We start from the raw sequence: 52,051 nt of genomic DNA on the forward strand, positions 1-52,051 counted from the left end.
TACATCCCGTACCGTACGAATGGAGCCTGAGCTGCCAAGGCAGCTCTGCCAGCCCAGCTTGCGGTACTGGTTGACGATGGGGGCGAGTTGGTGCTGCGTCTCCAGCACGGCATTGGTGAAGTGCTTGTCGCTCAGCTTGCCGCTGGCAAAGAAGCTCTGGGTAAAGCTGACGCAGCCCATCTTGCGACTGGTAAGGGCCTTGTGTTCAAACCCTTCACCGATGATGAGTTCGGTGCTGCCGCCGCCGATATCGATCACCAGTACCTGGCCCTCGATATGCTGGGTATGGGCAACCCCCTGATAGATGAGGCGTGCTTCTTCCTGCCCGCTGATGATCTCGATGGGGTGGTTGAGCACCTTGGCTGCTTCACTCACAAATTCGCGGGCGTTGCTGGCACGGCGCAGGGTATAGGTACCTGCGATGCGGATCTGGTCCGGCTTGATGTTGGTGAGGCGCTCGGCAAACAGTGACAGGCAGGCGAGGCCGCGTTCCATCGCCTCCGGGCTCATCCGCTTCTGCTCATCCATCCCTTCCGCCAGACGCACCCGCTCCTTGATGCGATCGACGATGCGAAAACGCCCTTCGCTCAGATGGGCGATCACCATATGAAAACTGTTGGAGCCGAGATCCACGGCGGCATAGAGACTATTGTCCATTGTTTGACTCGATACGTTTGAGATAGTCGTAAATCGCCACCTGAGAGCGGATCTTGCGGCGGTTGCCCCGCTTCACATATTCGTTCTGCTGGTCGGCATCAATGACCCGCGCCTTGCAGGTATCACTCAGTTGTAGTTCGAGAATGTCCATGATGCGCTGCTTGAGGCGCTCATCATAAATGGGGGTGCCCACCTCGATCCGGCCGTCGATATTGCGGCTCATCCAGTCGGCGCTGGAGATATAGAGCTGGGGGTTGCCCTTGTTGTGGAACACCATCACCCGCGGGTGCTCGAGGAAGCGGTCGATGATGCTGATCACCTTGATGTTGTCACTGAGGCCCGGTACGCCCGGACGCAGGGCGCACATGCCACGGATGATCATCTGGATCGGTACTCCCGCCTGCCCGGCGGCATAGAGGCGGTTGATGAGATCCTTGTCCACCAGATTGTTGATCTTGAGGATGATACCGCTCGGCTGGCCCGCCTTGGCGTTGGAGAGCTCGTTGTCGATGAGACGATAAAGCTGACGGCGGCTGTTGATGGGGGAGACCAGCAGGTGGTTGAATTTGTATCGCTTATAGGGGTACTCGATGTATTCAAACACCCCTTCCACTTCGGCGGTGATATCCGGATTGCGGGTCAGCAGCGAGAAGTCGGTGTAGATCTTGGCGGTCTTCTCGTTGAAGTTTCCGGTGCCGATATGGGCATAGCGCACCGCCTCGCCATTTTCGTGACGGGTGATGAGGCAGAGCTTGGAGTGGATCTTGAGGCTCGGTACCCCGAACACCACCTTGACTCCGGCATCGGTAAGGATGTTGGCCCAGTCGATGTTGGCCGCCTCGTCGAAACGGGCGCGCAGCTCGACCACCACGGTCACCTTCTTGCCGTTGTTGGCGGCATCGATAAGGGAGTGGATGATCCGCGACTTCTTGGCCACCCGATAAATGTTGATGCGAATGGCGCTGACCGCCGGATCGAACGCCGCCTGGCGCACTAGCTCGGTGAAGTGGTGGAACTTGTGATACGGGTAGTAGAGCAGAATATCCTGCTTGGTGATGGCATCGAAGGCGTTGACGAAGCCGTCAAAATCGCGGCAATCGAGGGCCGGCAGTTTGGGGTTTTCCAGGTAGTCACGACCCACGTTGGGGAAGCCGATGAAATCCTTGAAGTTGTGATAGCGCCCACCCGGCATGATGGCGTCGTAGGAGCTGATCTGCAGCTTGAGTTTCAGGAAGCTTATCATGGCGGCGGGCATCTCCCGCTCGTAGACGAAGCGCACCGGCATGGCGGTGAGGCGCTGCTTCAAGCCGTCACTCATCTTGTCCACCAGGCTCAAGTCCAGCTGGTCGGAGAGATCATATTCGGCATCCCGGGTCAGCTTCACCGCATAAGCGGCAATCTCGTCGTAGTCGAAGAAGCCTTTGAAGATCTCGTCGAGGCAGAAGCGGATGACGTTATCCAGAATGATGATCTGCTTCTTGCGGCGGGTCCCTTCCGGCGGCAGCTGGAAGAAGCGGGGCAGGTCGTCGGTCGGCACTTCCACCAGAGCGTACTGGATCACCTGACCGTTCTTCTTCATCTCGATGGCCAGATAGGTGTACTCATCCTTGAGGAATTTGACCGGATTAACCTCTTTGTTGAGCAGGATCGGGATGATGTGGCGTAGCACCTTCTCCTTGAAGAAGACCCGCAGCCACTTCTGAATGGCATCGGAGAGCTGGTTCTCGTTGACCAGAAAGATGTTGTGGCGGGCCAGGGCGATCAGCAGCTCCTTATAGGTGTTGTCGAACGCTTCACCGAGCGCCATCACCTTCTGCTGGATGGCGCGCAGCAGCACTTTCGCTTCATCGTCGCCACCATGTACTTCATTGATGAGGATGCGGCGCTTGACATCCGATACCCGTACCTTGAAGAACTCATCCTGGTTGGAGGAGAAGATCCCCAGAAAACGAACCCGCTCGATGAGGGGCACCGTCTTGTCCATTGCCTCTTGCAACACCCGTTCATTGAATGAGAGCCAGCTCAGCTCTTTCTCTTCATACTGCTTGTCGGTGCTCATCTTGTGCCTCTGTTTCAGGTCGCGTCTGCGCGGCAGTTATGGCGTTAATATATGACAAATAAATGACAGTATTGTTACTGCTCGCTGAACGCTTCGTCGATGTCGACCACCAGATCGTCGGAGAGGGATTCCAGCGCGGTGATCAGCTTATCCATCGCGAGCCCGTCGGGCAGGGCAACCAGCGCATGGGCATAAAAGAGCGGGGCGCCGGAGTGGGGAGCCGGTTCACAGCCGGTGGTGAGATCGGCCACGTTGATCTCGAGCTGGCGCAGGATGCTGGCTACTTCATGGACGATGCCGGGGCGGTCGTTGCCGGTTACTGTCATCATGACTTGATGGGCTGGCTCGGCGGTAGGTGTTCCTTCGGCAAAGCTGATGGTCAGACCCGGTAGCAGGGCCAGTGCTTCGCACAGGCTGCGATAGTGCTCATCGGGGACAGAGACATGGAGGATACCGGCAAACTGTCCCGCCAGTTCGCTCATGGCGCTGCCCAGCCAGTTGCCCTGCTCGCTGCTGATGACTGCAGCCAGACTCTCGACGATCCCGGGTTTGTCTGCACCGATCACGGTGACCACCAATTGCTTTTGCATCCTGCTCTCCTTGAAATGGGATTTCTTGCTCTATCCCTATTGTGCCTGCTGGGGCTGGTCATATGAACCCCCGCCTGCTGACAAATAGATAAAAAGACGGGACTTTTCACTTTCTATACACGGGTCTGCTGCCTTGCTCCGTGGCGGCTGTGGTAAAGTAATTCCCCTTTCGTGTCGTGAACTGGATCGTGCTCTCATGAATACCCTTGTCCTATCGGGATTGTTGTTGCTGGCTCTGCTTGTGCTGGCGATCTTCTGGAGCAGAGGCAGACAGCAAAAGCGCCTGCCCTATGATGTGCAGGAGACCCTGTTCAGTCCCGCCGAGCGATCCTTCCTCGGGGTGCTGGATCTGGCGGTGGGTGACAAGGCCCGGGTCTTTGCCAAGGTGCGGGTGGCCGATGTGCTGACGCCGCAGGCCGGGATCGGCAAAAGCAAATGGCAGCAGTACTTCAACAAGATCAGCGCCAAGCATTTCGACTATCTGCTTTGCCACCCTTCTGATCTCTCCTTTATCTGTGCCATCGAACTCGATGACAGCTCCCACCGCCATCAGAAGCGCAAGGCGCGGGATCTCTTTCTGAAAACCGCCTGTGACAGTGCCGGTCTGCCGTTGCTGCAGATCCCGGCAAGTGCCAGCTATCTGGTGGAAGAGCTGCGCGAACAGATCTTGCCGCTGCTGCTCAAAACCAGCGAACCCTTGATTGACGATCTGCCGCACGGGGCGCGCCGCGAGCCGACGTTCAACCCTCTGCTGCTGGACGGCGTGGATGTCGGTGCCGGGATGCGTGGCCGCACTGCCCATGCCGAGGCTGTCTCGCCCTCGTCGCTCCACGAACCTGCCATCCGGGCCAAGGGGATGGTGGAGACACCACAGAGTGAGGGTGAGCTGGTCGATGGACTGTTCGCCGATGTAGAGGAGGACGAGGAGCTCGAGGTGCAGCATTGCCCCCGTTGCGATGCGCCGCTGGTGGAGCGGGAGGCGAAAAAAGGCCCCCACGCCGGTCGACTCTTCCTGGCCTGTAGTCGTTTTCCCGCGTGTCGTTATGCGGCGCCGCATCACCACCACAGCCACTGAGTTCATCTGACCGTATTGCATGCTGCCCTCTGACGAGGGCAGTTTTCTTTCCGCCATTGGCGGCGTTTGCTAGCGGCGCCAATGCAGAAAATTCCTCGGCAAAATTTATCTAATCTCCCGTTTCTATCGATACACTTAGCCTGAATACGACAATTTTTGACAATGTGTCGGTTTTTTGGCACTTTGTGTGCCTGCAAAAAGACAGTCAGTAGCTGTTTTATTACTAAATAAAACAATAAGTTAGTTCAGGATATCGCGAGGGATGGATATGGTGGAGATGGGCGTGTTGATTGTTGATGCCGATGCGCAGCGGCGCCAGCAGTTGGGAACCGTGCTCACGTTTATGGGGATCCTGTGGCAGGATGTCGCAGAAGGGGACCTGGATGTCGCCATCGAATCTTCTGGCCCACTGCAAGGGGTGCTGGTGGGTGAACTGGCAGGTCGCACCTTGCCCGAGTTACTTGCCGCTTTCCCTCGTACCCCCTTTATCTCGCTGGTTGAGGCGGAACTGCCCAACAGCAACTTTATCGGTGTTGCCCAGGCCCCCTTTACCTATGAGTCGCTGACTCGTCACCTGCACTTCTGTCAGGCTTTTGTCTCTCTCCATCCCCGTCAACAGACCCACGACAAGGGGCAGACGTTGCTGCGTTTGCTGGTGGGCAAAGGGAAGGGGATCCAAGAGGTTCGCCGCCTCATCAGCCAGGTGGCCGAGACCGATGCCAACGTGCTGATCCTTGGTGAATCGGGAACCGGCAAAGAAGTGGTGGCCCGTGCCATTCACGAACTCTCGGCCCGCAGTAGTGGCCCCTTTGTGCCTATCAACTGTGGTGCCATTCCTGCCGAGTTGCTTGAGAGCGAACTGTTCGGTCACGAGAAGGGAGCCTTTACCGGCGCCATCGCAGCTCGTCGCGGTCGTTTCGAGCTGGCGCAGGGGGGCACTCTGTTCCTCGACGAGATTGGCGACATGCCGATGCCGATGCAGGTCAAACTGCTGCGGGTATTGCAGGAGCGGCTGTTCGACAGGGTCGGTGGCGGCAAGCCCATTCAGGCCGATGTGCGCATCATTGCGGCGACCCATCGGGATCTGGAGGCATTGATCCGCAGTCAGGGTTTTCGTGAAGATCTCTACTACCGCCTCAACGTCTTCCCCATTGAGACCCCGCCACTGCGGGATCGCATCGATGACATTCCGCTGCTGCTGCAGGAGTTGCTCAACCGTCACGCGGAGCAGCACCACAGTGTGATCCGTCTGACCCAGCGGGCGCTGGAGTCGCTGATGCAGTACCCCTGGCCGGGCAATGTGCGCGAGCTTTCCAACCTGCTGGAGCGGCTGCTTATCCTCTACCCGCAACAGATCGTCGATGTGGCGGATCTGCCGAGTCGTTATCGTCTGTTGCCGAGCGAGCCGCGGGATGAGCGGCTGACCGAGATGGATGAGCGGGATGCGCTGGCGGCGGTGTTCCAGGAGCCGCCGGAGCTGGATCACCCCCTCGCCTCTGCCCGCACCATGCAACTGCCGGAGGAGGGGGTCAATCTCAAGGAGATGCTGGCCGACCTTGAAGTGGAGCTGATCCGCCAGGCGCTGGAGTCGCAGGACGGGGTGGTGGCCCGCGCCGCCGATCTGCTCGGCATGCGCCGTACCACCCTGGTAGAGAAGATGAAAAAGTACGGGATGAGCAAGGACGTTTAAGGGTCAAAGCCTTGACGTTAACATGCAATCTATTGTTTTAATTAACATATTTTAGTGGCATGGAAATTGAATGACCTGACCCAATAGCCAGTTTGAGGTCAGGTTTATGACGATCCAGCAGCAGGACATGCCACTCCAGTCCCACGAAGTGAGCCAGCTCTATGCCATCTTCAAGGCGCTCCCCACCGGGGTGTTGCTGCTTGACGGGGCTGGGGTGGTCACCCGCGCGAATCCGGCAGCCATCTCCCTGCTGGGGGAGCCGTTGGAAGGAGAGCTCTGGCGCCGCATCATTGCCCGCTGTTTTGAACCACGTGAGGATGATGGCCACGAGATCTCCCTGCGCGATGGACGACGGGTCCAGCTTTCTACCCAGCCGCTGCCGGATCAGAGCGGCCAGCTGGTCTTTATCAATGACCTCACTGAAACCCGCAAGCTTCAGGATCGCATCAACCACATGAAGCGGCTGTCGGCGCTGGGCAATATGGCGGCTTCGCTCGCCCACCAGATCCGCACTCCGCTCTCCGCCGCCATGCTCTATGCCGCCAACCTGGCCAACCGTACCCTCAAGCCGGAGTCCCGCAGCCAGTTTCAGCAAAAGCTGATGGCCCGCCTCCAGGATCTGGAGAAGCAGATCAACGACATCCTGCTGTTTGCCCGCAATGGCGACAATCAGGTGGTCACCCCCATCTCGGTACAGGGCTTGCTGGCTGAAGTGCAGGCTGGTGCCGAGGCTTTCTGTCAGCAACAGGGCTGCGAACTGCACATAGAGGCGCCGGAGCCCGATCTCTGCCTGCTGGCCAACAGCAGCGCACTGGCGGGCGCCATCAACAACCTGATCGCCAATGCCCAGCAGGCGGGGGCCACGTCACTCTTGGTCAGCGCGGTGCGCAGTGGTGTCCGGGTGGAGATGCGTGTCATCGACAATGGCAAGGGGATCCCTTCTCACCTGCTTGGTCAGGTATTCGAACCCTTCTTTACCACCCGCTCCCAAGGCACTGGCCTCGGGCTGGCGGTGGTGCAATCCGTCGTGCGTGCCCATCAGGGGGAGGTCGGTGTGGCCTCGGTTCCCGGTGAAGGCACCTGTTTTACTCTGTCGTTCCCCCTGCATCAGCAGCAGGTGCAACTTGGAGGTGCAGCATGAGCCTTGTTAAGGAGCTGTGCCTGCCGAGAGGGAGCCATATCAATGCGGCCAGGTTGGCTGTCGTGGGAGGTGTAGCATGACTCAGGCCCGGATCCTGGTTGTAGAAGATGACAATGGCCTGCGCGAAGCGCTGGTGGATACCCTTTTGCTCGGCGGTTATGAGTGCCGTGAAGCGGACAGCGGCGAGAGGGCTCTGCTGGCCCTCTCCCGTCAGCCGTTTGACATGGTGATCTCCGATATCCAGATGGGGGGAATGGACGGCCTCACCCTGTTGGCTACCATCCGCCAGCAATATCCGCAGATACCTGTGCTGCTGATGACAGCCTACGCCAACATCGATGGCGCAGTGCGCGCCATGCGCGAAGGGGCCATCGACTATCTGGCCAAGCCATTTTCGCCGGAGGTGCTGCTCAATCAGGTCAGCCGCTATGTGCCCGCCCAAAAGGTGGAGAAGCGCGCCGTGGTTTACGGGGATCCCAAAACTGCCGAGCTGTTCCAGCTGGCGACCCGAGTGGCCAGAAGCGAAGCGACCGTGATGGTGACCGGCCCGAGCGGGACGGGTAAAGAGGTGCTGGCCCGTTACATTCACGATAACTCCAGCCGCGCCGAGCAGCCTTTCGTCGCCATCAACTGCGCCGCCATTCCGGAAAACATGCTGGAGGCGACCCTGTTTGGCTACGAGAAGGGGGCTTTCACCGGTGCGGTACAGGGGTGCCCGGGCAAGTTCGAGCAGGCGCAGGGGGGCACCCTGCTGCTTGACGAGATCACCGAGATGGATCAGGGGCTGCAAGCCAAATTGCTGCGGGTGTTGCAGGAGAAAGAGGTGGAGCGGCTCGGCAGTCGCAAGATGATCCCGCTGGATGTGCGGGTCATCGCTACCAGCAACCGGGATTTGAAAAAAGCGGTGCAGGATGGTCTGTTCCGCGAAGATCTCTACTATCGCCTCAACGTCTTTCCGCTGCGCTGGTCTGCCCTCTGTGAGCGGCCCGGCGACATTCTGCCGCTGGCGGAGCACCTGCTGGCACTTCATGCCAGTCAGCAGGGGCTGCCGACACCACAGTTGACAGATGCCTCGCGGGAGCGGTTGCTGGCCCACCCCTGGCCCGGCAATGTGCGGGAGCTGGATAACGTGGTACAGCGCGCCCTCATCCTCAGCCCCGACGGGATCATTGATTGTGACCACCTCATTCTGGAGGAGCTGGACGAGCAGGAGATGGAGTTTGTCAGCGTGGAGCGCAGCTATGGCGGCGATCGCCTCGGCAGCGAGCTCAAGCAGCAGGAGCACCAGATCATCCTCGACACCCTGCAAGATTGTAACGGCAGCCGCAAGGCGGTGGCCGACCGACTCGGCATCAGCCCGCGCACTCTGCGCTACAAGCTGGCCCAGATGCGGGAGGCGGGGATCGACCTGCCAGCCTGAGGCATGTAGGGAAGCCGTACTGTGTGGGGGCTGTCATGGTCTTGACGGCCCGGCTCGATTATCATGGGGCCCTTGGCGCTTTGAGCCTGGGCCCTGTTTTTATTGGTAAAGCAGGGGACCGAGCCTTAATAAGGGACCCCTATGATCTCTCATCGAAAACTCGAAACCGTACTGAACCATCTGCTCGAACCGCACTCTATCAAGGATTACTGCCCCAACGGCTTACAAGTGGAGGGGCGCGAGCGCATTCGCAAGGTGGTGACTGGCGTGACCGCCAGTCAGGCCCTCATCGATGCAGCCGTGGCTGCCGATGCCGATGCCATTCTGGTTCACCACGGCTACTTCTGGAGCGGTGAACCGGCCCAGATCACCGGCATGAAGCAGCGTCGGCTCAAGACCCTGCTGACCCACGATATCAACCTGTTTGCCTACCATTTGCCGCTGGATGTCCATCCCGAGGTGGGTAACAACGCCCAGCTAGCCAAGCTGCTCGACATCAAGGTACGCCGCGGCCTGGAGCCGTGGAACAGCAAGAGCGTCGCCATGGTGGGCAAGCTGGAAGAGCCGATGAGCGGCAGCGATTTTGCCAAACTGATTGCCGAGCGCCTTGGCCGCGAACCACTCTATTGTGGCGACAGCGGCCCCGAGCTTATCCGTTCCGTGGCCTGGTGCACCGGTGGCGGTCAGAGCTACATCAATCTGGCGGCGGAGCAGGGCATCGATGCCTTTATCTCCGGTGAAGCCTCCGAGCAGACCATTCACACCGCTCGCGAGATGGGGATGCACTTCTACGCCGCTGGCCATCACGCTACCGAGCGTTACGGCGTCAAGGCGCTGGGGGAGTGGCTGGCGACCGTGCACGGGCTGGATGTGACCTTTATCGATATCGACAATCCGGTCTAAACCTGTCCACGATCTGGCTACGAAACCGTGATCAAGGCTCATGTGCTGCTCGGAATCCTCACGTATGTCTATACGCTCCGGTTCCTATGCTGCTCTTCACCTTGTTGACGGTTTCTCACTGCAGGTCGTGAACAGGTTTAAGCCTGTGCCTGTGGTGGGAAAATTCAGGAAATAAAAAGGAGGCCATCGGCCTCCTTTTTCACATTTCGACAAGACGTCTGCTTACTCGCAGGCGTAACCAGCGGGGCCCAGCAGGGCGCCATCCAGTTGCACAGCGCCGTCCACTATCTGCAGCCTGCCTTCGCAGAACCAGCGCACCACCAGCGGGTAGATGCTGTGCTCCTGCGCCTGTACCCGTGCCGCTACCTCGTCCGCCGTGTCCCCTTCAAAGATGGGCACGCGGGCCTGCAGGATCACCGGGCCACCGTCCAGCTCTTCGGTGACGAAGTGGACGCTGGCGCCATGCTCACTATCACCGGCATCGATAGCGCGCTGGTGGGTGTGCAGGCCCTGATACTTGGGCAGCAGGGAGGGGTGGATATTGATCATCCTCCCAGCGAAATGGCGCACCAGATCGCCGCTCAATATCCGCATAAACCCCGCCAGCACCACCAAGTCCGGCTGATAATCTGCCATCAGCGCCAGCAGGGCGGCGTCATACTCTTCCCGGCTGGCAAACTGCTGCTGGGCCAGAATGGAGGTCGCCACGCCTGCCTCTTTAGCGCGAACCAGACCATAGGCATCGGCCTTGTTGCTGATGACACCGACCACTTCACCGGCAATCTTGCCGCTGGCGCAGTGGTCGAGGATCGCCTGCAGGTTGCTGCCGCTGCCGGAGATTAGGACGAGGATCCGCATCATTTTATGACGACCTGCTCCTCACCGTCTGCTGCCTTGGCGATATGACCGATGTGCCATGCGTTCTCGCCTTCCGCTTTGAGCAGGGTCAGCGCCTTCTCCAGCTGGTTGGCGGGCAGGGCGATGATCATGCCGACACCGCAGTTGAAGGTGCGATACATCTCGTGACGGGTGACGTTGCCAGCCTGCTGCAGCCAGCTGAACACCGCCGGCCACTGCCAGCTCTGCTCGTCGATCACAGCTTGAGTATTGGCAGGCAATACGCGGGGGATATTCTCCCAGAAGCCGCCACCTGTGATGTGGGACAGGGCGTGGATCTCGCACTCCTTGATGAGCTTGAGCACAGGTTTCACATAGATGCGGGTCGGCTCCAGCAGGGCGTTGGCCAGGGTGGTGTCACCCAGCGGCTGATGCACGTCGGCTTTGGAGACTTCCAGAATTTTACGGATCAGGGAGAAGCCGTTGGAGTGAGGGCCGCTGGCGGCCAGCGCGATCAGGGCATCCCCTTCACCGACCTTACTGCCGTCGATGATTTCGCTCTTCTCCACCACACCGACGCAGAAACCGGCGATGTCGTAGTCTTCCCCTTCATACATACCCGGCATCTCGGCGGTCTCGCCGCCCACCAGGGCACAGCCTGACTGCTCGCAACCGGCACCGATCCCGGTGACCACCGCGGCCGCGGTGTCCACGTCCAGCTTGCCGGTTGCATAGTAGTCGAGGAAGAACAGCGGCTCGGCGCCCTGTACGATCAGGTCATTGACGCACATGGCCACCAGATCGATGCCAACGGTGTCGTGCTTCTTCAGGTCGATGGCCAGCCGTAGCTTGGTGCCCACACCATCGGTACCGGAGACCAGTACCGGCTCCTTGTAGCCCGCAGGGATTTGACACAAGGCCCCAAAGCCGCCAAGACCACCAAGGACTTCAGGACGACGAGTGCGCTTTGACACGCCCTTGATACGTTCAACCAGTGCATTGCCGGCATCGATATCTACGCCAGCATCCTTGTAGCTCAGTGAGGTTTTGTCAGTCACGAGTATTCCCCGTCATGTAAAGAAGTGGAGGGTAAAATTCGGGGCGTATTCTAACAGTGGCGGTGAAAAACCAGAAAGGAAATCGTTTGCGCGTTTTTGCGCGGAAATGCTCTACAAGCGGCGGCTTTTGTTGTATGATTCCGCGATTTTTTTGCGGCAGGTTAGAGGAGATAATAATGAAAGTCGTTGAAGTCAAACACCCCCTGGTCAAACACAAGATCGGTCTGATGCGTGAAGGCGATATCAGCACCAAGCGTTTCCGTGAACTGGCCAAAGAAGTGGGCAGTTTGTTGACCTATGAAGCGACCTCTGACTTCGAAACCGAGAAGGTTATCATCGATGGCTGGAATGGGCCAGTAGAAGTTGACCAGATCAAAGGCAAGAAGGTAACCGTCGTACCCATCCTGCGTGCCGGCCTTGGCATGATGGATGGCGTGCTGGAGCACATGCCGAGTGCCCGCGTCAGCGTGGTCGGTATCTACCGCGATGAAGAGACCCTGCAACCGGTTCCCTATTTCGAGAAGATCGTCAGCAACATCGAAGAGCGTCTGGCGCTGGTCATCGATCCGATGCTGGCCACCGGTGGTTCCATGATCGCTACCATCGATCTGCTGAAGAAGAAAGGCTGCCAATCCATCAAGGTGCTGGTACTGGTTGCCGCGCCGGAAGGGATCAAGGCGCTGGAAGCCGCTCACCCCGACGTAGAGCTCTACTGCGCTTCTGTCGACCAGGGGCTGAACGAGAAAGGCTACATCGTGCCGGGTCTGGGCGATGCAGGCGACAAGATCTTCGGTACCAAATAAGTTTATGCCTTGACCTGCTTCCCATATGGAAGGGGTGATCGGAGCCGGCGCATCGCCGGCTCTGCTGTTTGTGGCCGCTTGTGCCAGCCTTGCCGCAGGACGTGCCTTGCCGCTACCATAAGCACACTCTCCCATTTCGAGACTCTGTTCATGTTCAAACGTGTTGTGACCGCCCTCTGCTGCGGCTTGTCATTCATGGCCTCGGCCGCTCAGGTGACCGACCTCTATCAGGGCAAGGCCCCGACCAGTGGTGACATGGTGGCCGCTCAGGGGCAGGCACTGGGTCAGGTGCTGATCAAGGTGACCGGCAAGCGCGACATCCTCACCCAGCCGGTGGTGGTCAAGGCGCTGGCGGCCCCGGGCGACTATGTCAAAAGCTATGGTTATCAGGATCAGGACTCCGTCAAGTATCTGAAAGCCGAGTTCAAGAGTGACAAGGTTAACAGCCTGGTCTCCGAGAGCCAGTTTGCCCTGCTTGGCCCGGCGCGTCCCCAAATGGCCATCTGGCTGGTGGTGGATCAGGGTGAGCGTCGCTTGCTGGCGGATCAATCCAGCGATGGTTGGGCGCAAGCCTTGCGCGAGCAGGCCCAGACGCTGGGGCTACCCATCAGCATTCCGCTGATGGATCTCGATGACAACATGGCTGTCAGTGCCACCGACGTCTGGGGACGCTTTGCCGACCCGATTTTGCAGGCAAGCCAGCGCTATGGCGCCGAGATGGTGGTGTTGGGCAAGCTGACTCCTGAAGGTGACAAGTGGAGCATCGATTGGGGACTCTACGGCCCCAAAGCGGCCGGTGAAGTGGCCGAGCTGACCCGTGGCAATAACACCGGCACTCAGGCCGAAGTGGCGCAAGGGTTTGCCGATACCTTGGCGGCCTGGCTAGTGAAAAACTACGGTGCCCGCATTTCTGGTCCGGCAACCAGCCAGACCCTGGTGGTAGATGGCCTCTCCGAAGTGGACAGCATGATCGCCGTGCAGAAGATGCTGCAGGGGATGGCCAACGTCAGCAAGGTCGAGATCGGCAAGCTGGAGGGCAATCAGGTCACCTTCAATTTCACCCTGCAGGGGGATCAGAGCGAGTTGGTGCGCGCCCTGCAGCTGGAGAGCCGCTTGCACAAGGTTGACGATAATGGCAGCAATCTGCGTTACCAATGGTCGCAGCCCTGATTTCACAAGGCTTTTGTCTACCGCCCGGCTTGTCCGGGCGGTTCTCTATCTGCCATTGCGATGGTACACTTAGCCACAAATATCACAGTCAAAGCCCAACGAGTGAAGCAACCGGCCCAACTGTCCCTAGCCGTACAACTACCGGATGATGAAACCTTCGTCAGTTTTTATCCCGGCACCAATGCTCATCTGATCACCGCCCTCAAGAATGCGGCCATCGGTCAGGGGTCGCCTTTCCTCTATTTCTGGGGAGCCAAGGGCTCCGGGCGCTCCCACCTGCTCCATGCCACCTGTGCCGAGGTCAATGCCCGCGATGCAGCGGCGGCCTATCTCTCCCTCGATCAGTTTGAACAGCTCGACCCCAGCATGCTTGATGCCCTCGAAAGTCTGCCGCTGGTCTGCCTCGACAGCATTGAGGCCATCGCCGGCAATGCTGTTTGGGAGCGGGCGCTGTTTGATTTTTACAATCGCTGGCAGGAGAAAGGGGAAGGGACGCTGATCGTCACCGGTTGCAGCGCGCCGCGCAAGCTGGGGCTGCAGCTGCCGGATCTCGCCTCGCGACTTGACTGGGGGGTGAGTTTCCATCTCGAAGAGCTGGATGATGAAGGCAAGCTCAGTGCCCTGCAGCTGCGAGCCGAGCTGCGGGGCTTCAAACTGCCCATCGATGTGGGCCGCTTCCTGCTCAACCGTCTCTCGCGCGATATGCGCACTCTGCTTACCACTCTCAATCAGCTCGACAACGCCTCATTTCGCGCCAAGCGCAAGCTGACCATTCCCTTTGTCAAAGAGATCCTCGAGCTCTGATCCTCTCGGCGGTGTGCGGTTGTGCACCTGACTTTCGTTTGAGTGGCAGATAAAAAGAAACCCCAGCTTCAGGCTGGGGTTTTGCTATCTCAAGGACTATCTCAAGGGACTAGGCCTATCAGTGGAACTGATCTTCTTCGGTCGAACCGGTCAGCGCAGTGACCGAGGATTGGCCGCCTTGGATCACGGTAGTCACCTTGTCGAAGTAACCGGTACCGACCTCCTGCTGGTGGGCCACGAAGGTGTAGCCACGGCTGGCGGCGGCAAATTCCGGCTCCTGCACCATCTCGACGTAGTGCTTCATCCCTTCGCCACGGGCGTACTGGTAAGCCAGTTCGTACATGTGGAACCACATGTTGTGGATACCCGCGAGGGTGATGAACTGGTACTTGTAGCCCATGTCGGACAGCTCCTGCTGGAAGCGGGCGATGGTGGCATCGTCCAGATTTTTCTTCCAGTTGAAGCTCGGTGAGCAGTTGTAGGCCAGGATGCGATCCGGGAACTTGGCCTTGATCGCTTCGGCAAATTTACGCGCTTCGTCCAGATCCGGCTTGGCTGTTTCACACCACACCATGTCGGCGTAGGGGGCGTAAGCCAGACCGCGAGCGATGGCCTGATCGATACCGGCACGAACCTTGTAGAACCCTTCGGCTGTGCGCTCGCCAGTCAGGAAGTCTGCATCGTACGGGTCGGCGTCGGTGGTCAGCAGGTCAGCAGCGTTGGCGTCGGTACGGGCTATCACCAGGGTGGTGGTGCCGCACACATCGGCTGCCAGACGGGCGGCAACCAGCTTCTGCACCGCTTCCTGAGTCGGTACCAGTACCTTGCCACCCATGTGGCCGCACTTCTTGACTGATGCCAGCTGATCTTCGAAATGCACGCCAGCGGCACCTGCTTCAATCATCCCTTTCATCAGTTCGAAGGCGTTCAGCACGCCGCCGAAGCCAGCTTCCGCATCGGCCACGATGGGCAGGAAGTAGTCGATAAAGCCCTCATCCTGCGGTCCGACCTTGTTGGCCCACTGGATCTGGTCGGCACGGGCGAAGGAGTTGTTAATGCGCTCCACCACGGACGGTACGGAGTTGGCCGGGTAGAGGGACTGATCCGGATACATGGTGGAGGACAAGTTGTTGTCCGCCGCCACCTGCCAGCCGGAGAGGTAGATCGCCTCGATCCCCGCCTTGGCCTGCTGCACCGCCTGACCACCGGTCAGGGCACCGAGGCAGTTGACGTAGCCTTTCTTGGCGTCGCCGTGGATCAGACCCCACAGCTTGTCGGCACCGCGCTGGGCCAGGGTGTGCACCGGCTGCAAGCTGCCGCGCAGGTTTACCACATCTTCGGCGCTGTAGCCGCGCTTGATCCCTTTCCAGCGGGGGTTTTCCGCCCAGTCTTTCTCGATAGCCTGGATCTGTTGCTCACGGGTCAGTGCCATATCAGTTCCCTCTTTCATTGATTTCACGTTTCCATTGACTTGTTATTGGCGAGCCCCGCCCGGGGCCCGGAGTTCAGAGCCGCTCGTAACCGGGCAGCGTCAGAAAATCGATCAGGGTATCGGCGCAGGTGATCTCTTCCATCAGCTCGCTGGCCTCGGCAAAGCGACCCGATTGCCAGCGGGCGGCACCCACCTCGGCTTTGACCACCTCCTGCTCCTCGGCCAGCATCTGGCGGAACAGCTCCTTGGTCACCACCTTGCCGTTGGCGAGGCTCTTGCCGTGGCGGATCCACTGCCAGATGGAGGTACGGGAGATCTCGGCGGTGGCGGCATCTTCCATCAGACCGTAGATGGGCACGCAGCCGTTGCCGTTGATCCAGGCCTCCAGATATTGCAGGGCAACCCGGATATTGGTGCGCATGCCGGCCTCGGTGCGCTCGCCCTCACAGGGGGCCAGCAGGTCGGTGGCGGTGATGGGGGCATCCTGCTCGCGCAGCACGCCGATCTGGTTCTTGGCGCCAGCCGCAATGGTGGCATTGAACACCGCCATGGCGGTATCAGCTAGGCCAGGGTGGGCGACCCAGGTACCATCGTGGCCGTTGTTGGCTTCGCGCTCCTTGTCGGCCTTGACCTTGGCGAAGACCTGCTCGTTGGCGGCAGCGTCCTTGGCCGGAATAAAGGCGGCCATACCCCCCATCGCCAGCGCACCCCGCTTGTGACAGGTCTTGATCAGCAGCCGCGAGTAGGCGGAGAGGAACGGCTTGTCCATGGTCACCACCTGACGATCAGGCAGTACCCGATCCGGATGGTTCTTCAAGGTTTTGATATAGCTGAAGATGTAGTCCCAGCGGCCGCAGTTCAGCGCAACGATGTGATCCTTCATCTGATAGAGCAGCTCATCCATCTCGAATACGGCTGGCAGGGTTTCAATCAGCACGGTGGCCTTGATGGTGCCACGGGGCAGACCGAACTTGTCCTCGGTCCAGGCGAACACTTCGCTCCACCAGCGCCCTTCCAGATGGCTCTGCAACTTGGGCACGTAGAAGTAGGGGCCCGAGCCTTTGGCCAGCAGCGCCTGATAGTTGTGCAGGAAGTAGAGAGCAAAATCGAACAGGCCACCGGGGATCGGCTCGCCATCGAAGGTGACATGTTTTTCCGGCAGGTGCAGACCGCGTACCCGGCAGATGAGCACCGCCGGATTGTGGGTCAGGGTGTAGGCCTTTCCTTCCGGACTGGTGTAAGAGATGGTGCCGTTGACCGCATCTCGCAGGTTGATTTGGCCCTCGATCACCTTATTCCAGGCGGGAGCCAGTGAATCCTCGAAATCCGCCATGAACACCTTGACGTTGGCGTTGAGGGCGTTGATCACCATCTTGCGCTCGACCGGGCCGGTGATCTCCACACGGCGGTCTTGCAGGTCGGTGGGAATACCGCGAATGGTCCAGTCACCTTCACGGATGTGGGCGGTTTCCGGCAGGAAGTCCGGCAGCTCGCCGCCATCGATACGGGCCTGGCGTGCCACACGTTGTTTCAGCAATTCCCCTCTTTGGGGAGCAAAACGTTCCACCAGTTCGGAGACCAGAGCCACCGCGTCCGGCGTCAGAATTTGCGCGTATTCGGGTAGCATCTCGCCCTGGATGCGAAGGCGGGCGCTGCAGTGGGTCTGAGCCGGTGCCGACATAAGGTTCACTCCTTTGAGAATTACATTTTGAACTTACTAACTACGACTAAAGTCGAATCCCTGTTCCTGAAACGTTCCCGCAACAACGGGGTAACACGATTGATAAGGTGCGAAATATTGTTGAATACGTCAACAGTTTTTTTTAAACGACTGTTTTTTCGATATGGTTAAGTTGATGTTTTTTATTGTTTTATTGGATTGGTATAAAAGCTCTACGCAGATGGTTATGCTCCTGCTTTTTCCCATCGGACAACGGCTAATTTGGGCCGTTACCCTGCCCCTCATTTTGTAACTTATTACGTAATAAAATTACAAATGCAAAAACAAATCCCGACCTAACTCCAGGCTGTGCCAAAACAGCCGTATAAAGCGCGTTTGAATGTGGTAATGAATGTTTTGCTAATGCTAGACCTGATTGGTGAACGTGCGTTTTAAACTTGGTGTGGTGATGCAGGCTCTGTTGGCACCAGCGGTTGCAGCGATAGAAAGTGAAGCGCAATAACGTAGGTTTGTATCAGTTGTCGGGGGGAATGCCGGAGAGGGAAGGGGGAGACACATTAGTCAATAATACTGCCATCCTTGATAGAATTAGCAGTTTGTCGTTTTTTGCAGATTTCTCGCCAAGGGCCTGAAACTGAGTGCGTTGAACAGGCGATGTGCTGGTGATTGAGCGGCCATCTGGCCGGGCTCAATAGTCATCATCCGGTTCGGCCAGATCGATCACATCCAGCTGGATGACCTGTTCGTCTTCGCTTTCGGTGTGGCAAGGGGTGTCATGAGGAACGAAATAAAGTGTAATGGCGGGTGCGAAATCGGTGTTCTGGTTCATGCCTGGTCCTGTGTTGCACGCAAGCCGGACAGTGATCCCTTCACTCGTGTTTCCACCTCCCTGTGTTGTCTACCGGCGGAAAGTTGCGCATCTTAATGAGTTCGGCAAAAAGATTCAAGTGGTTCTGGGTGTTTTTTGTTCTTGGTGGGCTGGCATCGTCAGAAGGATAAATCGGAAGCAAAAAAATAGCCCAGTCGTTTGACTGGGCTATTCTCGGGGAAAATGGTCGGTGTGAGAGGATTCGAACCTCCGACCCTCTACACCCCATGCAGATGCGCTACCTGGCTGCGCTACACACCGACGGAGTCAGACTCGGCTGACGGGGAGGAAGTCTAATAGCATGGCCAAACGGGTGCAACTCCTTTTTTATCATAGAGATGCCGATTGCTTCTTTATTGCTCAGTCGGGATGCGGCTTGGGTCTGACGTGCAGATTTGGCATAATCGCTGCCCTGTCACCGCTAGCTATCATGCCTGCTATCTATGGAATCATCTGACAGGTATGGATAGCTGGAATGTAAAAAGCACAATTGAACAATATAAAGAGGGGATGGGCGTGAAACCATCAGAGGTCCCAGAAACACTGGGTCAGGCTCCGAGTCAGACCGCGCAGGATGAACAGTGGATGCGCCATGCTATGGCATTGGCCGCCCGGGCCGAAGGGATTGGCGAGATCCCGGTCGGTGCCGTTCTGGTGCTGGATGGTCAGGTGGTGGGCGAGGGGTGGAACCGCTCCATCAGCGAACACGATGCCTGTGCCCATGCCGAGGTGATGGCAATTCGGGCAGCGGGCCAGCAGCTTGCGAACTACCGCCTGCTCGACACCACACTTTATGTGACGCTGGAACCCTGCTGCATGTGTGCCGGTGCGCTGATCCATAGCCGGGTCAAGCGGGTGGTTTACGGCGCACGTGATCTCAAGACCGGTGCTGCGGGGTCGGTGTTCGAGATCTTGCAGGACCCGCGCCACAACCACAGTGTCGAGCTGGCCGGCGGTGTGCTGGCCGATGCCTGCTCGGCCCAGTTGTCGGCCTTCTTCAAGCGTCGCCGCGCCGAGAAAAAGGCGGTCAAACTGGCGCTGCAACAATCAAACGACGCCCTTTCCTGAATGATTTGGGGGCAGCACAGGCTGCCCTTGCTGATTATTCTCACAAATATCTCTTTATAAACAATATATTGTGTTCACTTTCCCTCGAAAGGACCCCCGCCCATTTTTCCACTAGCAACCTCGGTTAAAGCGCTCTCGATGTAACAAAACTGTCATGCAACCGCCATATAATGCCGCCAAGCCTAGCTTACATTGAGGTCTTGCATGTCATCGGAATCGTTAAACCTGGTCATGGCGGGCAGTAGAAAACGCCGGATCAAGGATAAATTGGCCAAATATGGCGTCACCACAGGCGGAGCCCTGGTACTGGTGGCGCTGCTGCTTATCTTCTTTTATCTGCTCTATGTGGTGAAACCCATCTTCAATGGCGCCTCCATGGAGCCAACTGCCTCATTTACCCTGCCTGCCGCAGGGAAGACCGCCTGGCTCGGCGTGGAAGAGCAGAACGAGATCGGCTATCGCTTCAGCGATAAAGGACTGGTCAACTTCTTCGCGGTGCTGGGAGATGACAAGATCAAGGTCGGGCAATCCCTTGGTCATGCTGAGGTCACCGGTGATGTCACTGCAGTGGCGCCACCGTCCCCTGGTCAGAAGCTGATCGCCTACGGTTTCGCCGATGGCAAGGCGCAGGTCGTCCAGCCTGCGTTCAAGGTCTCCTATCCCAACGATGTGCGGGTGATCGAACCCAGTCTGCAATATCCCTTTGGCGAGGAGCCGGTAGTGGTCGATCCGCAGGGCAAAGCGCTGCGTGCCATGGTATTTGAGGCCACCAAGGACAAGATGGCGACCGCCGCCGTGACCGAAGATGGTCGTGGCGTACTGATGGTGATGAGCGGTGAGGAGAACTTCCTCTCCGGCGAGATTGAGTGGAGCAGTGAGAACTACACCATTCCGTCCCTGCCGCGCCATGTGGATCAGATGCTTTTGACTCCCAATCTGCGGATCCTCTTTGTGCGGGAAGGCAATCGTCTCTCTGTCTATGACATTCATGACCTGAGCAATATATCCGTGCGCAATGTGCTGGAGATCAATGCGCCAGATGCCAACGTGACCCGGGTCGAGCTGCTCTCCGGTGCCTCCTCCCTGCTGGTGGGCAACGACAACGGCATCATCTCCCAGTGGTTTGAAGTGGCAAAAGATGGCAAACGCCAGTTCACTCAGATCCGTGACTTCAAGGGCGATGGCGCGGTGGATCTTCTGACCCCCGAGCACTATCGCAAAGCCTTCATCAGTGCCGACAAGGACGGCATCATCAGCTTCTTCCACGCCACTGGCGAGACCAAGCTGCTGACCGAGACGGTGGAAGGGGGTGAACTCTCTGCCCTGGCCATCTCCCCCCGTCACAACCTGTTGCTGATGCAGCAAGGGGAGACCTTCAAGCTTTTCTCGGTGGAGAACGATCACCCCGAGGTGACCTGGTCGGCCCTGTGGCAGAAGGTATGGTATGAAGGGTATCCGGAGCCCCAGTATGTGTGGCAATCCACCTCCGCCAGCAACGACTTTGAAGCCAAGCTGAGCCTGGTGCCACTGGTATTCGGTACGCTGAAAGCCTCTTTCTACGCCATGGTGTTTGCGGTGCCGCTCGGTGTCGCCGGTGCTATCTATACCGCCTACTTCATGTCGGCGGGGCTGCGCAAATACGTCAAACCGACGGTGGAGATCATGGCGGCGTTGCCGACCGTTATCCTGGGCTTCCTGGCGGGTCTGTGGCTGGCGCCCATCATAGAGGGGGCGCTGCCCGGGGTGATCCTGCTGTTGATCCTGCTGCCGATGGGGATGCTGTTGACCGCACTGGTCTGGAACTACCTGCCGGAGCGTGGCAAGTCCTGGCTGCCGGAGGGATGGCACGCCATCCTGCTTATTCCAGTGCTGCTGCTGATTGGCTGGGGGGCCTTCGCCCTGAGCCCGCTCATCGAGAATGCCTTTATGCACGGTGATTCGCGCATCTGGCTGACCCACGAAATGGGTATCAAGTTTGACCAGCGCAATTCGCTGGTGGTCGGTATCGCCATGGGCTTTGCGGTCATCCCCACCATCTTCTCCATCGCCGAAGATGCGGTCTTCTCGGTGCCCAAGCACCTGACCCAGGGCTCGCTGGCGTTGGGGGCTACCCCGTGGCAGACCCTGAGCCGAGTGGTGATCCTCACTGCCAGCCCGGGCATCTTCTCGGCGGTGATGATGGGCCTTGGCCGTGCCGTGGGCGAAACCATGATCGTACTGATGGCTACCGGCAACACCCCCATCATGGACTTCTCCATGTTCCAGGGGCTGCGTACTCTGGCCGCCAACATTGCGGTGGAGATGCCGGAGTCGGAAGTGGGCAGCTCCCACTATCGGGTATTGTTCCTCGCGGCCTTCGTCCTGTTTGTGTTCACCTTTATGTTCAACACCCTGGCCGAGTTTGTCCGTCAGCGGTTGCGTGAAAAATACAGCTCGATGTAAGGGGCGGCTCTGTAATGGACAAGGAATCGACAATGGGTAAGTGGTTTAAATCAGGGGCCCCCTGGATCTGGATGACCGGCGGAGCCGTCAGCCTGAGTCTGGTGGCGGTACTGGGTCTGCTGCTGCTGATCGGATGGCGTGGTCTGGTCTACTTCTGGCCGCACCCCATCTATGAGTGGCAGCTGGAGGACGCCAGCGGCAACAAGAGCGTGCTGATCGGCGAGATCAACGATCGCGAGCTGGTGCCGGTGGAGCGACTGCGCGCCGCAGGTCTGCCGCTGGAGGGGGAAGAGCGCGAGCTGCTGACCCGCTATCTGGTCAAGACCGGCAACCGTGAGTTCGTCGACCTCGATTTTCGCTGGGTATTGGAGACGGACATCAAGTCCCAGAGCCAGCCAGCCGAGCTGGCCATGGTTGAGCGTGCCACCAACGGTAACTTCTACGGTTATATCGTCGGGGTAAAAGAGGATGGCCGCGAGCTGACTTCGGATCTGCATCCTGCCCTGCAGCGGGTGCTGGCGAGAGCCAATGCCCTCTCCGAACAGGCCAACGATCTGCAAAAAGGGGACATCGGCAGCATCAACTATCAGCTGGAGCGGCTGCGCCTGAAAGAGCGCAAGGCCGAGCTGGAAGAGAAGCTGACCGATCAGCTGAAAGCTCAGCTGGAGCGTGAACGTCAGGCCCTTAACGATCGTTATCAGGTGCTGGAAAAAGAGCTCTTCTCACTGCGCAGTCAGGCTGACCGGGACAGCATCACCGTCAAGGATATGCGTGGCGAGCTGGTGACCATGCCCATGTCCAGGGTACTGGATGTGGTATGGCCCAACGACATGAGCCTGCTGGCCAAGGTGGGTCACTGGTTCCACCAGATCGGCAAGTTTGTATCCGACGATCCCCGTGAGGCGAACACCGAGGGCGGCGTCTTCCCGGCCATCTTCGGCACCGTCTTCATGGTGTTCCTGATGGCGATCATCGTGACCCCGCTCGGCGTGGTGGCGGCGGTCTACCTGCACGAGTACGCAGGCAAGAACAGCCTGACCAAGATCATCCGCATCGCGGTGATCAATCTGGCGGGCGTGCCCTCCATCGTCTACGGCGTGTTTGGTCTGGGCTTCTTCGTCTACACGCTCGGTGGCTCGCTGGATCAGCTGTTCTACCCGGAAGCGCTGCCGAGCCCGACCTTTGGTTCACCTGGCGTGATCTGGTCGGCGCTGACCCTGGCCATCCTGACCCTGCCGGTGGTGATCGTCTCCACCGAAGAGGGGCTGGCGCGGATCCCGAGCACCATCCGTCAGGGCTCGTTGGCACTGGGCGCCACCCAGGCCGAGACCCTGTGGCGCATCGTGCTGCCGATGGCGAGCCCGGCCATCATGACCGGCCTTATTCTGGCGATTGCCCGTGCAGCCGGTGAAGTGGCGCCACTGATGCTGGTGGGGGTGGTGAAACTGGCTCCGACCCTGCCGATGGATGGCAACTTCCCGTATCTGCATGTGGAGCGCAAGTTCATGCACCTGGGCTTCCACATCTATGACGTCGGCTTCCAGAGCCCCAACGTCGAGGCGGCCCGCCCGCTGGTCTATGCCACCTCCTTCCTGCTGGTGACGGTGATCGTGGGTCTCAACCTGACCGCTATCGGTATTCGTAACCACTTGCGCGAGAAATTCCGGTCGCTGGAACATTGATAGGCCAGCCACCACAGAGACGGGCAGGGGACAGGGTTCCCTGCCAGCCAAGCGTTCCGGCCGCGGGCGATGAGATTGCCCGCCGCCACCGACAGATTTTGAGGTAACAGATGATCAACGTAACGACCACGTCTACCCAGCACACCGCGCTGGACCTGCTCAACCTGACCCCGGAGCAGACCGCGCTGGAGGTGAAGGATCTCAACCTGTACTACGGCAGCAAGCAGGCGCTGTTCAACGTCAACATGAAGATCCCCAAAGGGCAGGTAACCGCCTTTATCGGCCCGTCAGGCTGTGGCAAATCGACCCTGCTGCGCTGCATCAACCGGATGAACGATCTGGTGGAGATCTGCCGCATCGACGGGGAGATCCTGCTGCACGGCCACAACATCTATGACAAGAGCGTGGATGTATCCGCCCTGCGCCGTCAGGTGGGCATGGTGTTCCAGCGCCCGAACCCGTTCCCCAAGTCTATTTACGAGAACGTGGTCTATGGTCTGCGCCTGCAGGGGATCAACGATCGCCGCACCCTGGATGAGGCCGCCGAGCGCTCCCTGCGCGGTGCGGCCCTGTGGGACGAGGTGAAGGATCGTCTGCACGACAACGCCTTCGGTCTCTCCGGGGGTCAGCAGCAGCGTCTGGTGATCGCCCGCGCCATCGCCATCGAGCCGGAAGTGTTGCTGCTCGATGAACCGACCTCGGCGCTCGACCCCATCTCCACCCTCACCATCGAGGAGTTGATCAACGAGCTCAAGAGCCAGTTCACCGTGGTGATTGTGACCCACAACATGCAACAGGCCGCGCGGGTGTCGGATCAGACCGCCTTCATGTACATGGGCGAGCTTATCGAGTACTCGGATACCAACACCATCTTCACTACACCGGCCAAGAAGAAGACCGAGGATTACATCACAGGTCGCTATGGCTAAGGCGTGGTTGAACAAGGGTTATGGATATGAACATGATGAGCATCAATAAACAGATTACCGGTCAGTTCAACGGCTAAGGCATACTCGGAGCATCAAGGATTATTTGTATGGACAATATGAACCTCAATAAACACATCTCCGGTCAATTCAATGCCGAGCTAGAGAGCGTGCGCAATCAGGTGCTGGTGATGGGCGGTCTGGTAGAGCAGCAGCTCACCGACGCCATTGCGGCGATCCACGATCAGGATCTCGATGCGGCGCGCAAGATCGTGGCCAACGACCACAAGGTCAACGCGATGGAAGTGGCGATCGACGAGGAGTGCACCCGCATCATCGCCAAGCGTCAGCCGACAGCCTCCGACCTGCGACTGGTGATGGCCATCATCAAGACCATCACCGATCTGGAGCGCATTGGCGACGTGGCCGACAAGATCGCCCGCATGCTGACCGACAACGCCAACAAGCCGCAGCCGCCGCTGGTGTCGCTGGAGAACATGGGCCGTCGTACCATCAAGATGCTGCACGATGTGCTCGACGCTTTCGCCCGCATGGATCTGGATGCGGCGCTGGCGGTCTACAAGGAAGATGACAAGGTAGACCGCGAGTACGAGTCCATCATCCGCGAGCTGATGACCTATATGATGGAAGATCCCCGCACCATCCCCCAGGTGCTCAACGTCCTGTGGGCGGCGCGTGCCATCGAGCGGGTCGGCGATCGCTGCCAGCACATCTGCGAGTACATCGTCTACTACGTGAAAGGCAAGGATGTACGCCACACCAAGGCGGACGATCTGGGCACCTTGCTGGGCAAGGGCTAACCGGAAGTGAATAAAAAGGCGCGTGAAGCGCCTTTTTTGTTGCATAACTGGTCGGAGTAAGATAAAGCCCCCAACTGGCTGTTTTCTGATAGAATACTCCCCCTGTGTGAGTCCCGGATGGGCTCACGGTCCGGTCTCCCGGGCCCAGTTTGCCGTCTTGTGCTAAGGCGGGTGTAGCAATAGGTTAATCATGAGTTTTGCCGATAGTTTGTTCTTTTTAATGCTGCTGGTTGGCGGCAGTGTGTTCTTCTCCCTCTCCGAGATCTCTCTCGCCGCGTCTCGCAAAATCAAATTGCAGGTGATGGCGGATGAAGGTAATCGCCAGGCCGAAAAGGTGCTGGCCCTGCAGGCCCAGCCGGGCAACTTTTTCACCGTGGTGCAGATTGGCCTCAATACCGTCGCCATTCTGGGCGGTATCCTGGGTGAGTCTGCCCTCAACCCCGCCATCAAGGGGATTGTCTCCCAGTTCTACCAGGGACCCTGGCTTGGCGAGATCAGCTCTGGTGCGTCCTTCGTGTTCGTCACCGGTATGTTTATCCTGATCGCCGATCTGATGCCCAAGCGTCTGGCCATGATCATGCCCGAGCAGATTGCCGTGGTGGTGGTGCGCCCCATGCTCTTCTTCGTTACCCTGCTGATGCCGCTGGTATGGATTTTCAATGGTCTGGCCAATACCCTGTTTCGCCTGATGCGCATTTCTACAGAGCGCAACGACGAGATCACCTCCGATGATATCTATGCGGTAATGGATGCCGGTGCCGAGGCTGGAGTTATCCAGCGCGAGGAGCATCAACTCATCGAGAACGTGTTCGAACTGCAGTCACTCTGCGTCACCTCCGCCATGACGGCTCGCGAGAGCCTAATCTACTTCACCCTGCAAGAGGATGAAGAGGACATCAAGGCGAAGATCGCCGAACACCCCCACAACAAGTTTCTGGTCTGTGACCACAACCTCGACAGCATCAAGGGCTTTGTCGATGCCAAGGAGCTGCTGATCCGCGTCATCAGCGGCCAGAGCATCGATCTCAACAGCGGCTCGCTGGTACAAAACGTCATCATCATTCCCGATACCCTGAACCTCTATGAGGCGATGGAGTACTTCAAAAATCATCGTGGCGACTTTGCCGTGGTGATGAACGAGTACGCGCTGGTGGTGGGGATCGTCACCATGAACGACCTGATGAGCACCGTCATGGGCGAGTGGGCGACCCACGTGGTGGAAGAGCAGATCGTCCAGCGGGACGAGAACTCCTGGCTGGTGGACGGGGTGACCCCGATCTCAGACGTGATGCGCGCCTTCGATATAGAAGAGTTTCCGGACGATCAGAACTACGAGACCATCGCCGGTTTCATCATGTATATGCTGCGCAAGATCCCCAAGCGCACTGACTCGGTCAAATATGCCGGTTACAAGTTCGAAGTGGTGGATATCGACAGTTACAAGATCGATCAGCTGCTGGTTACCCGGGTCGAGCCGGTGGTGGCCGAGAAGCCAGCTCAGGAATCGTAAAAGGAGCGACATAAAAGTCATGAAGATGCAGTCTCATTCCCGTGCGCTGGCCTGTGTCGCGCTCGCCCTGGCACTGGGTGCCTGTAGCCAGAGCGCGCCGCGCAAAGCCACAGTGGCAGCCAAGCCGGTTGCCCCCAAGCCCGCGGTGGTCGTGCCGCAGCCGGATCCCGATGCGGTGGTGCAAAGCGGCATGGCCGAGCCGAGCCCGGTCTTTGATGAGCAGTACCATGGCCCGGATCAGGGGTCGCTGGAGTCGGTGACCGCCCTGTTTGCCCGTGGCTACATCGAGTCGGCTATGCGCGAGACCATGCTGGCGGCGGTGCACAACGACTATCCGCTGCTCGGCATGCGGGATGTGCGGTTGACCGATCCGGTCTCCAAATTCCTCACCTCCGAGCATGCGGCCACCACGGCCCATGACTACCTATATGCAGGCGTACAGCGTCGCCTCGGTCGTCCGCTCAGCCCTGCCCAGTGGGAGCAGATCTGGCGCGGTTTGCCGCAGCAGGGTCGGGTCTCCGACTGGGTCAAACAGATTAAGCGAGTGCTGGCCGGGCGTTAAGTCGCCAGCGGATCAAGATTGTGATGAGGCCACCTTCGGGTGGCCTCTTGCATTTCTGCGTTTGCCTCGCCGTTTGCACGCTGATTTCTGCTGATACTGATTGCCGCCCGTGGCACTTTGTTTTATCTTACTTTGGCCATCTAAACATCCGTGTGTCTTTATGGCTGCATAATAAAAGGGCTTCCCAGGATGAAGCGGGACGATCTGCAGCGATTCGATGCGAAACCGCAGATCAACAAAACAAACAGATAAATACGCAAATAAACAACGCACATAACTAAGAGACACGACAGATGGAAACCAGGGAATTGTGGGTGCTGGATGGGGGTATGGGGCGCGAGCTGGCACGGCGGGGGGCACCGTTTCGTCAACCCGAGTGGTCGGCGCTGGCCTTGATGGAGGCGCCAGAGACGGTGCGTGATGTGCATCAGGCCTATGTGGCGAGCGGAGCCCGGGTCATCACCACCAACAGCTATGCGCTGGTGCCGTTTCATATCGGCGATGAGCGTTTCTTTGCTGACGGGGAGGGGTTGGCGGCGCTGGCTGGGCAACTGGCCCGCGATGTGGCTGACGCGCAGAAGGGGCGCGTGCAGGTGGCAGGTTCCCTACCACCGCTGTTTGGCTCCTACCGTGCCGACCTGTTCAAGGCGGACCGGGTGAGCGAGCTGGCGACGCCGCTTATCCGGGCGCTATCCCCTTATGTGGATATCTGGTTGGCCGAGACCATGAGCCTGATTGCCGAGCCACTGGCCCTGAAAGCGCTGTTGCCTGACGATGGCAAGCCGTTCTGGGTCTCCTTCACGCTGGAAGATGAGGCGCCGGGCAACGAACCGCGACTGCGTTCCGGCGAGCAGGTGGCTGATGCGGTGACCACGTTAGTGGCGGCCGGGGTCGATGCCATCCTGTTCAACTGCTGTCAGCCCGAGGTGATCGAGGGGGCCCTCGAGGTTGCTCGCGCCCGATTGCAGGCGCTGGGCCGCGCTGACATTCGCCTCGGTGCCTATGCCAACGCCTTCCCGCCGCAACCCAAGGAGGCCACCGCCAACGACGGGCTGGACGAGATCCGCGCCGATCTGGGGCCGCAGGATTATCTCGGCTGGGCCGAGCGCTGGCGCGCGGCCGGGGCGAATTTGATCGGCGGTTGCTGCGGTATCGGTCCCGAGCATATTCAGGCGCTGAGCAGCCGGTTGCGCTAAGGAGTCCCCATGAAAGAGAACAAGATTGGGCTCTGGTCTCTCACCGCGCTGGTGTTCAGCTCCATGGTGGGGGCGGGGATTTTCAGCCTGCCCCAGAACATGGCCGAGGTGGCAGGCGCCCGCGCCGTGCTGATCGGCTGGGGCGTGACGGGGGTGGGCATCCTGGCGCTCGCCATGAGTTTTCTCTATCTTTCGCGGTTAAGGCCGGATCTCGACGGCGGTATCTACAGCTACGCCCGCGCAGGTTTTGGCGAGCTGGTGGGCTTCTTCTCCGCCTGGGGCTACTGGCTCTGCGCCACCATCGGCGTGGTGGGTTATCTGGTGATCGCCTTTGCGGCGCTGGGCAGCTTTATCGACACCCCCGAGCAGATCTGGTTTGGTGAGGGAAACACGCTGGCAGCGTTTGTCGGTGAGTCTTGCATCCTCTGGGCGGTGCATCTGCTGGTGGCCCGTGGCGTGCAGCAGGCGGCGCTGTTCAATCTGGTGGCGACCCTGGCCAAGAGCCTGCCACTGCTGCTGTTTATCCTGTTCGCCTGTTACTGGTTCGACCCTGTTACCTTCGCGGCGGATCAGCAGGGCAGCACCCTGGCGGTACCGGTCTCCGAGCAGGTGCGCAACACCATGCTGATCACCCTCTGGGTCTTTACCGGTATCGAGGGGGCGGCGGTGCTGTCGGCCCGCGCCAGAAACCGGCGGGATGTGGGTACCGCCACTGTGCTTGGTGTGGTGCTGGCGCTGCTGCTCTATGTGCTTATCTCGGTGCTGGCGCTGGGGATATTGAGTCGGCCCGAGCTGGCGGCGCTACCCAACCCCTCCATGGCAGGGCTGATGGCCCAGATGACCGGCTCCTGGGGCAAGCTGCTCATCAGCGTCGGCCTTATCGTCTCGGTGCTTGCCTCCTACGTGAGCTGGACCCTCTTCTCGGCGGAGGTGCCGTTCAGCGCAGCCCGCCACGGTGCGTTTCCCGCCATCTTCCGGCGCCAGAACCGCAATGGGACGCCTATAGCATCGCTTTGGCTCACCAGCCTGACGGTGCAGACTTGCCTGCTGCTGGTGTGGCTGCTCGGCAAGGGCTACACCAGCCTGCTGCTTATCTCCACCTCGATGATCCTGGTGCCTTACCTGCTGATCGGCCTGTTTTTGCTCAAGCTTTCGTTCAGCAGGAAGGGGGAGAGCGGGCAGGGCCGCGGTCTGATGCGGGCGGTGGCGTTGGTGTCGAGCGGTTACGGCTTCTGGCTGCTCTATGCCGCCGGGGTGGAGTATCTGCTGCTGTCGTTGTTGCTCTACGGGCCGGGTCTGCTGCTGTTTCTCTACAGCCGTCGTCAGCTTGGCGCAGATCTTTGCCTGAGTGGTCGCGAGCGGCTGTTGGCCGGTGTGACCTTGCTGAGCCTGATCCCCGCCGTCTGGTCGTTCGCCCATCTCTGATATCGAAGATGTGACTGACCATAAGAGAGCGCCACTGTGGCGCTCTCTTGTTATCAGGGACTGGTTATCAGGAGCTTGCTATCCGGGAGTTGCTATTCGATGCGAAGGCTCAGCGGCTGGCAGGTCCGGCCGGTTTGCCAAACAGCACTGCGAGCTTTTGTCGCCAGGGTAGGCCACGGGCGTCACGCAGCATGTCGCGCCACTCATGGAAGGTGAGAGTGAGGGGGTTGAAGCTGTGGATAGGCTTGGTGATGCCAAAGCGACACGGCTCGGCCGGATCTTCCTCGACAAAGGTGCCAAACAGCCGATCCCAGATGATCAGCACCCCGGCGAAGTTGCGGTCTATGTACTTGGCGTTGCTGGCGTGGTGCACCCTGTGGTGGGAGGGGGTGTTGAAGAGCCACTCCAGCCAGCCGAGTTTGCCCACCACCTGGGTGTGGACGAAGAACTGGAAACCGAGGCTCAGCAGCACGGTGGCGACCACCGCCTCGGGCGGGAAGCCGATGACAATCATCGGGAGCCAGAACAGCCACATGCCGGAGATGGGATACATCAGGCTCTGGCGAAAGGCAGTGGAGAGATTGAGCCGCTCCGAGCTGTGATGCACCACATGGGAGGCCCACAGCCAGCGCACATGGTGGCTGGTGAAGTGGAACAGCCAGTAACAGAGATCCTGCAACAGGAACAGCAGCAATACGCTCCAGAAGGTGAGCTCGATGTCGAACAGTCGCCAGCCCCAGAGGGTGTCATACAGATAAGCAATGGCGATGGCCGCCAGCGCATCGCCCCCTTGGTGCATCAGGGCCAGGGCGGCGTTGGCGAACAGATCCCGCCACTGGTAGGTGGCGGTGGGAAAGGCCGCGCCATGTTTGCGCAGGTAGAGCATCTCCCAGCCGATAAAGGCCAGAAAAACCGGGGAGAGGTAGAGCAGAAGCAGTTGCACATCCATATGCGGCCATCCATTCAGAGCAATTGCTCTCCAGCATAAAGGATGTATTTAATATTTCATTAACATTTTTCTGCCAACGAATAGATGGCATGAAATATGGCGCGGCAGCAGAGGAAGGCGCGCCGGATGGCTATGCTTGATGGAGGCTTTTTCAGGAGGTGCTGGCTTATGCGCGTCTGGTGTTGCTTGTTGCTGGGGTTGTGCATGATGGCGCACGCCAAGACCCGGGTCGAGATCCTGGCGGATGCCGCCTATCCCCCCTACTCCTGGCAGGAGGGGGAGGAGGTCAGGGGGATCTATGCCGACATCATCCGCGAGGTGACCTCTGCCATGCCTGACTATGAGGTGGTGCTCAAGCCTATGCCGTGGCGGCGCGGTCTGAGCATGGTGGAGCAGGGCAGCGCCTTCGCCATCTTTCCGCCTTACTACCAGCCCGACAGTCGCCCCTGGATGTGGCCCTACTCCCAGCCGATGCTGGATGAAGAGCTGGTGGTGATGTGCGGCGCCAGTGTGGCGGCCAATACTCCGCAGGCCAGGTTTCCGCTCGACTATCACGGTTTGCGCTTTGGCATGAACGCCGGTTTTGCCGTCGGCGGTGATGCCTTTTGGCAGGCGGTAAAAGAGAAGCAGATCGACGTGGAGGAGGTGAAAAGCAATCGGGAGAACTTGCTCAAGATTGTCCGCGGCCGGGTCGATTGCACCATCAATGATCGCCTCTCCCTGCTCTATGAGTTGCTCAACATGATAAAGGCCGATCAGCTGGCGGTGGCCGATATGTCCCTGCTCAAACAGGGGCCGGTGCTCAGCAAGGAGCAGGGGTTTCTCGGCTACAGCCGCAAGGGGGAGTATCCCTACAAACAGGCCTTTATCGATCAGTTTGACAAGGAGCTCTATCAGCTCAAGAAACGTGACGGGGTGAAAGTGATCGTGGAGCGCTATCTGGGAAAGTCCCCGCGCTGAGCCGATGAGAGGGGCACTCGGGTTCAGCTGGGTTAAGCCTGCTCAGCGTGACACACAAGAAGAGGGACCTTGCGGTCCCTCTTCGTTTATCCAGCAGAGCGTGTTGGCTACAGCACCTGACTCAGGAACTGGCGCAGACGCGGGGAGGGGGGATTGTCGAAGAAATCGGCCGGTTTTTCATCTACCACCAGTTCGCCACTCTCCATAAAGAGCACCCGATCCGCCACTTCGCGGGCAAAGCCCATCTCGTGGGTCACCACCACCATGGTCATCCCCTCGCGAGCCAGCCCCTTCATCACATCCAGCACTTCCCCCACCATTTCGGGGTCCAGCGCACTGGTGGGCTCGTCAAACAGCATGATGCGCGGCTGCATGGCGAGCGCTCGGGCGATGGCCACCCGCTGTTGCTGACCGCCGGAGAGCTGGGACGGATAGCTGGCCGCTTTCACCGACAGCCCCACTTTCAGCAGCAGCGCCTTGGCTCTGTCTTCGGCCTCACGGCGCGACAGGCCACGCACCTTCTGCGGAGCGAGGCAGATGTTATCCAGCACCGTCAGGTGGGGGAAGAGGTTGAAGGACTGGAACACCATGCCCACCTCTTCCCGCAGCTTGTTGACATCGCCCGGCTCGGTCAGGCAGATGCCGTCGACCACGATATTGCCGTCGTTGATGGTCTCCAGCTGGTTGAGGGTGCGCAGGAAGGTGGACTTGCCGGAGCCGCTGGGGCCGACGATCACCACCACTTCCCCTTCGGCAACCTCGGTGGTGACGTTTTTCAGGGCATGCACTTCGCTGCCGTAGAACTTCTCTACACCGGTCGCTTTGATGATGGGATCAGTTGCTGCGCGCATATTTCGCCTCCAGAACACGAACCGGGAAGGCGAAGGGGGTGCCGGTGATGGCTGTACATCTCGACGCCTGTTGCATCTTGATGATGGGATCAGTTGCTGCGTGCATATTTCGCCTCCAGAAAACGAACCGGGAAGGCGAAGGGGGTGCCGGTGATGGCTGCACATCTCGACGCCTGTTGCACCTTGATGATGGGATCAGTTGCTGCGTGCATATTTCACCTCGAGACGGCGTACCAGGAAAGAGAGGGTGCCGGTGAGCACCAGATAGAGTAGGGCCACGGTAAACCACACCTCGAACGGACTGAAGGTGGAGCTCACCACCTCGCGCCCCGCCTTGGTCAGGTCGGTGATGGAGATGACCGAGACCAGCGAGGAGTCCTTGATGAGGTTGATGAACTGGCCTGCCAGCGGTGGCAGCACCCGCTTGAACGCCTGCGGCAGGATGACGTAGCGCATGGTCTGGGCCGAGGTCATACCCAGGCTGCGGCCTGCCTCCATCTGCCCTTTGTGGATGGAGCTGATACCGGCGCGGACGATCTCCGCCACATAGGCCCCGGTAAAGACCGCCAGCGCGGCGACCCCGGCGGTGAAGCGGTCGAGGTTCAGCACGGTGCCGATAAAGAAGTAGACGATGAAGATCTGTACCAGCAGCGGCGTGCCGCGGATGAGCTCAACGTAGGTGATGGCCAGATTGCGCAGGGCGGGATTGGGGGAGAGGCGCGCCAGTCCGGCCAGGGTGCCGAGCAGGATGGCGAAGATGCCTGCCACCAGTGAGAGCTTGACGGTGACCCAGACGCCCCAGGCGATGGGGCCTGCGGTCCAGCTCAGTTGGGTGTCGAGGGTATCGCCACGAAAAACGGTATCCCCTTCGGCGACTTGTACGCCGGTACTGGCGATGGCTTGCTGCACATTGGGGTCGAGATCGTCTTGCAGGAACAGCTTGCCCTTCTCGGCCTCGCTGGTGCCCGCCATCACGGTGCCGTCAAATTCGGCGAGATTCTTCTGCTCCGCCTGATAGGCGATGTATTGGGGAATGCGTTCCCAGCGCCAGGTGTAATCCACTGACTGGACAGCCTTGTAGATGCCGAATACGGCAACCAGCAGCATCAGCAGGGAAACCCCATGCCAGAGTAGCTGATTGGGCTGTTTTTCCATCTGTCTTGTCGGTTTGGGTGTGTGCACAGTCACAACCTCTTCTCGTTATTGTGTGGGGTGTTGCGAGAGGGGGCGGCAAGGCGCCCCCTTTTGAGGTTATTTGAGCTGACTCAGCCAGGCGTTGGATTCGAACCACTTCTTGTAGAGACGGTCGTAGCTGCCATCGCCCTTGATCTGGCGCAGGTAGTTGTTGAACCAGTTGAGGGTGTCCTGATCCCCTTTGCGGATGGCCCAGGCCAGCGGCTCGAAGGTGAACGGCTTGTCGAGGTGCACCACGGCGCCCTGATTCTGGGAAGCGAAAATAGCGTTGTAGGGCAGGTCATAGACGAACGCATCGACCTTGCCGTTGATCACTTCCAGCTTGGCGTCATCCTGGGTTTCAAACTGCAGCAGGGTGGCTTTGGGGATCAGGCGCTTGACTGCCTGCTCGCCGGTGGTGCCGAGCTTGACCGCGATCTTGTATTTCGGGTCGTTGAGGTCGGTGAAGGATTTGATTTCGCCCGCCTTCTCTTTGCGCAGGACTATGGTCTGGCCGACCACGATGTAAGGATCGGCGAAGTTGACTCGCAGGTTGCGCTGGGGAGTGACGGTCATGCCGCCCATGATGACGTCGAACTTGTTGGTCAGCAGCGCCGGAATGATGCCATCCCAGGCGGTGTTGACGAACTCGACCTTCACGCCCATCTCTTTGGCGACCATCTTGGCGAGATCCACGTCAAAGCCGATGTATTGGCCCTGCTTGTTGGTCATCTCGAAGGGTTGATAGCCTGCATCGAAGCCGACTCGCAGCACGCCGCGTTCGAGCACGGCATCCAGGGTGGAGGTAGGGGCTGGGGTCGGGGCCGCCGTGGCGATCCCGCAAAACAGCAGAGTAGAAAGAATCAGTTTTTTGATCATAAGTGACGTCTCTGTCGGTGGTGTGTTCGGCCTTGAACCTGATCCCGTGCGACTCCGTGGCACAAGAGACTGCTGCATCCGGCAACAGGCAAGACAGGATTAATGTCTTGAGCGGGACAAAAGCCCCATATGAGATGCTATGAATAGTGGTTGAGTGAAAAATGTACCAAAAACAGATTGTGTCAGAAGACTCAACAGGTTAGAGACATTTATTGCTCATGGCTTCATTCATAAAATCACACGAAAACAACATATCTATCTAATTGAGTGGGTTCAAGCCCAAATTATCCCCAAGACATTTTGTTACAAAGTCAGGGCGCCGCTTGCGACTCTTATTGAGTTATTGGGCTCCGTAAGAGGCTTTTTATGGGGTTAATACGAATACGCATTGGTGGGATATCACACGCATTGCTCTGTTTGTCAGCAAACGAACGGGCTTTATTGTGAAAACCATCAAGTCGCACTGGGTCTTGGCAAACGCTTCTCATATACTCAGTTACCCTCTCTGTATGGCTTTGGTATGGACGCCTCACTACTGCTTAAGCTGGATATTTTTACCTTGATGATCATGGCCTTGTGTGGCTATTGTCTCGGTTTCCTCACTCTTACCATCATTCGCGTTACCCACAACGATATTCCCGGCGTCGGGGTCTGGTGGTGGTCCAGTCTGTTTGCCATGCTGGGTCAGGCGGGATTTGCCAGTCTGCTGCTGACACCCACCCCCTATGGCTCCTGGGTGGGTAATGTCTTCCTGATTTTTCATGTGTCGTTATTGCTGGTCGCCCAACGCTGTTTCTTCCGTCAATCGCCGGGCTGGCCTGTCTGCTGGGGATTCATCCTGCTGTTTGCCGCCATCATGACCTGGTCGGTCGCCATCGATGGCCGGATTGCGGTGCGAGTGATGATCAGCAGCGCCACCTTCCTCATGCTCAGTTCGCTCATCATCTGGCAGCTCTGGCGTCACGGCCGCCCTGATTATCAGGTGGCAGTCTGGGTGCTGATTGGCCTCAATCTGGTGCTGATCGCCATGACCCTGATGCGGATGTTTACCGTGTGGGGCGAGGTGATCGAAAGCCCGTTCCAGCGTCAGCTGTTCAACGTATTGCCCTATGTCTCCATGCTGGTGGGTAGCTCCATGCTCACCTTCGGGGTGCTGCTGCTCTGCAACCAGCACCGGGCGCTGGAGCTGCGCTATCAGGCCAGTCATGACCCGCTGACCGGGTTACTCAATCGCCGTGGTTTTATGGAGCGTCTGGCCCGGGGACGCCCTGCACAGCAGGGGGCGCTGGTGGTGCTCGATCTGGATGACTTCAAGCAGATCAACGATCAGCATGGTCATGAGGTGGGGGATCGGGTGCTGGAGCGGGTCGGGTTGGCACTGCGCGAGCTGGAGGGCGTATTGACCAGTCGCTTTGGGGGCGAGGAGTTTGTGCTGCTGTTTCGCCATGCCACCGCAGAGGAGGCGATCGCCCGTTGCCAGTCACTGCGGGTTCAGCTTGCGGCCTGCGAGGTAGATGGGATCCATATCACCGTCAGCATGGGTATTGCTCACTGGCAGGGGGAGTGGCACTTTGACAGCCTGTTCAGCCGTGCGGATGACGCTCTCTATCGGGCCAAGCGGGAAGGAAAAAATCGGGTCTGTCAGGCTGCCTGATGCAGGAATCGGTTCAGGAATAAAATCAGGGCACGGTGATCCGCGCCCTGTTTGTTTCTGCTTGCCGGATATAGCTCGTCAGCTGCCACCTGCTACTCTGCATTCGTTTGAGCGGCTCTCGGTGCCTGCGCCTTGAGGAAGGGGAGCAGCAGCAGGGCCGAAACGCCTGCCGCCACCGAGATCACTACGAAGAAGCCGTTCCAGTGCCAGATCTCCATCACCTTGGCCAGCGGATAGCCCGACAGCGCCGCCCCCATGTAGGCGAACAGCCCGACAAAGCCGGTGGCTGCCCCTGCTGAATTTTTGTGGGAGCACTCCGCTGCCGCCATGCCGATCAGCATCTGGGGGCCAAACACGAAGAAGCCGATGGTAAAGAAGCAGGCCGCCTGCATCACATAGCTGAAGAAGGGCATCAGCCAGAGTGACCCCACCGCCAGCAGGATCCCCACCGCAAAGATGAGGTTCATCGGGCCACGGTTGCCGTTGAACAGCTTGTCCGATCCCCAGCCCGCCACCAGGGCGCCGATAAAGCCTCCCACCTCGAACATGGAGATAGCCGAGTTGGCGCTCATCAGATTGAAGCCGCGCTGCTCGGTCATGTAGAGATTGCCCCAGTCATTGATGGCGGTGCGCACCACATAGACCAGTACGTAACAGCAGGCGAGCAGCCAGATATAGGGGTTACCCAGCACATACTTGCGCAGGATCTGGCGATGGGAGAGCCCCGCATCCTGGGTCTGCTGGGCCAGCTCCATGGCATCCTTGCGCCACTCGCCTACTGTCGGCAGCCCCATGGCGCTCGGGGTATCCCGCAGTCGCCAGCAGAGGAACAACCCAGCAACGATGGCGATAAGGCCGGGCACTATCATGCCGTAGCGCCAGCCATGTTGCAGGGCGATGGTGCTGACGATAAGGGGGATGAGCGCGCCGCCGACGTTGTGGGCAGTGTTCCAGGCCGACCACCAGACGCCGCGCTCGGTGCGCGAATACCAGCTGGTAAGCAGCTTGGAGCAGGGGGGCCAGCCCCAGCCTTGGAAGAAGGCGTTGGCGACCCAGAGGGCGGCAAACATCCAGAGTGCCGACGAGAGGCCGAACAGTATGTTGATAACGCCGGTGGCCATCAGCCCGACGCCCATGAAGTAGCGCGGGTTGGCGCGGTCACTGATGATGCCGGAGAAGAACTTGGAGCAGCCGTAGGTGATGTAGAACAGGGTCCAGAGCATGCCGATGTCTGACTTGTCCAGCATGTCGCTCGCCAGCATGTCCGGCATGGCGAAGTTGAAACTCTTGCGGGTGAAGTAGAAGACCGCATAGCCCAGATACATGGTCAGCAGCAGATGCAGCCGCCAGTGACGATAGGTGGCGTCGATCTCGGCCTGCTCGCGGATCGGCGGTTGCGCCGGTGCGCTTCTCATAAAGCTCAGCATGGGGCTCCTCCCTGATGAAGGGCGAGGTTACTCATGGCTCTCCTCCCGCTTGCGGCAGGGGAGATTGACCGTCAACTGGGTGCCGTGGACGCATGAGAGCTGCAAGGTGCCTCCCAGCGCCTGCACCCGCTCGCGAATACCGAGCAGACCATAGCCCTGCGCCGCGCGGCTTTGCGGCAAGCCGCGACCATCATCCTCCAGCACCAGCTGCAGCTGTTCTTCACCGTGCCGCGTCCGGATTGTCACCGAGTGGGCGTTGGCATGCTTGACCACGTTGTTGAGCCCCTCCTGACAGACCCGAAACAGGGTGACCCGCTGGGCATCAGAGAGATCGCTGTCCGCCAGCTGCCACTCCAGCCGGGTGACGATGCCGTGGCGCTCCAGCTCCAGCTCTCTGAGCAGTGCCCGTACCGCTTGCTCCAGGGTCATGTCGTCGAGCTGGCGCGGGTGCAGGCGACCGAGCAGACCGCGCACCGCGTCGTAGATGCCAAGGGAGAGGGTATCGATCAGGGCGCTGCTCTGGCCCACACCCGCATTGTCGGGGGCGAGGCGGCGAACAATACCGGCCTGGGTACGAATGGCTGTGATGGTCTGGCCGATGTCGTCGTGCAGCTCGCGCGCCACCTCCTTGCGGATGCTCTCCTCGGTCTCCAGCAGCCGCTCGGTGAGTTGGCGATTGTGGGCAAGCTGGCGGGCCAGCGCCTGATTGAGCTCGCGCTGGCGCTGGATCCCGGCGCCCAGCAGCAGGCCGGTGAGACTCTGGGCCAGCAGGGAGAGCAGCAGATCGAGGGGGTGATCGTGCCAGGCCTGGCTCGCCAGCAGGGCGATGGTGTTCATCAGGGTTGCGAGCAGCGCCCCCTGCCAGCCGTAGCGCCACGCCATGGCGATGATAGGGATGGCCAGACAAAACGGGGTAAATCGCACCAGCGAGTTGGGCAGTCCCAGCTGAAGCCAGAGGCTCAGCACGAATAACAGCAGATACCAGACCAGATGGCGAAAGCGCCAGTCTACCGGCTGATCCACCAGTGCAGGACCGAGCGGCACCCAGGTGGCGCGGGTAAGGTAGTGCCAGATCAGCATGCAGGTGGAGGTGAGGGTGAGCCCGCCGGTGAGGGTGAGCAGCAGGGCCGAGAGGCCATCTTCTCCCGCCAGATGCCAGAGCAGGGATTGCAGCAGGGCTGCCACCGAGACGGTGGCGAGCAGCAACAGCAGTTGCTGCCAGTCGTTGCGCACCGGCTGGCGGCGGGCAATCAGCAGGGGGAGCAGGGTGAGCAGGCTGCCGGTCAGCAACCACTGCCAGTGGGGCAGCCCAACCTCCAGATTGATCCAGTAGAGCAGCCCCCCTTCACAGAGCAGCAGCGGCAGCCAGTAGCGACCGGGACTTTGCAACAGCAGGCCGAGACGCAGGCCGAAGGGGAACAGCAGCACCGCCAGTGCCGGGCCGCCCGCCAGATGCAGGCTGATGCTCCACAGGCAAAACCAGCCGGCGGCAAAGATGAAGCAGGCCGCCAGCGCGATGGCGACATAGCTGGCAAAACGGGAGATCACCAGCTATCCAGCATGCGGTGGGCCAGCTCGACGTTGTTGCTGACCTTGAGCTTGTCCATCAGGTTGGCGCGATGGACGTGAACCGTCTTGGGGGAGAGTCCAAGCTGCTCGGCAATGGCCTTCACCTCCAGCCCCTGTGCCAGCAACTGGGCAATCTCCCGCTCCCGATTGGTGAGGGGATCCCGGCTGCTGCTGGCCAGTTTCTGGGCGATGTCCGGCGTCAGATAACACCCCCCCTGGGCGGCGGTACGCACCGCGGCGATCAGCTCGTCCGGACTGCAGCGCTTGGAGAGAAATCCCTTGGCACCGGTTTGCAGCGCCTGCTCGATGAGGGCGGGGCTGTCGTGAACCGAGAGCATCACTACAGCCAGACCGGAGGGGAGCTGCTTGAGCAGATCCAGCCCCGACTGGTCGGGCATCGAGATGTCGCAGACGCAGACCCTCGCCCCGCTGCCGGGCAGACCGGCAAGGGCGTCGCTGGCGGAGCCGAATTCGGCAACCACCTGCAGATCGGGTTCCAGATTGAGCAGTTGGGCAAAACCGGATCGGACGATCTGGTGATCGTCGATGAGGGCAATTTTTATCATGATGTCAGCCTGAAATTCGGTGCGTCATGACCATGACGCGGCCAACAAGATACCTGCCCCCCGAGTCAGGCTCAAGCAACAGCAGGAAAAGGGGCTAAAAACCGGGGGGCAAGGTGCGCAAAGCTTGATCGGGATCAGCTGGCAAGGGCGAGCAAGCGGGCTGATCAACAGGGGATGACCAGCCCGGGGGACTCAGCGGTGCAGCTCGCCGGCGCGCTCCGGCTGATAAACCACTTCCAGAATTTCGACCTCGATGGTGCGACCGGCCGGGCCCGGCCAGGCGATGCTGTCGCCCACTTTCAGACCGAGCAGGGCGCTGCCCACCGGCGCCAGTACCGAGATGTTGCTCTCGTCGCCCTTGGCATCGCGCGGGTAGACCAGGGTGAGGCAGAACTCGTTGCCGCTGCTCTGCATCTTGAAGCGTACCTTGCTGTTCATGGTGACCACGTCCGGCGGCATGTCGGCCGGTTCGCGGATCTCGGCGCGGTCCAGCTCCTCTTGCAGGGCGAGATGCTGCGGGTGGTTGCCGAGCAGTTGTTCGATACGGTCCAGATCAAGGCTGGAGATAACCAGATGAGGTTGTTTCATAAGATATTCCTTATCAATAGCGGATAGGCCCATACCGGCGGGTGCAGGTTGGCCATCACGCAAAGTGTTACAAAAATGGATTCAACAGGTTCAATCGATTGAAAATGCCATGCCCCCAAGCGACTCGCGGCCGAAGGAGCGAGGCGGGGGCTCAGCAGGGTGTGAGCAAATGCGAGGAAATAGCGAGTATTTTCATGGGGCTACCATAACCATTCTGGCCGGCCTTGGCAACCGTGATTGAGTGACTACTCAGGAACCTGATAGTTGTACTGACGGATGATCCGCGCCAGTGTGCCATCATGGCGCATCTCGTCAATCACGGCTTGCCAGCGACGCCCTTCGGTGAAGGGAAAATCCTTGCTGGCCGCGATAAATAACTGGGTACGCATCAAGGATTCGCCTTTTACTATCTCATCGATGGAAAATCCGCCCGTCTGCTGGTTGTAGAGGATGACGTTCCAGGCTGCGACCCAGGCATCGATGCGTCCTCGTTGCAGTTTGAGGGCATTGAGGTCTTCGGTGGCGACGGTTTGGCTGGCGAGATTCAGCCTCTGCTTGAGCAGATACTGGCCGAAGGAGTGACGCAAGGTGCCCACCTTGAGTGAAGGAAGCGCGTTTATCATGAGCGGGGTGGGATGCTTGTGGCGATTGCTGACAATGAGGAACTCTTCATCAAGGATGGGGGAAACCCAGTAGTAGAGATGCTCCCGTTGAGAGCTGCGTACTGGCGGTATCAGCAGTACATCCTTGCGATGGGCGGTTTGGGTGAGGGCTCGGGCCAGCGGCATCAACTCGATGGTGAGCGGTTCTTTAAGGCGTCGCGCGGCCTCTTCCATGATCTCGATGGCGACACCGCTTGGTTTGCCGTGAGAGGAGCGAATGACGTAAGGGGGCAGCTCGGCCGCCACCAGCACAATAGCCTGGGCACCGGTGTGTACCAGCAACAACAGCAGTGCAAAAAAAGGCAGGCAGAGAGCGCGCATCAAGGTCGTGAGCCAGAGTCGAATATGCAGAGTGTAACATTCCTGCCTGCGTTGTCGTTGGGCTCGCTGAGGGGTTGGGATCTCAGTCGAAGAAATCCCGCAGATCGCGCACTTCGTAATCAGCGAGTTGCTGCCAGGGGAGCTGCGCAGGCAGCTTGCGCAGGGTCACCTCCATCCGGTAGCTGCGATAGCCATCGAGGCTGGCCGACTCGACCACCAGCGGGATCTGCCACTGACTCGACCAGAGAATGCGGGTTCGTTGCTGCCCTTCGCGCTTTTCATACCAGCGGGCCTGCTCGGGGGCGGCCTCATCCAGCGGGGTCATCCCCTCGATCAGCCCCGGGTTGACGAGATGGCGGATCCGCAGCCAGTCGGGCTTGAAGGCCACCTGGCCATATTCTTCCACCGGCACTTCAACCAGCTGGTTGTGCCAGCTGTCGGCATAGCGCAGCTGAAGTTCACCCTCATCACTGCGGCTGACCCAGCGGGCCGCCATCTGGTGGGTAAAGTGCTTGTGGCCGGGCGTGGCGTCGTGAGTGGCGTGATAGGCACGGGCAAGGGGGAGGGGAATGAGCCGCTGGCTCCACACCTGATTGCCCACCCGCAGCCACTTCTCTTGCCAGACACTCTCTCTGGCGATGCCATCGCTGCCGGTGTTCCGGTCGTGATAGCTGATCCGGGCGGCGAGATCCGGGGGCGTGTCGTCAGCATGCAGGGGGAAGGCGAGGGTGCTGCCAAGCAGCCATAACGAAAGCAAAAGTCGCATCATCATCTGTCGCTCGAAAGAGCCGGGGCCCGGGCCGCTGAGTCGATTGCTCAGATGCAACCGGGCCCCTGCTGCTTACAGGCCGAGCGCCTCCCGCAGTTTGCCAAACACCTTGGTGTTATCCAGCGTGCCTTTGAAGCGGTTGCTGCCGGCGCCATCGGCAAACAGCATCACATCGCCGCCGCCGTGGGTTTCCGATGTCAGTTTGACGCCGGTCTCCTGCAGATAGTCATTGGCCATCACCTGATCGCTGGTGAGGACCGGGCGTACATCGGGGCGGTTGGGGCCGTTACCGAACACCAGGGTGGTGAAGGGCTTGCCATCCACGTCGTTCTGGGTCGAGCCATCGCCATTTTTCACCAGATCCAGCACCGGATTGCCCTTGGCGGAGTAGCCGTTAATGGTCATGGTGTGGTCATGGTCGGCGGTGACCACGATCAGGGTATCTTTCAGATCCACCTTGCCGAGCGCCGTCTTGACCGCCTCATCCAGAGCCACTGCGTCGGTGAGCGAGCGCTTGGCGTTGGTGCCGTGCAGGGCATGATCGATACGGCCACCCTCTACCATCAGGAAGTAACCCTGACTGTTCTTGCTCAGCAGGTCGATCGCCTTGGCTGTCATTTCGGAGAGGGACGGCTGGGTATTGGCAGCCCCCTTGGCGACCCGATCCAGCTCGTAGTCGAGGTGGGATTTGCTGCTGAACAGACCGAGCACCTTGCCGCTGGTGACCTTGGCCAGTTCACTTTGGGTGGTGACATAGCTGTATCCCTGCGCCTTCATCTCCGCGGTCAGGTCGCGGTTGTCATTGCGACCGCCCTTGTTGCTGGCGCTGTAGGGGGTCCAGTGGTTGGCACCACCGCCCATCAGCACATCGACCCCATCCTTGAGGGCACTGTTATAGCCAGCGCCCCCAGGAACGGCCTGTGCGGCGATGTCATAAGCTGCATCCCGATGGCAGATGTGGGCGTAGGTAGCCGCCGGGGTCGCGTGGGTCAGCTCGGTAGTGGTGACGGCCCCGACCGATTTGCCTGCCGCCTTGGCCAGCTCCAGGATGGTGGGCACCGGCTTGCCGTTATCGCTGCTGCAATTGTTGACGGTTTTGTTGCCATTGACGTCTTTGCCGGGGGCAACGGCTTTGGTGTCGCTGCTCATGGCGATCACCTCGTTGTTCATCTTGACCCCGGTGGTGTAGGCCGCCATGGAGGGGGCCGAGTCGGTGGTCTGGGCATCGTTGGAGAAGGTCTTGATGCGGGCACTGCGCGGCAGTTTCATCATCTCCAGATTGCCCTCTTCCCCCACCTTGAACAGGCGGGTGGCGGTGAGCACGGTGGGGCCCATGCCATCACCGATAAAGAGAATGACGTTTTTGGCATCACCGGCTTGTGCCTGGGAGGTTGCGCCCAGCGCACTGAACAGGGCGGCGCAGACCAGCGTGTGCTTGATGGATGTGTTCATCTGTTTGCTCATGAAAGTGCTCCTTACAGCTTGGCCGCAGCCTTGATCTTGCCGAACACGGCGGTGTTATCGAGTGAGCCATGGAAGCTGTCAGCCCCCTTGCCGATGGCGCCGAGGAAGACATCGGTGCCGCCGTGGGTCTCGTTGCCGATCTCGCCCACCTTGACCACCACTTCCTGGTGGTAGTCATTGGCGGAGACGGTGGCATCGTCGAGCGGGGCGACGCTGCTGCGCGGGCCATCTACCCGGTTGTAGCCGTTGCCAAAACCTATGATGGTGTAGGGCATGCCCTCGCTATCCTTGCTTGGCTCGCCAGTCTCGTAGTTCTTCACCAACCCGAGTACGCCGGGGTTGTCGGCGGTGGTCTTGCCGGTGCGCTTGGCATAGCCGTTGAGCACGAGCGTGTGGTCGTGATCGGCGGTGACCACGATCAGGGTGTTTTTCAGCTCGGGGTCGCTCTTTTTCACCTCGTCGATGGCGGCTTTTATGGCGTTGTCGAAGGCGATGGTGTCCTGCAGCGCCCGCTTGGCGTTGGTGTCGTGCAGGGCGTGGTCGATGCGGCCCCCTTCCACCATCAGGAAGTAACCCTTCTCTTTGCCCTTGAGCTGCTTGATGGCGGCCAGGGTCATCTGGGCCAGTGACGGCTCGCTGGCGGGACGGTCCAGGTCATATTTCATGTGGCTGGAACCAAACAGACCCAGCAGCGGCTTGCCCGCATCGGCCTTGTTCAGCTCATCCAGATTGCTGGCAAACTGGTAGCCCTTGGCCTGCATTTCGCTGATGAGGTTGCGGCCATCCTCCCGCTTGCCCTTGTCGGCTTTGGGCAGGAAGAAGCTGCTGCCGCCACCGAGCACCACATCCAGTCCCTCCTTGAGGGCGCTGTTGTAGCCTTTGCCGCCCGGTACCAGCTGGACGGCGATATCGGCCTCCAGATCCCGGTTGCAGATATGGGCATAGGTAGCCGCCGGGGTGGCGTGGGTCACCCGGGTACTGGTTACCACGCCGGTACCGCGGCCATCGGCTTTGGCCAGCTCCAGCAGGGTGGTCACCGGCTTGCCGGCGCTCTTGCTGCAGTCGCTCTCATAGGTGGCGTCGCCGTCCATGCTGATGACGCCGTTGTTGCTCTTGACCCCGGTCATGTAGGCCGCCATGGAGGGGGCCGAGTCAGTGACCTGGGCATCGTGGGAGAAGGTCTTGATAAAGGCCGTCTCTGGCAGGGTATCGATGGTGAGATCACCCTCTTCGCCGACACCGTAGATGCGGGCTGCCGTCAGGGTGTTGAGGCCCATGCCGTCACCGAGGAAGAAGATGACGTTGGTGGGTTGGGCTGCGGGCTTGGTCGCCACCGTGTCATTGTCTGATTTGCAGCCGGCAGCCAGGGCGGCGCCGATCATCACTGCAAGTCCTGCCATTTTTCTCATTGGGGTTCGCTCCTTGTAAAACCTGAGCGCAGCCTAGAGGGGGCAGATGACACTTTTACTGACTATCGGTGACGGTTGTGTGAAAAAGTGATGAAAATGTTACACTATATCAATGTGTTATCTATCAATTGAGCCAGTTGGTCCGGTCGCTTCCGGCAAGGTTGCTCCGCCTCGGCGGTTTGCTGATTTGAGGAGGTGATGGTTAGAATGACCTGTCAAAAGAGGCCCGCAGCAGGTAAAATGCGCCCCCTTCGTTCGATGCCCGCGGCAGAGCGCTTGTTGTTCCATGCGCGCGCCCGCAGCCCCCACAGAGAGTAACGGATATGTCCATCAACTGGTTCCCCGGTCACATGCACAAGGCCCGCAAAGAGATTGCCGAGGTCATGCCCCAGGTCGATGTGATCATCGAGATGCTCGATGCCCGCATCCCCTTCTCCAGCGAAAACCCGCTGGTGCCCGAGCTGCGTGGTGATACCCCGGTGATCAAGGTGCTGAACAAGGCGGACCTGGCCGATCCGGCGATCACCGATCTGTGGGTGGCGCACATGGAAAAAGAGAAGGGGATCAAGGCGCTGCCGCTGACGCAACAAGAGCCGGAGAAGATCAAGCAACTGCTGACCCTCTGCCACGAAATGCTGCCGGAGCGCAATTTTGAGCTGCGCGGCGTGCGGGCGATGATCATGGGGATCCCCAACGTGGGCAAGTCCACTCTGATCAATACTCTGGCGGGACGCATCATCGCCCGTACCGGCAACGAGGCGGGGGTGACCAAGTCCCAGCAGCGGATCAAGCTGGATAACAACGTTATCCTGACCGATACCCCGGGTTTTCTCTGGCCCAAGCTCAATCCGCCCTCCTGCGGTTATCGTCTGGCCATCACCGCGGCCATCAAGGACACGGTGTTCGACTATGCCGATATCGCCATGTTCGCCGCCGATTACTTCATCAAGGCCTATCCGGAGCGGATCAAGGCGCGTTACCAGATTGACGAGTTGCCCGAGACCGAGATCGAGCTGCTGGAGATGATCGCCCGCCAGCGGGCGTTTATGCGCAAAGGGGGGCTGGCCGACTTGCACAAGGCGTCCGAGATCCTGATCAACGAGTTCCGCTCCGGCTTGCTTGGCCGCATCTCGCTGGAGACGCCGGAGATGGTGAGCGTCGAGATTGTCGAAGCCGCCGCAGAAGCCGAGCAAAAAGCCAAAGAGAAGGCCGAGCGGGAAGAGGAGCGTCAGGCCCGCGCCCGTCGCAAGTACGCCCGCAAGCGTCAGAGATAATTATCCTCAGGCGTCCCGAGCTTGCCTGACAACGAGCGAGCTTGTGTGACCGAGAGGACAAAACACGAAGAGGCGACCCAAGGGTCGCCTCTTCTGTTTTATCTGGTGAAATGCCGCCCACTCTGATGGGGTGTCCGCGCTATAAGCCATGCCATCAACCAAAACGGTGGAGCGCCGCCTCAAACAGCGACATATGAAGCGGGATCAGCTGTTGCCAGTCGCGGCGATAGCCGCCACCGGGTACAGCGGCGACAGGCAACCCATGCTTGATTGCACAGTCAAATACCATGGCATCGCGCAGGCGCACCCCTTCATCGCTCAGGGAGAGATAGCCAAGCTCGTCGGCATGATGCACATCGACGCCCGCCTGATAGAGGATGAGATCCGGCGAATAGAGGCGCAGTGCCAGTGAGAGTGCCTGTTGCAGTGTGGTGAGATAGGCATCGTCCGTCATGCCGCTTGGCAGCGGAAAGTCGAGGTGAGAGGTGGCTTTGTGATGGGGAAAGTTGTGCTCACCATGGAGGGAGAGGGTGATGATATCGCGCCGTCCAGCGCACAGGGCCGCACTGCCATCTCCCTGATGCACATCGAGATCGACGATCAGCACCTGTTCACAGCGCCCCTCGTCGAGGCAAGCCTGGGCCGCAATCACCAGATCGTTGAACAGACAAAAACCGCTGCCGTGATCCCGGTGGGCGTGGTGGTAGCCACCGGAGATCTGCAAGCCGCAGCCCTGCTCAAGTGCATAGCGGCTGGCGGCAATAGTGGCACCCACCGAGCGCAAGGTGCGCTCCATCAGCATGGGTGACCAGGGAAAACCGATCTTGCGGATGGCGCGCTCTTCAAGTTGGCCACTCAGGGCCGCCGCGACATAATCAGCATCGTGAATGCGACAGATTTGCTCCCGGGTGGCCGACGGCGCTTCGCCAAGGGGGTAACCCTGCACCTGCAAGCGCTCAAACAGCCCCTGATACTTGGCCAGCGGGAAGCGATGGCGTTCGGGCAGGATCAGGGAGGAGTAGAGGGGGTGATAGAAAATATGCAGTGACATCAGGGCATTGTTCCATCGATGCAGAGATGAACCTGGATATGAAAAAGGGGAGCCAGGCTCCCCTTGTCATTCCCGACGGGTCAGGATGATGTTTCCGGATTACTGCTGCTGGATAACCCAGATCTGGAAGGCTTTGCGGGTTTCCGCATCGGCCTTGTTGTACCAGTTTTGCAGCTGGGTCAGGGCTTCCGGATTGCTTTGCGCCTTGCTGGGCGCGGCTTGGGCCGGTGCGCTGGCGGCAGCCATCACGGCAGCAGAGGAGACGGCAACGGTTTTGGGCTGGTTGAAAGCTTTGCCCATGTTGATCAGCTCTTGCTGATAGTCACGGGTCAGCTGGAAGCCCTCTACTTTCGGCATTACGAACTGTTCACTGCTCACTTGCTGGCCACTGACCTTGTCTTTTAGCACCACTTTCTGATCTTTCAGGAACTGTTTGGCTTCTGCTTCATTGCGGGGCTTTTTATAGTCCAGCACCAGCTGCTGATTGTCGGCTGCAGTGAAGTTCAGCACCAGCGGCTCGGCGGTCACCAGCTTGATTTCGTTACGGCTGGAGTAGTTGCCTTCAAAGGCGACGACCAACTGGTGCTTGCCGGCAGAGAGGGGGAAGGTGCTGGTTTTGTCGAGCAGCTGGGGGTTGATGGATTGGCCATCAATCAACTGCACGATGTAAGGGGTGGATACTTCCAGTTTGGCATCAGCCAAGGCGCTACCGGCCCACAACAGACCAGCCAGCGCCGGTACCAGAACAGTCAGTTTCATTTCATCTCCTTGAACAGTCAGGCGATTGCCCACTGAAAACAGGGGCTCATTTTTACAGGTTTGGTCTACTGCGGCAATGGCTCTTTCTGGAGGTGTATGTTCGTGCAGTTGTCAGTTCATTTATCAATAACGGCATGCTTATTTATTCGATCCGCCGTGTAAACGGGGGGAGGGCATCAAGTAACCCCTTGCCATAACGTTTGGTCAGTAGACGTCGATCAAGAATGGTGACCCGCCCCCGATCGGCCTCTTTGCGGATGAGGCGGCCACAGGCCTGGATCAGTTTGCGCGATGCTTCTGGCACCGTCAGTTGCAGAAAGGGGTTGCCGCCTCGCTGCTCCACCCACTCGGCGGTAGCCTCCTCGACCGGTGAGTTGGGCACCGCAAAGGGGAGTTTGGTGATCACCAGATTGGTGAGATAGTGACCCGGCAGATCCAGTCCCTCCGAGAAGCTGCCGGTACCAAACAGGATGCTGGCCTGACCGCCATCGCATTTCTGCTTGTGCAGGGTGAGCAGTGCATTGCGGGAGGCTTCCCCCTGCACCAGCAGTGACAGTCCCTTGGCTCGCAAGCCAACGGCCACCTCATTCATCTGGCGGTAGGAGGAGAAGAGCACCAGACTCGCCTCCTTGCCCGCCAGAATACGTGGCAGCACGCTGATGAGTTCATTGGTAAAGGCTGGTGAGTTGGGTTCGTGCTCCATCTTGGGCAGATAGAGCTCGGCTTTCTGGTAGTCAAAGGGGGAGCGCAGGCGCAGATAGCGGGTACCGTCGTGCTCCTTGAGCCCCACCTGATGGCGAAAATAACTAAAGGAAGAGAGGGCGGTGAGGGTCGCTGAGACCAGTACGGCACCTAGACATTTCGACCAGAGCCACTCCTCCAGCAGATAGCCTACCTCAATCGGTGAGGCGTGCAGCCAGATATCGCCGTCATCGCTCTTGGCCATCCAGCGGGCGAGCGGGGTTTTACCGGTCGGCACATGGCGCCCCAGCATCTCCCACAGGGCGCAGAAACTCTCCAGCCGTTGCAGATGAAAACCGCTCTCGGCCAGCAGGGGTTCGGCCTCCTTGCGGCGGATCTCGCCATCTTTCAGCGCTTCACCTATGGCCCCCTGCATCCGATCCAGCGCCCGCAGCGCCTTCTTGCTCGACTCCTTGAGATTCTCCGCCAGCATGGGTAGGGGATCCGGCAATACCCCTTCGACGAAGCGGTAGTGGGGTTCCGTGCCAAACAGCCGATCGTTGGCGCTGAGCCACTGCTCGACCGCCTTCAGATCGGGCTGGATGGTGGCCAGCGCATCCTGCAGTTTGAGTTGGGGGTCGAGCAGGCTCTCCTTATTAAGAGTCCGCGCCAGCTTGCCTGCACTTTGTACCAGCTTCTCCAGCCAGCGACGCGAGCCTTTGACGCTGGCCGACGCTGCGCCGTGATCCCGGGCGATGGTGGGCAGGTGATGGGCCTCATCCAGCACATAGATGCACTCATCAGGGGGCGGCAGAATGATGCCGCCGCCCATGGTGAGATCGGAGAGCAGTAGCGCATGGTTGACGACCAGCACATCGGCGCTCTCCATGTCGTTGCGGGCGCGATGAAAGGGGCAGTGCTGGTGATGGCTCAGCGCCTTGTTGCAGGTGTGGCGGTCTGCGGCGATGCGATCCCAGCACGTGTCGGGAATGGGCTCCGGCCAGTTGTCCCGATCCCCGTCCCACTTGCCATTGGTGTAGGCCTGCCACAGCGCCTGGTAGCGATCCTTGTCGCTGTCCGATGGTTTGGATTTGCTCAGACTGCCAAAGTCGAGCTCGAAGTTGGCCATCTCGGCGCCACTGGCTGCCTGCTCCAGCAGATGCTCGCAACAGTAGCGTTGACGCCCCTTGACCAGCATAAAGCGAAACGGCAGCTCGCTGTGGCGGTGGTAAAAAGGAAGGTCTTTGTGGATCAGCTGCTCTTGCAGGGCCACTGTGGCGGTGGAGATCACTAGCTTCTTCTGGGTGAGTCGCGCCACCGGAATGGCGCCCTGCGCATAGGAGAGGGATTTGCCGATACCGGTGCCCGCTTCGGCAACCAGAATACGGCGTTGTTTGTCGTACTCGCCGGTCAGGGTTTTGGCTATCTCGGCCACCAGAAAGTTCTGCTCTTTGCGCGGCACAAAACCGGGTAATCCATCCGAAATCTGGCGATAGGTTTGACGAATGGTTGCTTTGAGGCGAGTAGAGAGCATGAAGAGAAGGCCAGTTAGGGGTTAATAGAAGGACAAGGATACCCGCAACCCCTCGGTGAGGTCGAGGCAACAGCCATTATCACGGCAGTTTTACGCTGATCAGACCACTTTGGTTGTTTATCAGGTAGTTAGCGTTATTTGCATGCAAAATAGACTATTTGAGTCCAAATAATCAGCATGATTCATTGTAAACGTTTTCCTTTTACCTTGCCGTCAGGTGAGACTTGGCTCACATTTTTGCCTCCATGACTATGGTTTGCGTAAAAAGTTCCAAGTTTTTTCATTGCGGTTCAAAAAATCCGGTGCTAGTCTCGGCGGCATAGTGATGCAAAGAACATCGCTAACACAGGGAATAACAACAACTTAGTGTTTAATTACAGTAGGCATTGGAAACTATGAAAAAGACAATTCTGGCTATTGCTATTCCGGCTCTGTTTGCATCCGCCGCTAACGCCGCAGTGATCTATGACAAAGACGGTACCACTTTCGACGTATACGGCCGTGTACAGGCTAACTACTACGGTGAGCACGATGATACCGATGGCGAGCTGGTTGGTTCTTCCCGTCTGGGCTGGTCCGGTAAAGTTGCTCTGAACAACACCTGGTCCGGTATCGCCAAGACCGAGTGGCAAGTTGCTGCTGAAAACTCCGACAAGGGCAGTGACGGTAAGTCTAGCAAGTTCGATGCTCGTCATATCTATGCAGGCTTTGACGGCACCCAGTACGGTAAAATCATCTTCGGTCAGACCGACACTGCTTTCTACGACGTACTCGAGCCGACCGATATTTTCAACGAGTGGGGCGATGCGGGTAACTTCTATGACGGTCGTCAGGAAGGCCAGGTTATCTACTCCAACACCTTCGGTGGTTTCAAAGGTAAAGTTTCCTACCAAACCAATGACGACGTAGCGGTCAAGATCACTGACGTTGGTCAGAAGGTCAAAGAAGATGCCATCTTTGGTTCCGACGTTAAGCGTAAGAAAGCTTATGCCGTTGCCGCCGGTTACGATTTTGACTTCGGCCTGGGCTTCAACGCCGGTTATGCCTACTCCGACCTGCAAAACAAAGTTAATGGTCAGACTGGTAAGAAAGACGAGTGGGCTATTGGCGCGCACTACGCTATCAATGGCTTCTATTTTGCCGGTGTTTACACTGAAGGCGAAGTGAAGAACAAGAGCCTGGGTCTGAAAGATGACGGCCGTGGTTACGAGCTGGCTGCTTCTTACAACGTAGATGCTTGGACCTTCCTGGCTGGTTACAACTTCAAAGAAGGCAAGGCCAACGCTCAAGCTGCCGGTTCTACTTACAAGGATCTGGTTGACGAGACCCTGCTGGGTGTTCAGTACGCTTTCACTCCGAAGCTGAAAGCTTACACCGAGTACAAGATCCAGGGTATCGAGAAGCATGACGACGAGTGGACTGTTGCTCTGCAGTACAACTTCTAATAAGTTGAACAAGAGTAATATCCAGGCTTGAGTCTTTGACCAGGCTACAAATGGCCGAGATAATTTCTCGGCCATTTTCTTTTTTGGCGACAGCGGATTGGCGCCATGATAAATCGCCGGATTGCTGTGTTAAGTGATCTTTGGCAAACCATTTGTCTCGGTTAATCTCTCCTGCTTCCTGCTTCCTGCTTCCTGCTTCCTGCTTCCTGCTTCCTGCTTCCTGCTTCCTGCTTCCTGCTTCCTGCT

The 52,051-nt window shown here is 59.1% G+C and carries 46 protein-coding genes and 1 tRNA gene (1 of these 47 running past the window's edge); 21 read left to right on the forward strand and 26 right to left on the reverse strand.

Annotated elements, in window-relative coordinates; all coding sequences use genetic code 11:
- The 3 genes from ppx to G5179_RS13910 form a co-directional block, all read right to left on the reverse strand.
- A protein-coding gene (gene ppx / locus G5179_RS13900) for an exopolyphosphatase (protein WP_421258563.1) crosses the window boundary here: on the reverse strand, positions 1 to 657 show its beginning. 834 nt of this gene lie to the left of the window's left edge; the window shows 657 of its 1,491 coding nt (coding positions 1-657); the start codon lies at positions 655 to 657; the stop codon falls past the left edge of the window.
- Positions 647 to 2,716, reverse strand: a complete 2,070-nt coding sequence (gene ppk1, locus G5179_RS13905) for a polyphosphate kinase 1 (protein ID WP_005350671.1) — start codon at positions 2,714 to 2,716, stop codon at positions 647 to 649. Before ppk1 ends, ppx begins: the two co-directional genes overlap by 11 nt.
- A 74-nt stretch (positions 2,717 to 2,790) precedes the next feature.
- Complete coding sequence (locus G5179_RS13910) at positions 2,791 to 3,306, reverse strand: glycine cleavage system protein R (RefSeq protein WP_421173083.1); 516 nt, start codon at positions 3,304 to 3,306, stop codon at positions 2,791 to 2,793.
- A gap of 196 nt (positions 3,307 to 3,502) precedes the next feature.
- Here G5179_RS13910 and G5179_RS13915 point away from each other — a divergent pair, with 196 nt between their 5' ends.
- From G5179_RS13915 to G5179_RS13935, 5 genes are all read left to right on the forward strand, one after another.
- Positions 3,503 to 4,381: a DUF2726 domain-containing protein gene (locus G5179_RS13915; protein WP_270904533.1), complete on the forward strand. Its 879-nt coding sequence runs from the start codon at positions 3,503 to 3,505 to the stop codon at positions 4,379 to 4,381.
- Positions 4,382 to 4,649: 268 nt separating this feature from the next.
- On the forward strand, positions 4,650 to 6,071 hold the full coding sequence (locus G5179_RS13920) for a sigma-54 dependent transcriptional regulator (RefSeq protein WP_216954401.1): 1,422 nt from the start codon (positions 4,650 to 4,652) through the stop codon (positions 6,069 to 6,071).
- Positions 6,072 to 6,177: 106 nt separating this feature from the next.
- The gene (locus G5179_RS13925) at positions 6,178 to 7,212 is read left to right on the forward strand and encodes a sensor histidine kinase (RefSeq protein ID WP_216954098.1); all 1,035 of its coding nucleotides are present in this window, start codon (positions 6,178 to 6,180) and stop codon (positions 7,210 to 7,212) included.
- 76 nt (positions 7,213 to 7,288) lie between these two features.
- On the forward strand, positions 7,289 to 8,632 hold the full coding sequence (locus G5179_RS13930) for a sigma-54-dependent transcriptional regulator (protein WP_108614389.1): 1,344 nt from the start codon (positions 7,289 to 7,291) through the stop codon (positions 8,630 to 8,632).
- 141 nt (positions 8,633 to 8,773) lie between these two features.
- Positions 8,774 to 9,535 carry a Nif3-like dinuclear metal center hexameric protein gene (locus G5179_RS13935; protein ID WP_421258564.1) on the forward strand — a complete coding sequence of 254 codons (762 nt, stop codon included), beginning with the start codon at positions 8,774 to 8,776 and terminating at the stop codon, positions 9,533 to 9,535.
- Between the two features lie 222 nt (positions 9,536 to 9,757).
- On the opposite strand, the gene purN is transcribed toward G5179_RS13935, so the two are convergent.
- Together purN and purM are read right to left on the reverse strand one after the other, a co-directional pair.
- Positions 9,758 to 10,396: a phosphoribosylglycinamide formyltransferase gene (purN, locus tag G5179_RS13940; protein ID WP_421258565.1), complete on the reverse strand. Its 639-nt coding sequence runs from the start codon at positions 10,394 to 10,396 to the stop codon at positions 9,758 to 9,760.
- Positions 10,393 to 11,430 carry a phosphoribosylformylglycinamidine cyclo-ligase gene (gene purM, locus G5179_RS13945; protein ID WP_021231046.1) on the reverse strand — a complete coding sequence of 346 codons (1,038 nt, stop codon included), beginning with the start codon at positions 11,428 to 11,430 and terminating at the stop codon, positions 10,393 to 10,395. The genes purN and purM overlap by 4 nt, the downstream gene beginning before the upstream one ends.
- 176 nt (positions 11,431 to 11,606) lie before the next feature.
- Here purM and upp point away from each other — a divergent pair, with 176 nt between their 5' ends.
- From upp to hda, 3 genes are all read left to right on the forward strand, one after another.
- On the forward strand, positions 11,607 to 12,233 hold the full coding sequence (gene upp, locus G5179_RS13950) for a uracil phosphoribosyltransferase (RefSeq protein ID WP_005334115.1): 627 nt from the start codon (positions 11,607 to 11,609) through the stop codon (positions 12,231 to 12,233).
- A gap of 150 nt (positions 12,234 to 12,383) precedes the next feature.
- Positions 12,384 to 13,403 carry a DUF2066 domain-containing protein gene (locus tag G5179_RS13955; protein ID WP_421258566.1) on the forward strand — a complete coding sequence of 340 codons (1,020 nt, stop codon included), beginning with the start codon at positions 12,384 to 12,386 and terminating at the stop codon, positions 13,401 to 13,403.
- 102 nt (positions 13,404 to 13,505) lie between these two features.
- A complete protein-coding gene (gene hda, locus G5179_RS13960) occupies positions 13,506 to 14,207 on the forward strand; it encodes a DnaA inactivator Hda (RefSeq protein ID WP_033114378.1) in 702 nt (233 codons plus the stop codon).
- A 118-nt stretch (positions 14,208 to 14,325) separates the two neighbouring features.
- On the opposite strand, the gene aceA is transcribed toward hda, so the two are convergent.
- The 4 genes from aceA to G5179_RS13980 all read right to left on the reverse strand — a co-directional run bounded on the left by aceA (position 14,326) and on the right by G5179_RS13980 (position 18,449).
- Entirely contained in the window at positions 14,326 to 15,639 is a 1,314-nt protein-coding gene (gene aceA / locus G5179_RS13965; RefSeq protein WP_005344572.1) for an isocitrate lyase, read from the reverse strand.
- 73 nt (positions 15,640 to 15,712) lie between these two features.
- The gene (aceB, locus tag G5179_RS13970; protein WP_421258567.1) at positions 15,713 to 17,320 is read right to left on the reverse strand and encodes a malate synthase A; all 1,608 of its coding nucleotides are present in this window, start codon (positions 17,318 to 17,320) and stop codon (positions 15,713 to 15,715) included.
- A gap of 688 nt (positions 17,321 to 18,008) precedes the next feature.
- Positions 18,009 to 18,149: a hypothetical protein gene (locus G5179_RS13975; protein ID WP_421258568.1), complete on the reverse strand. Its 141-nt coding sequence runs from the start codon at positions 18,147 to 18,149 to the stop codon at positions 18,009 to 18,011.
- Positions 18,150 to 18,372: 223 nt separating this feature from the next.
- Positions 18,373 to 18,449 (reverse strand) — tRNA-Pro (locus tag G5179_RS13980).
- A 255-nt stretch (positions 18,450 to 18,704) separates the two neighbouring features.
- Here G5179_RS13980 and tadA point away from each other — a divergent pair.
- The 9 genes from tadA to G5179_RS14025 all read left to right on the forward strand — a co-directional run bounded on the left by tadA (position 18,705) and on the right by G5179_RS14025 (position 29,820).
- The gene (gene tadA, locus G5179_RS13985) at positions 18,705 to 19,256 is read left to right on the forward strand and encodes a tRNA adenosine(34) deaminase TadA (protein WP_421258569.1); all 552 of its coding nucleotides are present in this window, start codon (positions 18,705 to 18,707) and stop codon (positions 19,254 to 19,256) included.
- 204 nt (positions 19,257 to 19,460) lie between these two features.
- A complete protein-coding gene (locus G5179_RS13990) occupies positions 19,461 to 21,698 on the forward strand; it encodes a phosphate ABC transporter permease (protein WP_421258570.1) in 2,238 nt (745 codons plus the stop codon).
- Between the two features lie 32 nt (positions 21,699 to 21,730).
- The gene (gene pstA / locus G5179_RS13995; protein WP_042012620.1) at positions 21,731 to 23,380 is read left to right on the forward strand and encodes a phosphate ABC transporter permease PstA; all 1,650 of its coding nucleotides are present in this window, start codon (positions 21,731 to 21,733) and stop codon (positions 23,378 to 23,380) included.
- Positions 23,381 to 23,490: 110 nt separating this feature from the next.
- Positions 23,491 to 24,309, forward strand: coding sequence for a phosphate ABC transporter ATP-binding protein PstB (pstB, locus tag G5179_RS14000; RefSeq protein ID WP_421258571.1), 819 nt, complete (start codon positions 23,491 to 23,493; stop codon positions 24,307 to 24,309).
- Between the two features lie 107 nt (positions 24,310 to 24,416).
- Complete coding sequence (phoU, locus tag G5179_RS14005) at positions 24,417 to 25,127, forward strand: phosphate signaling complex protein PhoU (protein ID WP_005334097.1); 711 nt, start codon at positions 24,417 to 24,419, stop codon at positions 25,125 to 25,127.
- A gap of 190 nt (positions 25,128 to 25,317) precedes the next feature.
- Positions 25,318 to 26,637: a hemolysin family protein gene (locus G5179_RS14010; RefSeq protein WP_216954078.1), complete on the forward strand. Its 1,320-nt coding sequence runs from the start codon at positions 25,318 to 25,320 to the stop codon at positions 26,635 to 26,637.
- Between the two features lie 19 nt (positions 26,638 to 26,656).
- Positions 26,657 to 27,199, forward strand: a complete 543-nt coding sequence (locus tag G5179_RS14015; protein ID WP_069555291.1) for a hypothetical protein — start codon at positions 26,657 to 26,659, stop codon at positions 27,197 to 27,199.
- Positions 27,200 to 27,492: 293 nt separating this feature from the next.
- Positions 27,493 to 28,395 carry a homocysteine S-methyltransferase family protein gene (locus G5179_RS14020; RefSeq protein ID WP_421258572.1) on the forward strand — a complete coding sequence of 301 codons (903 nt, stop codon included), beginning with the start codon at positions 27,493 to 27,495 and terminating at the stop codon, positions 28,393 to 28,395.
- A 9-nt stretch (positions 28,396 to 28,404) separates the two neighbouring features.
- The gene (locus G5179_RS14025; RefSeq protein WP_421258573.1) at positions 28,405 to 29,820 is read left to right on the forward strand and encodes a basic amino acid/polyamine antiporter; all 1,416 of its coding nucleotides are present in this window, start codon (positions 28,405 to 28,407) and stop codon (positions 29,818 to 29,820) included.
- Positions 29,821 to 29,929: 109 nt separating this feature from the next.
- Here G5179_RS14025 and G5179_RS14030 read toward each other — a convergent pair whose 3' ends face one another.
- Positions 29,930 to 30,769: a sterol desaturase family protein gene (locus G5179_RS14030; protein WP_421258574.1), complete on the reverse strand. Its 840-nt coding sequence runs from the start codon at positions 30,767 to 30,769 to the stop codon at positions 29,930 to 29,932.
- A 168-nt stretch (positions 30,770 to 30,937) separates the two neighbouring features.
- Between G5179_RS14030 and G5179_RS14035 the strand changes: the two genes are divergently transcribed.
- Complete coding sequence (locus G5179_RS14035; protein ID WP_421258575.1) at positions 30,938 to 31,729, forward strand: substrate-binding periplasmic protein; 792 nt, start codon at positions 30,938 to 30,940, stop codon at positions 31,727 to 31,729.
- A 107-nt stretch (positions 31,730 to 31,836) separates the two neighbouring features.
- Here the strand turns inward: G5179_RS14035 and G5179_RS14040 are convergent, their stop codons facing one another.
- The 5 genes from G5179_RS14040 to G5179_RS14060 all read right to left on the reverse strand — a co-directional run bounded on the left by G5179_RS14040 (position 31,837) and on the right by G5179_RS14060 (position 34,632).
- Positions 31,837 to 32,580 (reverse strand): amino acid ABC transporter ATP-binding protein, encoded by a 744-nt coding sequence (locus G5179_RS14040; protein WP_421258576.1) that lies wholly within the window; start codon positions 32,578 to 32,580, stop codon positions 31,837 to 31,839.
- The gene (locus tag G5179_RS14045; RefSeq protein ID WP_265177923.1) at positions 32,564 to 32,686 is read right to left on the reverse strand and encodes a hypothetical protein; all 123 of its coding nucleotides are present in this window, start codon (positions 32,684 to 32,686) and stop codon (positions 32,564 to 32,566) included. Before G5179_RS14045 ends, G5179_RS14040 begins: the two co-directional genes overlap by 17 nt.
- A complete protein-coding gene (locus G5179_RS14050) occupies positions 32,670 to 32,792 on the reverse strand; it encodes a hypothetical protein (RefSeq protein ID WP_265177924.1) in 123 nt (40 codons plus the stop codon). Before G5179_RS14050 ends, G5179_RS14045 begins: the two co-directional genes overlap by 17 nt.
- Positions 32,776 to 33,735 (reverse strand): amino acid ABC transporter permease, encoded by a 960-nt coding sequence (locus G5179_RS14055; RefSeq protein ID WP_421258577.1) that lies wholly within the window; start codon positions 33,733 to 33,735, stop codon positions 32,776 to 32,778. The genes G5179_RS14050 and G5179_RS14055 overlap by 17 nt, the downstream gene beginning before the upstream one ends.
- Before the next feature lie 96 nt (positions 33,736 to 33,831).
- Positions 33,832 to 34,632 carry a transporter substrate-binding domain-containing protein gene (locus G5179_RS14060; RefSeq protein WP_166740534.1) on the reverse strand — a complete coding sequence of 267 codons (801 nt, stop codon included), beginning with the start codon at positions 34,630 to 34,632 and terminating at the stop codon, positions 33,832 to 33,834.
- 520 nt (positions 34,633 to 35,152) lie between these two features.
- On the opposite strand from G5179_RS14060, the gene G5179_RS14065 reads away from it, so the two are divergent.
- Positions 35,153 to 36,286 (forward strand): GGDEF domain-containing protein, encoded by a 1,134-nt coding sequence (locus tag G5179_RS14065; RefSeq protein WP_421258578.1) that lies wholly within the window; start codon positions 35,153 to 35,155, stop codon positions 36,284 to 36,286.
- A gap of 92 nt (positions 36,287 to 36,378) precedes the next feature.
- Here G5179_RS14065 and G5179_RS14070 read toward each other — a convergent pair whose 3' ends face one another.
- The 8 genes from G5179_RS14070 to G5179_RS14105 all read right to left on the reverse strand — a co-directional run bounded on the left by G5179_RS14070 (position 36,379) and on the right by G5179_RS14105 (position 45,061).
- Positions 36,379 to 37,713: an MFS transporter gene (locus tag G5179_RS14070; RefSeq protein ID WP_421258579.1), complete on the reverse strand. Its 1,335-nt coding sequence runs from the start codon at positions 37,711 to 37,713 to the stop codon at positions 36,379 to 36,381.
- 27 nt (positions 37,714 to 37,740) lie between these two features.
- Positions 37,741 to 39,261, reverse strand: a complete 1,521-nt coding sequence (uhpB, locus tag G5179_RS14075) for a signal transduction histidine-protein kinase/phosphatase UhpB (protein WP_421258580.1) — start codon at positions 39,259 to 39,261, stop codon at positions 37,741 to 37,743.
- A complete protein-coding gene (gene uhpA, locus G5179_RS14080) occupies positions 39,258 to 39,848 on the reverse strand; it encodes a transcriptional regulator UhpA (RefSeq protein ID WP_005334071.1) in 591 nt (196 codons plus the stop codon). The genes uhpB and uhpA overlap by 4 nt, the downstream gene beginning before the upstream one ends.
- Positions 39,849 to 40,040: 192 nt before the next feature.
- Positions 40,041 to 40,436: a nucleoside diphosphate kinase regulator gene (gene rnk / locus G5179_RS14085; RefSeq protein WP_005334070.1), complete on the reverse strand. Its 396-nt coding sequence runs from the start codon at positions 40,434 to 40,436 to the stop codon at positions 40,041 to 40,043.
- Between the two features lie 245 nt (positions 40,437 to 40,681).
- Positions 40,682 to 41,419: a substrate-binding periplasmic protein gene (locus G5179_RS14090; protein ID WP_158111102.1), complete on the reverse strand. Its 738-nt coding sequence runs from the start codon at positions 41,417 to 41,419 to the stop codon at positions 40,682 to 40,684.
- Positions 41,420 to 41,501: 82 nt separating this feature from the next.
- Entirely contained in the window at positions 41,502 to 42,188 is a 687-nt protein-coding gene (locus tag G5179_RS14095) for a hypothetical protein (protein ID WP_167566591.1), read from the reverse strand.
- 72 nt (positions 42,189 to 42,260) lie between these two features.
- Positions 42,261 to 43,652 (reverse strand): alkaline phosphatase, encoded by a 1,392-nt coding sequence (locus tag G5179_RS14100; protein WP_042655860.1) that lies wholly within the window; start codon positions 43,650 to 43,652, stop codon positions 42,261 to 42,263.
- A gap of 11 nt (positions 43,653 to 43,663) precedes the next feature.
- Positions 43,664 to 45,061 carry an alkaline phosphatase gene (locus G5179_RS14105; RefSeq protein WP_005334065.1) on the reverse strand — a complete coding sequence of 466 codons (1,398 nt, stop codon included), beginning with the start codon at positions 45,059 to 45,061 and terminating at the stop codon, positions 43,664 to 43,666.
- Positions 45,062 to 45,384: 323 nt separating this feature from the next.
- Here G5179_RS14105 and ylqF point away from each other — a divergent pair, with 323 nt between their 5' ends.
- Positions 45,385 to 46,335, forward strand: coding sequence for a ribosome biogenesis GTPase YlqF (gene ylqF, locus G5179_RS14110; protein WP_421208174.1), 951 nt, complete (start codon positions 45,385 to 45,387; stop codon positions 46,333 to 46,335).
- Positions 46,336 to 46,489: 154 nt separating this feature from the next.
- On the opposite strand, the gene G5179_RS14115 is transcribed toward ylqF, so the two are convergent.
- The 3 genes from G5179_RS14115 to dinG all read right to left on the reverse strand — a co-directional run bounded on the left by G5179_RS14115 (position 46,490) and on the right by dinG (position 50,360).
- On the reverse strand, positions 46,490 to 47,386 hold the full coding sequence (locus G5179_RS14115) for a histone deacetylase (RefSeq protein ID WP_421258581.1): 897 nt from the start codon (positions 47,384 to 47,386) through the stop codon (positions 46,490 to 46,492).
- Positions 47,387 to 47,485: 99 nt separating this feature from the next.
- The gene (locus G5179_RS14120; RefSeq protein ID WP_421254841.1) at positions 47,486 to 48,145 is read right to left on the reverse strand and encodes a DUF2057 family protein; all 660 of its coding nucleotides are present in this window, start codon (positions 48,143 to 48,145) and stop codon (positions 47,486 to 47,488) included.
- 142 nt (positions 48,146 to 48,287) lie between these two features.
- Positions 48,288 to 50,360, reverse strand: coding sequence for an ATP-dependent DNA helicase DinG (gene dinG, locus G5179_RS14125; RefSeq protein ID WP_421173160.1), 2,073 nt, complete (start codon positions 50,358 to 50,360; stop codon positions 48,288 to 48,290).
- 395 nt (positions 50,361 to 50,755) lie between these two features.
- On the opposite strand from dinG, the gene G5179_RS14130 reads away from it, so the two are divergent.
- A complete protein-coding gene (locus G5179_RS14130) occupies positions 50,756 to 51,805 on the forward strand; it encodes a porin (protein ID WP_421258582.1) in 1,050 nt (349 codons plus the stop codon).
- The last annotated feature ends 246 nt before the right edge of the window (positions 51,806 to 52,051 follow it).

Origin of the sequence: Aeromonas sp. 600886 (assembly GCF_049174935.1) — a bacterium.
GTDB classification, from domain to species: Bacteria; Pseudomonadota; Gammaproteobacteria; order Enterobacterales; family Aeromonadaceae; genus Aeromonas; species Aeromonas veronii_A.

Coding starts and splice junctions, on each gene's coding strand:
- ppk1 (WP_005350671.1), bottom strand. CDS start 2,716: ATGAGCACCGACAAGCAGTATGAAGAGAAAGAGCTGAGCTGGCTCTCA.
- G5179_RS13910 (WP_421173083.1), bottom strand. CDS start 3,306: ATGCAAAAGCAATTGGTGGTCACCGTGATCGGTGCAGACAAACCCGGG.
- G5179_RS13915 (WP_270904533.1), top strand. CDS start 3,503: ATGAATACCCTTGTCCTATCGGGATTGTTGTTGCTGGCTCTGCTTGTG.
- G5179_RS13920 (WP_216954401.1), top strand. CDS start 4,650: ATGGTGGAGATGGGCGTGTTGATTGTTGATGCCGATGCGCAGCGGCGC.
- G5179_RS13925 (WP_216954098.1), top strand. CDS start 6,178: ATGACGATCCAGCAGCAGGACATGCCACTCCAGTCCCACGAAGTGAGC.
- G5179_RS13930 (WP_108614389.1), top strand. CDS start 7,289: ATGACTCAGGCCCGGATCCTGGTTGTAGAAGATGACAATGGCCTGCGC.
- G5179_RS13935 (WP_421258564.1), top strand. CDS start 8,774: ATGATCTCTCATCGAAAACTCGAAACCGTACTGAACCATCTGCTCGAA.
- purN (WP_421258565.1), bottom strand. CDS start 10,396: ATGATGCGGATCCTCGTCCTAATCTCCGGCAGCGGCAGCAACCTGCAG.
- upp (WP_005334115.1), top strand. CDS start 11,607: ATGAAAGTCGTTGAAGTCAAACACCCCCTGGTCAAACACAAGATCGGT.
- G5179_RS13955 (WP_421258566.1), top strand. CDS start 12,384: ATGTTCAAACGTGTTGTGACCGCCCTCTGCTGCGGCTTGTCATTCATG.
- aceA (WP_005344572.1), bottom strand. CDS start 15,639: ATGGCACTGACCCGTGAGCAACAGATCCAGGCTATCGAGAAAGACTGG.
- aceB (WP_421258567.1), bottom strand. CDS start 17,320: ATGTCGGCACCGGCTCAGACCCACTGCAGCGCCCGCCTTCGCATCCAG.
- G5179_RS13975 (WP_421258568.1), bottom strand. CDS start 18,149: ATGAACCAGAACACCGATTTCGCACCCGCCATTACACTTTATTTCGTT.
- G5179_RS13990 (WP_421258570.1), top strand. CDS start 19,461: ATGTCATCGGAATCGTTAAACCTGGTCATGGCGGGCAGTAGAAAACGC.
- pstA (WP_042012620.1), top strand. CDS start 21,731: ATGGGTAAGTGGTTTAAATCAGGGGCCCCCTGGATCTGGATGACCGGC.
- pstB (WP_421258571.1), top strand. CDS start 23,491: ATGATCAACGTAACGACCACGTCTACCCAGCACACCGCGCTGGACCTG.
- phoU (WP_005334097.1), top strand. CDS start 24,417: ATGGACAATATGAACCTCAATAAACACATCTCCGGTCAATTCAATGCC.
- G5179_RS14010 (WP_216954078.1), top strand. CDS start 25,318: ATGAGTTTTGCCGATAGTTTGTTCTTTTTAATGCTGCTGGTTGGCGGC.
- G5179_RS14015 (WP_069555291.1), top strand. CDS start 26,657: ATGAAGATGCAGTCTCATTCCCGTGCGCTGGCCTGTGTCGCGCTCGCC.
- G5179_RS14020 (WP_421258572.1), top strand. CDS start 27,493: ATGGAAACCAGGGAATTGTGGGTGCTGGATGGGGGTATGGGGCGCGAG.
- G5179_RS14025 (WP_421258573.1), top strand. CDS start 28,405: ATGAAAGAGAACAAGATTGGGCTCTGGTCTCTCACCGCGCTGGTGTTC.
- G5179_RS14030 (WP_421258574.1), bottom strand. CDS start 30,769: ATGGATGTGCAACTGCTTCTGCTCTACCTCTCCCCGGTTTTTCTGGCC.
- G5179_RS14035 (WP_421258575.1), top strand. CDS start 30,938: ATGCGCGTCTGGTGTTGCTTGTTGCTGGGGTTGTGCATGATGGCGCAC.
- G5179_RS14040 (WP_421258576.1), bottom strand. CDS start 32,580: ATGCGCGCAGCAACTGATCCCATCATCAAAGCGACCGGTGTAGAGAAG.
- G5179_RS14045 (WP_265177923.1), bottom strand. CDS start 32,686: ATGCACGCAGCAACTGATCCCATCATCAAGATGCAACAGGCGTCGAGA.
- G5179_RS14050 (WP_265177924.1), bottom strand. CDS start 32,792: ATGCACGCAGCAACTGATCCCATCATCAAGGTGCAACAGGCGTCGAGA.
- G5179_RS14055 (WP_421258577.1), bottom strand. CDS start 33,735: ATGGAAAAACAGCCCAATCAGCTACTCTGGCATGGGGTTTCCCTGCTG.
- G5179_RS14060 (WP_166740534.1), bottom strand. CDS start 34,632: ATGATCAAAAAACTGATTCTTTCTACTCTGCTGTTTTGCGGGATCGCC.
- G5179_RS14065 (WP_421258578.1), top strand. CDS start 35,153: ATGGACGCCTCACTACTGCTTAAGCTGGATATTTTTACCTTGATGATC.
- G5179_RS14070 (WP_421258579.1), bottom strand. CDS start 37,713: ATGCTGAGCTTTATGAGAAGCGCACCGGCGCAACCGCCGATCCGCGAG.
- uhpA (WP_005334071.1), bottom strand. CDS start 39,848: ATGATAAAAATTGCCCTCATCGACGATCACCAGATCGTCCGATCCGGT.
- rnk (WP_005334070.1), bottom strand. CDS start 40,436: ATGAAACAACCTCATCTGGTTATCTCCAGCCTTGATCTGGACCGTATC.
- G5179_RS14090 (WP_158111102.1), bottom strand. CDS start 41,419: ATGCGCGCTCTCTGCCTGCCTTTTTTTGCACTGCTGTTGTTGCTGGTA.
- G5179_RS14095 (WP_167566591.1), bottom strand. CDS start 42,188: ATGATGCGACTTTTGCTTTCGTTATGGCTGCTTGGCAGCACCCTCGCC.
- G5179_RS14100 (WP_042655860.1), bottom strand. CDS start 43,652: ATGAGCAAACAGATGAACACATCCATCAAGCACACGCTGGTCTGCGCC.
- G5179_RS14105 (WP_005334065.1), bottom strand. CDS start 45,061: ATGAGAAAAATGGCAGGACTTGCAGTGATGATCGGCGCCGCCCTGGCT.
- ylqF (WP_421208174.1), top strand. CDS start 45,385: ATGTCCATCAACTGGTTCCCCGGTCACATGCACAAGGCCCGCAAAGAG.
- G5179_RS14115 (WP_421258581.1), bottom strand. CDS start 47,386: ATGTCACTGCATATTTTCTATCACCCCCTCTACTCCTCCCTGATCCTG.
- G5179_RS14120 (WP_421254841.1), bottom strand. CDS start 48,145: ATGAAACTGACTGTTCTGGTACCGGCGCTGGCTGGTCTGTTGTGGGCC.
- dinG (WP_421173160.1), bottom strand. CDS start 50,360: ATGCTCTCTACTCGCCTCAAAGCAACCATTCGTCAAACCTATCGCCAG.
- G5179_RS14130 (WP_421258582.1), top strand. CDS start 50,756: ATGAAAAAGACAATTCTGGCTATTGCTATTCCGGCTCTGTTTGCATCC.